Raw genomic sequence first — 56,415 nt, 5'->3', positions numbered from 1 at the left:
GAGCAGGTAGCTGCGATCCTGGCCTTCTGTCACGCCGAGGGCGTGCCGGTGGTGGCGCGCGGTGCCGGCACCTCGCTCTGCGGCGGCTCGATCCCGCAGGAGGACGCGGTGGTGCTCGGCGTCGCCAAGATGAACCGGGTGCTCGACGTGAATTTCGCCGACCGGACCATGCGGGTGGAGGCGGGTATCACCAACCTCGCCATTTCCGGCGAGGTGGCCCATGCCGGATTCTTCTATGCGCCCGACCCATCGAGCCAGCTCGCCTGCACCATCGCCGGCAATGTGGCGATGAATTCCGGCGGCGCGCATTGCCTGAAATATGGCGTCACCGCCAACAACATCCTCGGCCTGAAGCTGGTGACGGTGGAGGGCGAGATCGTCGAGATCGGCGGCGGCGCACTGGACTCGCCGGGCTACGACCTGATCGGGCTGCTGGTGGGCTCCGAGGGGCAGCTCGGCGTCGTCACCGAGGTGACTGTACGCATCCTCAGGCAGGCGGAGGGCGCGCGGCCCGTGCTCTTCGGCTTCCGCGAGATCGCCCAGGCCGGCCAGACCGTGTCGGACATCATCGGCGCCGGCATCATCCCCGTCGCCATCGAGTACATGGACCGCGAGGCGATCCACATCTGCGAGGCCTTCGCCAAGGCCGGCTATCCTCTCGACGTCGAGGCCATGCTGATCATCGAGGTGGAAGGCTCGGACGCCGAAATGGAGGCGATGCTCGTCCGCATCGTCGACATCGCCCGCCGCCACGACGTGGCGGTGGTCAAGGAATCGAAGTCGGCCATGGAGACGGCGGCGATCTGGAAGGGCCGCAAGTCGGCCTTCGGTGCCACCGGCCGGGTCGCCGACTACATCTGCATGGACGGGACGATCCCGACCGGCCGCCTGCCGGACGTGCTGGAGGGCATCGACCGCATCGTGAAGGGCTATGGTCTCAGGGTCGCCAACGTCTTCCACGCGGGCGACGGCAACTTGCACCCCCTCGTCATGTTCAACGTCAACGACCCCGCCGAGCAGGTGAAGGCCGAGCATGCCGGCGAGGACATCCTCCGTCTCTGCGTGCAGCTCGGCGGGTGCCTCACCGGCGAGCACGGCGTCGGCATCGAGAAGCGCGACCTGATGCGCGAGCAGTTCACCGAGGTGGACCTGCTGCAGCAGACCCGGATCAAGACGGCGCTGGACCCGAAATGGATCCTCAATCCGGCCAAGGTGTTTCCGCTGGATGCGCCGCGGGACGAAGCCCCACGCGAGGCGGCATGACCCTCCACATTCCCTCCTCTCCCGCGGAACTGGCGGCCGTCGTTGCTGCGGCGCGCAGCACCGGCACGCCTCTTGCGGTGGCGGGCGGCGGCACGCGCGCCGGCCTCGGCCGGCCGGTGCAGGCGGCTGCGACCATCTCCACGGAAAGGCTCTCCGGCATCACGCTCTACGAGCCGGCCGAACTCGTCATCGCGGCGAAAGCCGGCACGCCGCTGCGGGAAGTGACGGAGGCGCTGGCGGCCAAGGGGCAGCGCCTGCCCTTCGAGCCCATGGACCACCGCCGCCTCTATGGGACGAGCGGCGAGCCGACGGTGGGAGGAGTCGCCTCGGCCAACGTGTCAGGACCGGCGCGGATCAATCTCGGGGCCGCCCGCGACTCGATGATCGGGCTGAAATTCGTCAACGGCCTGGGCCAGGACGTGAAGTCCGGCGGCCGGGTCATGAAGAACGTCACCGGGCTCGACCTCGTCAAGGCGCTGGCCGGCTCCTTCGGCACGCTCGCGGTCTTCCACGAGGTCTGTTTCAAGGTGCTGCCGAAGGCCGAAGGCGAGCGGACGCTGGCCATGACGGGCCTGTCGGTCCCGCAGGCGGTGGCGGCGCTGTCGGCGGCGCTCGGCTCGCCCTTCGAGCCGACGGGCGCGGCGCACTGGCCGGCTTCCGGTGGCGAGACCGCACGCACCCTCATCCGCATCGAGGGCTTTGCCGCGCCCCTCGCCTATCGCACCGACGCGCTGTCGAAGCTGCTGGCACCCTTCGGCGCCGTCGAGACCCTGGAGGCGGACGCGTCCGCCGGCCTCTGGGCGGATATCCGCGACGCCGCCGCCTTCGCTGGAACTGACGCGGCGGTGTGGCGCATCTCCGTGCCGCCCTCGGCCGCACCAGCCCTCGCGGACAGGCTGGCGCCGCTCGAGCCCCGCCTGATGCTGGACTGGGGCGGCGGCCTCGTCTGGGCGGGCGTCGCGGCGACGGGGGATGCAGGGGCAGGGCGCGTCCACGCCGCGGCCAAGGCCGCAGGCGGCTACGCGACGCTCGTCCGAGCGCCGGAGACGGTGCGCGGCGCGGTCGACGTGTTCTCGCCAGCCGCCGGCCCCCTCATGGCGATCCAGCGCAAGATGAAGGCGAGCTTCGATCCGGACGGGGTGCTCAATCCCGGCCGCATGTATCCGGGGGTTTGAGGCCATGCAGACGAACTTCAGCCTCGCCCAGCTCGCCGATCCCGCGATCGCCACGTCGGAGAAGATCCTCCGCACCTGCGTCCATTGCGGCTTCTGCACTGCGACCTGCCCGACCTACCAGCTCCTGGGCGACGAACTCGATTCCCCACGCGGACGCATCTACCTGATGAAGGAGATGTTCGAGACCGGCCAGCCGGCGACGGAAGAAGTGGTGAAACACGTCGACCGTTGCCTCTCCTGCCTCTCCTGCATGACCACCTGCCCCTCCGGCGTGCACTACATGCACCTGGTCGACCACGCGCGCGCCCATATCGAGAAGACCTATGAGCGGCCATGGCAGGATCGGCTGATGCGGGCGGTGCTCGCCAACATCCTGCCCTATCCGCGCCGCTTCCGGCTGGCGCTCGCCGGAGGCTTCCTCGCCAAGAAGGCGCTGTCGGTGGTCTCTGTGCTGCGCTGGAAGGGTCGCGCGGCTGTCGCCGTGTCGCGCAGGACCATCGGGCCGCTCGCCGGGCGGGTCGGCCTCATGAAGCGCACGCGCGCGATGATCGGCCTCTCGCCCGACAGGCTTCCCGCCCGCTCCCATCTCGACCGCGGCGGCGTCCATGCGGCGGAGGGACCACGGCGCGGCCGGGTCGTTCTGCTGCAGGGCTGCGCCCAGCCGGTGCTGCAGCCCTCGATCAACGAGGCGACGGTGCGCCTCCTGACCCGCCTCGGCGTCGAGGTGGCCTTCGCCAAGGGCGAGGGCTGCTGCGGCGCCCTCGTCCATCACATGGGGCGCGAGGACCAGAGCCACGCGCAGGCGAAGCGCACCATCGACGCCTGGATCGCCGAGATGGACGGCGAAGGCCTCGACGCCATCGTCATCACCGCCTCCGGCTGCGGCACGACGATCAAGGATTACGGCTTCATGTTCCGCAACGATCCGGCCTATGCGGAGAAGGCGGCGCGGGTCTCGGCCCTCGCCAAGGACGTGACGGAATATCTGACGACCCTCGGCCTTCCCGAGGCGGCGCCGAACGGCCTCTTCGTCACCTATCACTCCGCCTGTTCCATGCAGCACGGCCAGCAGATCAAGGACCTGCCGAAAAACCTGCTGAAGGCTGCGGGCTTCACGGTGAAGGAGCCCCCCGAGGGGCACCTGTGCTGCGGCTCGGCCGGCGTCTACAACATCATGCAGCCCGAGATCGCCGCGCGGCTGCGCGACCGGAAGGTGGCGAACCTCGACAAGACGCGGCCCGACGTGGTGGCGGCGGGGAACATCGGCTGCATCACCCAAATCGCCAAGGGCTACGAGACCCACGCCCGCCCCGTGCCGATCGTCCACACGGTGGAGCTGATCGACTGGGCGACCGGCGGCCCCTTGCCGGAGGCGCTGGCCGAGGCAGGCGTGTCCAGGCTTCAGCCGAGGCTGCGGGCCGCGGAATAGAAACAGACCGCCGCCGCAACGCCGATCACCGTCAGGGTGCCCACCATGCCGGCCACCCGGAAGAAAAAGGTCTCGGGCTGGCGCGAGACGCCGTAAGCGTGGCTGAACCGCGCCGCCAGAAGCAGAGCGCCCAGCGCGTGCAGGAGCAGCGCCGGCGCCCTCAGGCTTTCGGCGAGCCCGATGAGGACCAGGCAGAAGGGTGCGTATTCGGCGAAGTTGGCGTGGACGCGGACGCGTCGCAGCAGGGCCGTGTCACCGCCGTCGCCGAGCCCGATGCGGACCGCGCGGCGGAAACCGATCACACGGACCGAGAGAACCACGAAGAGCAGGGCGAGCAATGCGGCATAGAGGGCGGTGATGGGCATCGTCGTCTCCGGCTGTCGCTGTGACGTTTACGCCGATACCACCGGCCGGATCACCGCCAGCGCGGCGATCCATCAGGATTCGCCCGCCCCGGCCTCCGCCGCCGCATTGAGCGCGTCGCGCAGGGCCGCGATTTCCTGCCGGAGGCGGGCGATGTCGGGCAGCGGGCGCCCCATGGCGCAACCGAGCGCGGCGGGAATGTCAGCCGCCCTGTCCTGCAGCGCGCGTCCCTCGGCGGTGAGGCCGATGCGGACCGAGCGCTCGTCGGCGGTATTGCGCGTGCGGGTGACGAGGCCGAGCTTCTCCAGGCGCTTGAGGAGCGGCGTCAGGGTGCCGGAATCGAGGCCGAGTCGCTCGCCGATGACCTTGAGCGGCACGTCCTCCTCTTCCCACAGCACGAGCATGGCGAGGTACTGCGGGTAGGTCAGGCCGAGCCGGGCGAGCAGTGGCTTGTAAACGCGGTTGAAGGCATGACCCGCCGCGTAGATGGCGAAACACAGGTGATCGTCCAGCTTCGGCCGTCGCTGCTTCGTCGCCATGGCACCCTCCGTGCGACCCATCTGCCCGCGCCCGCATCGCGGACGCAAGGTCCAATCGCGCTTCTGTTATCTATTGTACGCAATCTAATTTTTCGCTATCTAAATGCTGGCGCCGCTGGGGCGCTCGCCCGAGGGAGATAATCCGATGAACATCCTTTACACCGCCCATGGGTCCGCCACCGGTGGCCGCACCGGCTCGGCCGGCAGCGATGACGGCCGCCTGTCGGTGACGCTCGACACGCCGAAGGAACTCGGCGGTGGCGGCGGCCAAGGCACCAATCCCGAGCAGCTCTTCGCCGCCGGCTATTCCGCCTGTTTCCTCGGGGCGCTGAAGTTCGTCGCCGGCAAGGCCAAGGTCGCCCTCCCCGCGGAAACGAAGGTGTCGGCCGCGGTCGGCATCGGCCCGCGCGACGACGGCAAGGGCTTCGGGCTGGACGTGGCGCTGCAGATCGCGGCTCCGGGCGTCGACAAACCCGTGCTCGAGGACCTGGTGCAGCAGGCCCATATCGTCTGCCCCTATTCGGAGGCGACGCGCGGCAATCTCGCCGTCAGGCTCTCCGTCGCCTGACCTGCGGGGAGAAGGCCCGAACGCCCGCGGATCATCCCCGCGGGCGTTCGCATGTCAGGCGGCCGCATCGCCGTTCAACAGGGTGCCGAGCCCATAGCGGGCGACGAGGTCTGCGAGGTCGGCCTCGGTGACCGCGCCCTCGGCCATGGCCAGCGCCCGATTGCCGATCAGCGCCCATTTGTCGAAGGGGACGAGCCGCATCAGCGAGGCGCGCAGGCGCGGCATGGTGGCGGCCAGCTCGGGAATGGTGGTGACCTCGCGGCGGCGGTGGAAGTGCCGCTCCTTCTTGGCGAAACGCCTGTTGCCGCCGCTATCGATCTCGTAATTGGCGAAGCCGAGGCCGGTCTTCAGATATTTCATGTGCCAGTAGGCGAAGCCGGTGAAGACGCGGCGGAAGTGATATTTCCGGAAGTCCTCGAAGCGTCGATCATGCACGAAATAGGCGTCCGGGGTCATCGCGAAGAAGCCGATGTCGCCGTTGCCGGAAAAGGGCGTGTCGGCATGGATGCCAACCCCGCCATTTTCCTCGCGCACGAGGTTGAGGCCGGAGAAGCAGTTCATGCGGCCGGGCGCCAGGCCCTCCCGGCGCAGCCGGTCCACCATCGGCCGCAGGCCGCGCTCGAAGGCGATGTGATCGTCGTCGAGCTTCACGACGATCGCGCGGGTGGTCCGCGACAGGGCGAAATTAGAATAGTTGACGACGCTGTGGGGGGAGTGCCCGGGCTCGGCGGCATGATCCCGCGAGCCCGGTGGGTGGACGCGCGGCAGGTAGTGGAAGAGCTTGAGTTTCTCCGGCCCGAGTTCGTCCTGCAGGCCCGCCAGCACCGCTTCGGTCGCGTCGGTGCACTGGTTGTAGACAGCCACGATCTCGTCGACGAAGGGCGCGTGGCTGAGGATGGTCTGGCGCAGGAAGTCCGCCCCGTTCTTGGTGCGCACGAAAGCCGAGATTCCCGGGCTGCGCTCGGCGAGCCTGAGATCGTCGGGGACGAAGGAATAGGTGTCGACGGCGGTGATCTCGGCCATGGATCTCGGTGCTGCGGCAGGCGAGGCAGGGCCATAGACGGCGCGAGGTGGAAAATCCAGCGGTGGGGCCGAATGCCGTGACGGAGTCGGGGAATTCATTCCGCAGAGGAACAAGTGATCGTCACCTTCGTCCATTTCGACAAAGGCGCTGTCGCGTTAACGTTCCGGCACAACACACCAACCAGGGAGGGTGCCATGAGCATGTCCGGCGTCACCATCACGGGGGCCATCGGCCCGCGCTATGAGGAAATCCTCACGCCCGAGGCGGTCGCCTTCGTGGTCGACCTGCAGCGCACCTTCAATGAGACGCGCAAGCGTCTGCTCAAGCTGCGTACCGAACGGCAGAAGCAGTTCGACGCCGGCGCCCTGCCCGACTTCCTGCCCGAGACGAAGCACATCCGCGACGGCGCCTGGACGGTGGCGCCGATCCCCGCCGACCTGCAGGACCGCCGCGTGGAGATCACCGGCCCGGTCGACCGCAAGATGGTCATCAACGCCCTGAACTGCGGCGCCAAGTGCTTCATGGCCGATTTCGAGGACGCCAATTCCCCGACCTGGGCCAACCAGGTCGAAGGTCAGATCAATCTCAAGGATCGCTGGGCCGGCACTCTCGCCTTCACCGACCCCAATTCCGGCAAGTCCTATGCGGTAAAGGACAAGGTCGCCGTCATCATTCCGCGGCCGCGCGGCTGGCATCTGCCGGAGGTGCATGTCCAGGTGGACGGCGAGGAGATGTCCGGCTCGCTGTTCGACTTCGGCCTCTACGTCTTCCACAACGCCAAGGCGGCGCTCGCGCAGGGGTCCGGCCCGTACTTCTACCTGCCGAAGATGGAGAGCCATCTCGAGGCGCGGCTGTGGAACGACGTCTTCGTCCACGCCCAGGAGAAGCTCGGCATCCCCAAAGGCACGATCAAGGCGACGGTGCTGATCGAAACCCTGCCGGCCGCCTTCGAGATGGACGAGATCCTGTTCGAGCTGAAGGATCACATGGCGGGCCTCAACGCCGGCCGCTGGGACTACATCTTCTCCTTCATCAAGAAACTCGCCCGAAACCAGAACTACGTCCTGCCGGATCGCGGTCAGGTGGTGATGAGCAAGGCCTTCCTGAAGGCCTATGCCGAGCTCCTGGTGAAAACCTGCCACAAGCGCGGTGCCTTCGCGATGGGCGGCATGGCGGCGCAGATTCCGATCAAGAACAATCCGGAGGCCAACGCGGCCGCCTTCGCCAAGGTGAAGGCGGACAAGGAGCGCGAAGCGACCATCGGCCACGACGGCACCTGGGTCGCCCATCCGGACCTCGTGCCGGTGGCAATGGAAGCCTTCGACCGGCTGATGCCGGCGCCGAATCAGGTGGCCCGCCAGCGCGACGACGTCACCGTCGGTCAGAAGGACTTGCTCCAGGTGCACGAGGGCACACGAACCGAGGCGGGCTATCGCGAGAACATCCGCGTCGGCGTCCAGTATATCGAGGCCTGGCTGCGCGGCCGCGGCGCGGTGCCGATCTACAACCTCATGGAGGACGCGGCGACCGCGGAGATCTCGCGCGCCCAGATCTGGCAGTGGACCACCTATGGCGTCGCCCTCGAGGGCGGCATCGCCTGCACGCCCGCCTTCTTCGACAAGGCGCTGAAGGAGGAGATGGAGGTGGTGAAGGCCGAGGTGGGAGCCGAGGCCTTCGACAAGGGCCGATTCGCGGAGGCGATCGCCCTCTTCGCCAAGCTGTCGCTTGCCGCAGAGTTCGAGGAGTTCCTCACCTTGCCGGCCTACCGCATGCTCGCCTGACCCTTCGACATAGGACGAAGGTCTGAGGCGTTAACAGAACCCCTGTGGCTATCGCGCCACAGGGGTTTTTCATTGGAATTGTTTGCATCGTCTTTGGGCAAATTACGGGTATTTGCCCGCTTTTTCGTCTTGTCCTGCGTGGCCCCCGCGTGACGTCATTGTGACGAACTTGTGGTGATTTGGGCGCGCCAGACGTGCCCGCAGGCGGGAGACGCAGATGTTTCGCAAGACGATGCTGACGGGCCTTCTGGCCGCGACGTTGGGAAGCCAGGCTTTCGCAGCCGATGTCGCGGCCCCGGCGCCGATCGCGGCCCCCGCCCCCTGGGCCTTCGACTTCGCCTTCGGCGGCAAGGTGATGTCGGACTACAATTTCCGCGGCATCTCCCAGTCGGCCCGTGGCCCGGCCATCAACGTCTACGGCGAGGCGCGCTATGGCTGGCTCTACGCCGGCGCCGCGTACTGGACCACGAAGCTGCCGAATCGCCCGATCGGCGAGGTCGACCTCTATGCCGGCATCCGCCCGGTGGTCGGCGACGCCACCTTCGACCTCGGCGTGATGTACTACCTCTACCCCAACGAGACGCAGTTCATCACCACGTCGCCGCCGGCCCCGGCGGGCTTCGCCGGCATCTGGACCGCCAACCGTTCCAACTTCGTCGAGTTCTACGGCAAGGTCGGCTACGACATCACCCCGCAGCTCAACGTCGGCGCCGCTCTCTACTACGCGCCGAACTGGCTCGGCACGGGCGCCTACGGCACCTACGGCGAGGTCAACGCCAAGTACAAGCTCCCGAACGACTTCGCCATTTCCGGCGCCGTCGGCCATTACTGGCTCGGCACCACCTACGGCTATCTCGGCGGCGTCAACCTCCAGGACTACGTGTACTGGAACGCCGGCGTGTCATGGACCTACAAGGACTTCCTGACCCTCGACCTGCGCTATCACGGCACCAACCTGACCTCGCAGCAGTGCTTCGCCACCACCGGCGACTACCGCGGCGTGTTCACCGGGTCGGGCCGGTCTAACTGGTGCGGACACAGCGTCGTCGCGACCCTCTCGGTCGACCTGCAGTGGTCGAAGCTGCCCTACAAATAAGTCCGCACCGCCGGACGATCTGCACGAAGGCCGGGGTTCGCCCCGGCCTTTTTCTCGTCCGGGCGCCGTGGGGGGCTGCGACTTGCCGCCACGCCCCCCGGCCGCCTCTGGCGCGCCGCAAAGGCATGTACCATCTTCCCGGAGCCCAACGGCACGGCTCGGCAGCGCGACATCAGATCGCAACGAGACGATGCCAGACAGGCGCGACGCGGGGGCGACCCGCCACGAACGTTCTTCCGGAGGATCTTTCCCCATGAACCAACAGGAACGCGATATCATCGCCGGACTGTTCGACCGCCTGAAGTCGGCGGAGAGCCAGCAGCGCGACCCTGCGGTCGATACCTTCATCAAGGAGCGTCTCGTCCAGCAGCCGGGCGCGGTCTATGCCCTGCTGCAGACGATGTATGTCTCCGACCAGGCCCTGAACGACCTGTCGAAGCAGAACGAGCAGCTCCAGGGCCAGGTGCAGTCCCTACAGAGCCAGGTCGACCAGATGCAGCAGCACCTCCAGCAGGTGCAGCGCCAGGCCGAGCAGCAGCAGAGCGGCGGCTTCCTGTCGAGCATCTTCGGCTCCAAGCCCGCGGCCCCGCCGCCGATGCCGCCCCGTCCCCTCAACACCGGCATGGCGCCGCCCCCGCCCGGCTTCGGTCAGCCGCAGGGCGGCCCGCCGCAGGGCTACGGCGCCCCGCCGCAGGGCCAGTTCGGTGGCCCGCCGCAGGGCGGCTATGGTCAGCCGGGCGGTCCCTGGGGCCGGCCGATGGGCGCTCCCATGGGCGGTCCGGCGGGTGGTCCCGCGGGTGGTCCGTGGGGTCAGCAGGCGGCGCCGGCCCAGCAGGGCGGCGGCGGTGGCGGTTTCCTCGCCACGGCGGCCTCCGCGGCTGTCGGCGTCGCCGGCGGCATGCTGGCGGCCAGCGCGATTTCCAGCATGATGGGTGGCGGCGCGCGCACCGCCTCGGCCACGCCGGCCTCGACGCCGTCGGCCTCCACGCCGGCGTCGGACGCCCAGCAGTCGGCGGAGAAGTCGGCGCCGCAGGACAGCTTCACCGGCGGTGACGGGAGCGGCGGCGAGCAGAGCGCGGAGAAGGGTGGCTACGGCGACTACAACGCCGATAACCATGCCGGTTACGACTCCGGCTATGACGATGGCGGCGGCTACGACGATTTCGGAGGCGACGACATCTGACGACGCCGCGACGACAGGGGATGAAACGGCCGCCCAAGGGGGCGGCCGTTTTGCATGGCGGCCGGTCCCTGCTGGACATTCGGGGAGGCGGGTGGCATGAACCGGTCTGATCGACATGCGCGCGCGGGCAGGCGATGAAGTCCTTCTTCCTCAAGTTCTTCACCTGGTGGAACAGCCAGACCTTTGGGACCCAGTTCACCATCTGGCGGGTGGGCGTGTTCGTCGGCGAGGACGAATTCGGCAACAAATATTACCGCTCGCGCTTCGACAAGGATCCGGCGCTCGGCCACGAGCGGCGCTGGGTCGTCTACAACGGCTATGCGGACGCCTCGGCCATTCCGCCCGGCTGGTACGGCTGGATGCACCATCGCGTCGCTGAGCCGCCGACGGCGGGCTCCTATCAGCCCCGCCCCTGGCAGCAGCCGCACAAGCCGAACGGCACCGGCACCGCCGAAGCCTATCGGCCGCCGGGCTCCACGCTCGCCGCCGGCCGCCGGCCGAAGGCGACGGGCGACTACCAGGCCTGGACGCCCGGTCCGTAAGGCCCCAGCCCGACCGCCGGGGCGGCACGGTTCCGCCATTTTCGCGGCGATAGTGAGCGCCGGACGCCGGACCGGCCCCGCCCAGGCGGCACGGGCCCGGCAACAGGGACGTTAGAACAGGCCTTGGCGAACAAGATTTGGATCCTTTCGGCGCTGACGGGGCTCGCCGTCCTCGCTCCCTCCGCGGTTCCGCCCGCCGGCGCTCCCGCCTTCGCCCAGCTCCAGCTCGGCCCGCCGCCGACGACACAGCAGCGCCCCCCGCCCCCCGGCCAGGCGGCCCCGGCGCCGCGCCCGCCTCGCCCTGCGCGACCCGCAGCCCCCTCGGACACGCCGCCGTCCCAGCCCGATGCGCCTCGCGAGCGGCGCCAGGCCCTGCCCGGCGAGACCGTGGCACCCGCGCCCGACGAGACCGTGATCGCGCCGCCGCGCCAGCGCATCTCCAATCCGACGGCCGTCTTCTCCGGCCTCGACAAGATCACCGGCCGCATCATCAGCTTCGACGTCGCCATCGACGAGACGGTCCAGTTCGGTGCGCTCCAGGTGACGCCGCGGGTCTGCTACACCCGGCCGCCGACGGAGACGCCGCAGACCACCTCCTTCGTCGAGGTGGACGAGGTGACGCTCACCGGCGAGGTCCGCCGCATCTACGGCGGCTGGATGTTCGCCGCGAGCCCGGGCCTCTCCGGTGTCGAGCACGCCGTCTATGACGTCTGGCTGACGGACTGCAAACAGTCCGCACCGGTCGTCCAGGGACAGACGCCGGCCGCGCCGCAGACTGCGCCGGCGACTCCGCCCCAGCGACGCTGACGGCCGCCGCTCTGCCGCATTGATCCGGACGGCGGCGGCCCGTAAAAGGCCCCATGCGCCACCTGCGCCTCGCCCTCGTCCTGCTGCTCGCCTTCGCCCCGCCGGCGGAGGGCCTGCTGTCCCATGCGGCGCGAGCCCACCGCCTCGTCGGCGCCGCGGTGCCGACGGACTTCTGCATCCCGGCGACCGACAAGGGCGTTCCCGAACATCCCGCGTCCTGCGACGACCATTGCCGGGTGGTGCCATCCGGCGATGCCGCCACTCCCCCGCCGGCCGGGGCGCGGCCGGTCCGCGTCGCGATCGCGTCGGGCGCGACGAGCGTGCGGCAGGCCCAGCGGGTCCCGCCCCGGCCTACCTTCGATCATGCCCCGAGAGCGCCGCCGGCCGTCGCCTGACGCCGCCACGCCCTATCCTTCCAACGGGACACTGATCCATGAACAGACGTCTTTTCCTCGCGGCTGCGGCCGCCATCCTTCCCCTTGCCCCCGCCTGGGCCCAGACCCACGGCGCCACGACCTTCCGCGCCGGGCCGATCGTCGTCGAGGCGCCCTGGACGCGGGCGACGCCCGGCGGAGCCCGGGTCGCCGGCGGGTTCATGGTGATCCGCAACACCGGCGCGACGGCGGACCGCCTCGTCGGCGGCACCTTCCCCGGCGCCCCCCGCGTCGAGGTGCACGAGATGGCGACGGTGGACGGCGTCATGCGCATGCGCGAGGTGCGCGGCGGCATCGAGATTCCCGCAGGCGGGACGGTCGAGCTGCGGCCCGGCGGCTACCACATGATGTTCATGGACCTGGCGCAGCAGATCCGCACCGGCGCGCCGCTGCGCGGCACTCTGGTGTTCGAGAAGGCGGGGGCGGTGACCATCGACTACAGCGTCGCCCCGGTGGGGGCTCCCGGCCCTACGGGTGGCCACGGCCACGGGACACCGAGGCACTGATGTCCGGGTTCAACCGCCGTACGGTCCTGGCCCTTCCCGCGGCGCTCGCCGCGGGCGAGGCCTTCGCCCACTCCTATCGCCATGGCGACCTGATGATCGGCCACGCCTGGTGTCTGCCCTCCGAGGCGCCGACCACCCGCGCCTTCATGCCGCTGGCCGTCGTGCAAGACAGGCCGGACGTTCTCATCTCGGCCCGCTCGCCGGCGGCGGAGGCGGTCCACTTCGTCCCGGTTGCCGGCCAGCCCCCGGCGGCGCGATGGGACATCGTCCCGCGCCGGCCCATCGGCATGCGCGTCGACGGCCCGCATATCCTGCTGACAGCCTTGACGCGGCCGCTGAAGGTGCGGGACCGCTTTCCGCTGACCTTGGTGTTCGAGCGCAACGGTCCCAAGGAGGTCGAGGTCTGGGTCGAGCGATCGCCCTATTCCAGCTGAGACCCTGCCGCCCTATCGGATAGAACCCATGCGATCCATTGCCCTCGACAGCCTGGCCGATGACCGGGTCTACAAGATCCTCTGCTCCCTGGTCGTGCCGCGGCCGATCGCGCTGGTCTCCACCATGAGCGCGGAGGGCGTGGTCAATGCGGCGCCCTTCTCCTTCTTCAACGTCTTCTCGGAGGCGCCGCCGCTCGTGGTGCTGGGCCTGCAGCACAAGGCGGACCATTCCCCGAAGGACACCACACGCAACATCGCGGCGACCGGCGATTTCGTGGTCAACCTCGTCGACGAACCCCTGGCGGATGCGATGAACGCCTGCGCCACCGATTTCCCCGCCGGGGTGTCGGAGGTGAGTGCCGTCGGCCTGACGACGGCGGCGTCGGACAAGGTGCGCCCGCCCCGGATAGCCGAGGCGCCGGCCGCTCTCGAATGCGTGCGCGAACTGTCTCTGAACTTCGGGCCGCAGCGCGAGCTCCTCATCGGCCGGGTGTTGCACGTCCACGTGCGCGAGGACGTCATGGATGAGCGCTTCAACGTCGACATGGCGCGCTACCGGCCGGTGGGCCGCCTGTTCGGCAATCTCTACGCGCGCCAGCAGGAAGTCTTCGGCCTCGAACGTGTCGATCACGCGGCCTGGGCGGCCGGCAAGCGTCCCGCCGGCCTGTGATCGTCCTCAGCCGGCCCTGCGGCCGGCGGCGAGGGAGGCGATGAGCGCCGGCAGCTCGGCGGCCGGGCGGGGCGGGCTGACGAGATAGCCCTGGACGTGGGTGCAACCGCAGCCGCGCACGATGGCGAGCTGATCTTCGGTCTCCACCCCCTCGGCCGTCGTCTCGATGCCGAGGCTGGCGCCGAGATCGGCCATGGCTCTGACGATGGCGACGTTGTCGCGGCTCTGGCCGAGATCGCCGACGAACGAGCGGTCGATCTTGATCTTGTCGAAGGGGAAGCTGCGCAGGTAGCTCAGCGAGGAATAGCCGACGCCGAAATCGTCCATGGCGATGCGCACACCGAGGGCGCGCAGCTCGTGCAGCATGGCGATGGTGACGTCGTCGCGCTGGAGGAGAACGGCCTCGGTGATCTCCAGTTCGAGGCGCCCGGGCCTGAGCCCGCTTTCGGCCAAGGCGCGTCGGACGGTCGCCACCAGCGAGCGGTCCTTGAACTGGATCGGCGACAGGTTGACGGCGACCTGGATCGAATCCGACCAGCGGGCCGCCTCGGCACAGGCCTCCACCAGCACCCATTCACCGAGGGTGCGGATCAGGCCGGTCTCCTCGGCCAGGGGGATGAAATCGGCCGGCGGCACGGCCCCGCGGAAGGCGTGATTCCAGCGGATCAACGCCTCGAAACCAGCGAGGCCGAGGTCGGCGCTGGCCACTTGCGGCTGGAAGACGAGGTGGAACTCGTTGGTCTGTAGGGCCTGCCTCAGGTCGAGCTCGAGATGACGGCGCGCCTCCAGCCGCTCGCTCATCTGCGGCTCGAAGAAGCGGAACATGGCCCGCCCTTCCGACTTCGCGCGGTAGAGGGCGAGATCGGCCGCCTTCATCAGGTGGTCGCCGGTGGCGGCGTCCTCCGGCGCGAGAGCGATGCCGACACTGATCCCCGTATTGATCAAGTGTCCTTCGACGACGAAGGGCTCCGACATGTCGCGCACGAGCCGGCGCGCCAGACTCTCCGCCTCGTCGCGGCCGGCGCGGTGCAACAGGATGGCGAACTCGTCGCCGCCCAGCCGGGCGATCGTGCCGGCGGCGCCGACCGCCTGCCCGAGCCGCTCCGCCACCATGGTCAGAAGACCGTCGCCGACTGGATGGCCCAGCGTGTCGTTGATCGACTTGAAATGGTCGAGGTCGAGGCAGAGCAGCGCCAGCGGGGCACCCGAGCGGCCGACATCCTCGAGCCCCTCGGTCATGCGCTGGCGGAACAGCACGCGGTTCGGCAGGCCGGTGAGCGAATCGTGGTGGGCGAGGTGGACGATGTGCTCCTCGGCCTTGCGCCGCTCGGTCACGTCCTCGTGGATGGCCACCCAGCCGCCGTGGGGCATGGGATGGTAGAGCACCTTGAAGATGCGGCCGTCCGCGAGCCGGCGGTGCGACAGGAAATCGCCGTTCCTGAGCCGCTCGAAATAGCTCTGCAGCAGCTCGTCGGGCGTCGCCTCGGTGTAGTTGCCCAGCGCGATGCTGTGCTCGACGATGGTGCGCATGGTGACGCCGGGCCGCACCACCTCCGGCGACATGCCGTACATGTCGAGATATCGGCTGTTGCAAACGATGAGGTCGAGGTCCTCGTCGAGCATGCAGAGACCATGCGCCATGTTGTTGAGCGCCGCGTCGAAGCGGCGGTGCTGCTCGCGCAGCGCGAGGGCGGCACGCTCCTGAGCGGTGATGTCCTCGAAGGTGGCGACCCAGCCTCCATTCGCCATGGGCTGGGCCCTGACCGCGATGATGCGGCCGTCGGCGAGGTGACGCTGGAGCACGGGCTCCTGGTTTTCGATGAGGGTGCGGACGAAATCGTCGCAGATTTCGTCGGCCGACTTGCCGACGACGTGGGCGCCCTTGGCGACGCTGCGGCCGATGACCTCCCGCATGGTCATGCCGGGCCTCACCTCGTCCGGGCCGAGTCCGTAGATGTCGCGGTAGCGGCGGTTGAGCACGACGATGCGGAAGTCGCGGTCGTAAACGCAGAGGCCCTGCGCCATGCTCTCCAGCGTCGCGTCCATCAGGATGTTCTGCTCGAGCATGGCGGCCACCGCCAGGGCCCGCTCGCGCTCTGCGCGGCGGCGGTCTGTGACGTCCTCGAACATGCCGAGCCAGCCGCCACCCTCCATGGCCTCGATGGACACGGCGATGATGCGGCCGTCCGTCATCGGCTGGTCGTAGGCCTTGCCGTCGGCGCGGGCCACCGCTTCGAGACGCCGGGCAACGAGGTCGTCAGCGGTCATGCCGGGATAGCTCCCCAGCTGGACGCCGTGCTCGAAGATTTCGCGCAGGCTGACGCCCGCCTTCACCACCTGCGGGTCGGCGCGGAAGAGCGTGACGTAATTGGTGTTGCAGACGATGAGACGGTGGTCCGCGTCGAACATGCACAGCGCCTGCGGCATGGCGTTGAGTGCCGCGTCGAAGCGCTGGTGCTGCTCGTTGAGAGCCTGGATGGCGAGTTCCCGCTCGGTGAAGTCCTCGGCGGTGAAGACCCAGCCTCCGTTAGGCGTCGCCCGCGACCGCGTGTGAATCCAGCGCCCATCGGGCAGCCGCCGGCGGCGGGCGACCTCCTTCCCGGCGGCAATGTTCCGGTCGGCCTCGTCTATGAGCTCTTCCAGCGTGGCGCCGCCGTAGATGCCCCTTTCCAGCCCTAGCGCGAAGATCTGCTTCAGGGTGATGCCGGGCGTGACCTCTCCCGGCTGGAAGCCGTACATGGCGGGATAGCGGCTGTTGCAGACCACGAGCCGCTTCGACGCATCGAAGACGGCCAGAGCGTGCGACATGTTTTCGAGCGCCTCCCGGAAGATGGTGGCCTGGGCCCTGAGTTCGTCCTCCAACCGTTGCTGGGCGGTGATGTCGTGGTGGATCGCCACCCAGCAGCCTTCCGGAGCCGGCTGGTAGCTGATCTGGACGGTGCGGCCGTCGGCGAAGCGCTCCCGGCGCGAGAAGGGCTCGCCCTTCGCCAGCAGGGCGAGGCGCTCGGCCCAGGCCCGCTCCAGCGGAACACCGTCGAGGCGATCCTGCTCGGCGCTGTAGCGCAGCAGGCCGTACATGGAGGCGCCGACGCTGGCGACCTCCTCGGGCATGCCGAACAGATCCAGCATGCGGCGGTTGGAAAGGCGAATGGTCAGGCTGGAATCGAAGACGCAGAAGCCGTGATCGACTGATTCCAGCGCGATGTCCCGGTAATCGACGCCGGGCCGCGACATGGTCCTGCGGCCGCGATCCACCCGAACGGCCAATTCACTCCGCGCCACGCCCACACGCCGCTCCCAAGGCCAACAGCCTTAGGTAAAGGCGCTGCCCAGAACATCCGGTTAACGTCGGCAGCGCAAAATGCGTCGGAAGGCGTGGTCCGGAGCCGCGCCGGCCCCGGACGCGTGGCAGGTGGGATCAGGCGGCGACGACGGCGGCGAGCGACTGCTCGATGATGTCGAGACCCTTCTTCACCTGCTCCTCGGGGATGGTCAGCGGCGCCAGCAGGCGGATGACGTTGGCGTCGGGCCCGCAGGACAGCAGGATGAGGCCGCTGGCTTCCGCCTTGGCGATGAGGGCGCTGGTGAGAGCTGCGTCGGGCTCCCGGGTCTCGCGGTCCTTGACCAGTTCGAAGGCGACCATCATGCCGAGGCCGCGCACGTCGCCGATGCAGTTGAACGTGTTGCGCTTGGCCATGTCCTTGAGGCGCGACTGCATCATGTCGCCGATCTTCGCGGCGCGGGCGCAGAGGTCCTCCTTCTCGACGACGTCGAGAACGGCATGGGCGGCTGCCACAGCCACCGGCGAGCCGGCATAGGTGCCGCCGAGGCCGCCGACCTGGGCGGAATCCATCACGTCGGCCCGGCCGGTGACGGCCGAGAGCGGGAAGCCGCCGCCGAGGCCCTTGGCCATGGTGACGATGTCGGGAACGACACCGGCGTGCTCCATCGCGAACATGCGGCCGGTGCGGGCGATGCCGGTCTGGATCTCGTCGACGATCAGGAGGATGCCGTGCTGGTCGCAGACCGCCCGCAACTCGCGCAGGAAATCGAAGGGAGCCACGTAGAAGCCGCCCTCGCCCTGGACCGGCTCGACGATGATGGCGGCGACCCGCTCCGGCTCGACATCGGACGCGAAGAGCTGCCTCAGGTTCGCCATGGCGGCTGCCGTGTCGAGGCCGTGATAGGTCTTGGGGAAGGTGACGTGATAGACGTCGTTCGGCATCGGGCCGAAGCCCTTCTTGTACGGGTTCACCTTGCCGGTGAGGGCCATGCCCATCATCGTGCGGCCGTGGAAGGCGCCTGAGAAGGCGACGATGACCGAGCGGCCGGTGAAGTGGCGCGCCGCCTTCACGGCGTTCTCGACCGCCTCGACGCCGGTGGTGACGAGGAGCGTCTTCTTGGCGTGGTCGCCCGGGGTCAGCTTGTTCAGGCGCTCGGCAAGGGCGATGTAGCTCTCGTAAGGGGCCACGTTGAAGCTCGTGTGGGTGAAGGACTCAAGCTGCTCCTTCACTGCGGCCATCACGACGGGGTGGCGGTGACCGGTGTTGACCACGGCGATGCCGGCGGCAAAGTCGATGTACTCCTTGCCGTCCGCATCCCACAGCGTCGCGTTCTCTGCGCGGGTGGCAAAGATCCCCTTGGTGCCGACGCCGCGCGGCACGGCCGCATGCTGACGGGTCGCAAGGGCGGTGTTCTTCGACATGGCGGGTCTCCGGTTCGGTCCACGACGGATGGCGGATCAGTAGCGCTCGCTCAAAATTTTGAGCAGACGGGAAAATGCAGGGCAACTATGTTGGCCCGGCAGCAAAGGGGAGGCATGCGCGGTGGATTTCGACGTCGGAGCACGCCTGCGGGAACTGAGGACCGGAGCGGGGCTGTCGCAGCGCGACCTCGCGGCGCGGGCCGGCGTGCCGCACGGGCTGATCGCCACCATCGAGCAGAACAAGTCGAGCCCTTCCGTCGCCTCGCTGCGCAAGGTGCTGGACGGGCTGGCCATCAGTTTCGTCGATTTCTTCACGCCGCCGCGGCCGAGCGCCGACAAGGTGTTCTTCGCAGCCGGAGAACTGGTCGATCTCACCTCCATCCTGCCGGGCTCGATGCAGCAGGGCGCGGGGCGCATGGTGTTCCGGCAGATCGGCGACGCCCATGCCCACAAGCTGCAGATCCTGCACGAGCGCTACGAGCCGGGAGCCGACACCGGCGCCGACATGCTCTCCCACCATTCGCGCGAGGGTGGGATCGTCATGTCCGGCACGCTGGAGGTGACCGTCGGCGACGAGGTGCGGGTGCTCAAGGCGGGGGAGGCCTATCTCTTCGACAGCACGCGGCCGCACCGCTTCCGCAATCCCGGCGACGTCCCGTGCGAGGTCGTCAGCGCCTGCACCCCGCCCTATCTGTGAGCGCGGCGGCGCCGCGGCCGGCAACATTTCGAGGACCATGCCGGCGCCTGTTGGAAACAAACCGGCCCTAAGGCAAGCTGCCGATCTGCCTCGAGGGATCCCATGTCCAGCACCCGCACGCCCAAGAGCCGCGTCCTCGCCGGCCTCGTCGCCGCCCTGTTCGGGACGGCGACGCTGGTCGCATACGACGTCCGCAGCGCCGCGGCGCAGTTCGATCTCGGCGCCGGTCTGCGGGCCCTCGGCGGGGCGCAGAACGCCGGCCGGGGCAGCGATCGCGGCCGGCCGGGCGCAGCGGCGCAGCGGCGTGGCCTGCCGACGTCACAGGCGCCGCGCGCCACCCGTCGCGGCCAGCAGGCTGCCCCCGCCGCCCAGCCGGGCGGGCTTCCAGGGGCCCTCGGCGGGCTCGGCGCGATCATGGGCGTGGCCCCCAGCCATGCCGAGCCGCAGCAACAGCCCGGCCGGGCCAATGCGCGGCGCAACGCCCGCGACCGGCAGCAGGGTCAGCAACAGGATCAAGGTGCCGGAGCGGCCGCCGCCCTCGGCGTCATCGCCCCGATGATCGGCGCGGCTGTGGGAGGCGGCGGCATTCCCGGCGGCCCCGGCGGCATCCTGCCCCCCGGGCTTCCCGGCGGCGGAGGTTTCGGCGGCGGCGGCGGACGCAATGCCATCATCGGCGCCGCAGCGGCGGCCATCGCGGTGCCGGCCATCCTGTCGATCATCGAGCAGGCGCGGGCCAACGAGCGCGCGGGTAGCGCCGCGGGCGAACCTCCTGGCCTGCCGCCGGCCGAGGAGCGCCGCTTCGTCGCCGGCGAGGTGCTGTTCATCATGGCGCCCGACGCGCCGCGTGACGCCATCCGCCAGGTGGAACGCCGCTTCAACCTGAGGCTCCTGCAGCGGGAGACCGCGGAAGTCGTCGGCGCCGTCATGCACCGTTACCGGGTGCCGAACCGGCAGACCGTGCCGGCGGCCATTCGCGCCATGCAGCAGGCGGTCGGTTTCGCCTATATCCAGCCGAACTACGTGTTCGAGCGGCCGGAATTCCGCGTCCGCCTGCAATCGGCCAATGCCATGCGGGCGGGCCGCGACCAGCGGCTGCAATATGTGGTGGAGGCGCTGCGCCTGTCGGAGGCACACCAGATCGCCCGCGGCCAGCGCGTCGCCATCGCCGTCATCGATTCCGGCGTCGACGCCGCCCATCCGGAACTCGCCGGCCGCATCACCCAAAGCTTCGACGCGGTGGGCGGCCAGTTCCGCGCCCATGAGCACGGCACCGGCATGGCCGGCGCCATCGTCGCCCAGCGCCAGCTCCTCGGCGTGTCGCCGGGCGCCGACATCTTCGCCGTGCGCGCCTTCGCGCCGGGCCAGACCCAGGGCTCCACCGGCACGAGCTTCCACATCGTCAAGGCGATGGACTGGGCCATCCGCAACGGCGCCAAGGTCATCAACATGAGCTTCGCCGGGCCGCGCGATCCGATGATCGCCCGCGCCATCCAGGTGGCGGCAGACCGGCGCATCGCCATGATCGCCGCGATGGGCAACGGCGGGCCGGAGGCGCCGATCGCCTTCCCCGCCGCCGACCCCAACGTCATCGCCGTGACGGCGACGGATCGCGAGGGCCGGCTGTTCAACGCTGCGACCCAGGGCGACCACGTGGCCGTGGCCGCTCCCGGCGTCGAGATCATCCTTCCGGCCCCGCGCGGCGGCTATCAGATTTCGTCGGGCACCTCTGTGGCGGCGGCCCATGTCAGCGGCATCGCCGCACTCATCCTCGAGCGCCACCCGGACGCCGACCCGGCGACGCTGCGCCGGCTGCTCCAGGCCACCGCCCGCCAGGCCGACATTCCCGATCCGAAGCTCGGCGCCGGTGTCGCCGATCCGGTCCGGGCGCTGACGGCGGAACTGCCGCGGCAGGAAGCCCCGCCGGCCATGGCGACCGCCCCGGCCGATCAGGCGCCTCGCGCCGACGCCCAGCCGACCTCCCCGGCACCGGCCGCGCCGGCCCCGGCGAGCGTCACGCCGCGCTGAACGGTGCCTGCGACGGGGGGCCTCGCCTCCGTCCGACCTGCCATGCGCCGCCGCGGCTGTTCCCTCCGCCGCCGCGGCGCGTTAGGAGCGGTGCCGGAAGGAACGGCCCGCCATGCAGGACTATATCCGCGCCATTCTCTCGGCCCGAGTCTACGACGTCGCCATCGAGAGCCCGCTCGACCCGATGCCGCGGCTGGCGCAGCGGCTGGGGGCGGCGGTCCGGCTGAAGCGCGAGGACCTGCAGCCGGTCTTCTCCTTCAAGCTGCGCGGCGCCTACAACAAGATGTCCGGGCTGTCGCGGGAGGCGCTGGACCGCGGCGTCATCTGCGCCTCGGCCGGCAACCATGCTCAGGGCGTGGCGCTCGCCGCGCAGAAGCTCGGCGTCAAGGCCACGATCGTGATGCCCAGAACCACCCCGGACATCAAGGTCCAGGCGGTGAGGAGCCGCGGCGGCCGCGTGGTCCTGCACGGCGAGAGCTTCGACGAGGCCTACGGGCATGCGCGGCAGATCGAGGCAGAGAAGGGACAGACCTTCATCCATCCCTATGACGATCCGGACGTGATCGCGGGCCAGGGAACGGTGGGCATGGAGATCCTGCGCCAGCATCCCGATCCGATCGACGCCGTCTTCGTGCCGATCGGCGGCGGGGGGCTTGCGGCCGGCATCGCCGTCTTCGTCAAGTTCCTGAGACCCGAGGTGAAGGTCTTCGGCGTCGAGCCCGACGACGCGGCCTCCATGGCCGAGGCTATGGCTGCCGGCTCTCGCGTGATCCTCAATCAGGTGGGGCTCTTCGCCGACGGCGTCGCCGTCCGGCAGGCGGGCGAGGAGACCTTCCGCCTCTGCAAGGGCCTGCTCGACGGCGTCATCCGCGTCAGCACCGACGAGATCTGCGCCGCGGTGAAGGACATTTTCGAGGACACCCGCGCCATTGCCGAGCCCTCGGGAGCAGTCAGCCTCGCGGGCCTCAAGGCCTATGTGGAGCAGGGACGAGGAACCGGCGGCGCACTCGTCGCCATCAATTCCGGCGCCAACATGAACTTTGACCGGCTGCGCCACATCGCCGAACGGGCGGAGATCGGCGAGAAGCGCGAGGCGCTGCTGGCGGTGACGATTCCGGAGAAGCCGGGCAGCTACCGGCGTTTCATCCAGCTTCTCGGCAAACGCGCCATCACCGAGTTCAACTACCGCTACGCCGATCCCGAGCGCGCCGAGATCTTCGTCGGCGTGCAGCTCGACGCCGGCGGCGAGGAGAAGCGGGCCATCCTCGCCATGCTTGGCGAGCACGGCTATCCCGTCCTCGACATGAGCGACAACGAACTCGCCAAGCTCCACGTCCGCTACATGGTGGGCGGCAAGACGCGTGGCATGGACGGCGAGCGCATCTTCCGGTTCCAGTTTCCCGAGCGGCCGGGGGCCCTGCTGAAATTTCTCACCTCCCTGTCGGAAGGCTGGAACATCTCGCTGTTCCACTACCGCAACCACGGCGCCGACTACGGCCGAGTGCTCGCGGGGATTCAGGTGCCGGAGGGCGAGCACGGGCAGTTGCAGAGGCGCCTCGACGATCTCGGCTATCCCTACTGGGAAGAGACCGACAACCCCGCCTACACGGCCTTCCTCGGCGGCGGCGACGCCTGAGAGAACGCCTCCACGCGGCGACCAATTGTTTACCACCCATGTGGAAAGCGCGCCCGAGCAGCGACGCGCTGGGGTCGGCGTTTACGACCTCGGCATAATTCCCTCGTAATATCTGTCAAATGTGCGGCTTGCTCCGGCGCCGCGTCAGGCAGGACGGACCCATGTCGGCAGACCCGCGCGAGCCCATCGCGGAAATCGGATTCTTCGGGCCCATCATCGAGCAGGCCATCGACGGCGTCGTGGTGATCGACGGCTGCAACAACGTCGTGCTGTTCAATGCGGCGGCTGAACGGCTGTGGGGAATGGACCGCAGCGATATCCTCGGCCGGAACGTCCGCCTTCTCGTACCGGAACACGCCCGCAAGGACCACGACCGGCAGATCGACCACAACAGGCTCGGCGGGAACGACAGGCTCGTGGGCAGCACGGTGGAGGTGCCGATCGACCGGCCCAACGGCACGCGAGCCTGGGGGGCACTGTCGCTGTCGAGGACCCGCATCGGCGAGACCATCTATTACGCCGCCTTCGTCAAGGACGTGACCGAAGAGGTGCGCCGTCGCGAGGAACTCTACCTCCTGTCGTTGGTGGCGAACGAGACCGACCAGGCGGTCCAGATCACCGGCCGCGACAAGCGGATCGTCTATGCGAACCGCGCCTTCGTGGACCTCTTCGGCTACTCGCGCGATGAGCTGATCGGCCAGCTTCCCGCCCAGCTGCTCAACGGCCGTCATACCAACCTGCAGTCGCTGACCTCCCTCGACAACCTGTCGCGGGGCCTGCGGACCGACATGATGGAGTTCATCGCCTATCACAAGGACGGCCGGGAGATCTGGGTCTCCGCGACGGTCAACCCCGTGCTTGATGCGGCAGGCGAGGTGTGCAACGCCGTCTGCGTCATGTCCAACATCACCGAGACACGGCAAATCCAGGCTCTGCAGCAGCGCGTCCTCGAGGCGGTTGCCCGCGAGGAGGAACTCGAAACCGTCGCCAGCCTGGTCTGCAGGGAGGTGGAAGCCATCGCGCCTGGCACCATCTGCTCGATCCTCATGGTCGACCGTGAGAAGCGGCTGCGGCCTCTCGCCAGCCCGAGCCTGCCTGCCCACTACTCCGAAGCCCTGGACGGCATGCCGGTCGGGCCCTCTGTCGGCTCGTGCGGCACCGCCGCCTGGCGCGGCGAGCCCGTGGTGGTCGAGGACATCGAGACCGATCCGCTCTGGGCTCCCTACAAGGAGCTGCCGCTGCCGATCGGACTGAAAGCCTGCTGGTCCAGCCCGATCAAGCTGAAGGACGGCCGGGTCGCCGGAACCTTCGCCTTCTACTACAGGGAGAAATGCGGTCCAACCGCCTGGCACGAGCGCCTGGTCGAGGCCTGCATCCATCTTTGCGCTCTCGCCATTGAGCGCCACGAGGCCAAGGCGCATATCGCCCGGCTCGCCTATTTCGACACGTTGACGGGCCTGCCCAACCGCAGCCAGCTGGGACAGGCCATCGACCAGCGGATCGCCGAAGCCCAGCGAGAACCCTCCTCCGAGATCGCCCTGCTCTTCCTGGATCTCGACGGCTTCAAGGACGTCAACGACACGCTCGGCCATTCCGCCGGCGACGCCCTGCTGGTGGAGATCGGCCGGCGCCTGACGGCGCAGGTGCGGCCCGGCGACATCGTCAGCCGCCTCGGCGGCGACGAGTTCGTCATCGTTCTGGGGAATTGCGACAGTGACCAGGCGGCACAGGTGGCCGAACGGGTGCTGAAGGCCCTGGCGGTTCCCGTCGACGTGGACGGCATGGGACTGTCGGCCTCGGGCAGCATCGGCATCAGCCTCTACCCGAGCGACAGCCGCGACCGGGAGGAGCTCCTCAAACATGCCGACACCGCCATGTACGAGGCGAAGAATGCCGGCCGCGGCGCCTTCCGCTTCTACAGCCCCGGCATGAACGAGCAGGTGCATGAACGCCTGGTCATGGTCGGCGCGCTGAAGGAGTCGCTCGATGCCGGCCATCTCCAACTGCACTACCAGCCTCAGATCCTCGGCGAGACCGGCCGCCTTCTCGGGGTCGAGGCCCTCGCCCGCTGGCATCATCCGCAATTCGGCCAGGTGCCGCCATCGCGCTTCATCGCGCTGGCCGAGGAATGCGGGCTGATCGAAGCCATCGGCGAATGGGCTCTCTGCGAGGCCTGCCGCCAGATGGCCGAATGGCGCGCGCAGGGCATCGCCGTCCGCACGGTCTCGGTCAACCTGTCACCGCTCCATTTCCGCAACAGCCGCCTGCCGGCCATCGTCGCGGCGGCCCTGGAGGCTTCGGGCCTGCCGCCCGAAGCGCTGACGCTGGAGATCACCGAGGGCGTCATGATGGACAGGTGCGAGGCCACCCTCGCCACGGTGGAGGCGGTGGCAGGGCTCGGCGTGCGCCTGTCCCTCGACGATTTCGGCACCGGATATTCCAGCCTGTCCTCCATCTCCACCCTGCCGATCGCCGAAATCAAGCTGGACCAGAGCTTCGTGCGCGACCTGCAGAGCGACAAGAACGCGCGGGCGGTGGCTTCGGCCGTCATCCGCATCGGGCAAAGCCTGGGCCTGACCGTCGTCGCCGAAGGCGTGGAGACAGAACCTCAACGGCGCTTCCTGCAGGGCCTGAGGTGCCACGCCATGCAGGGCTACCTGTTCTCCCCGGCTCTGGCTCCGAAAGATCTGGTGTCCTGGTTGCAGCGGCAGGATCCCGGCCAGGCTGCGACCGAGGTCGCGGCAGTCGCCTGACCTTCGCTCTCAGAGCTCGATGATGTCCTTTTCCACAGGCCGGATATAGGCCTGGCACAGGCAGTTCACGCCGAGCGGACAGAGCATCTCGTCGGCCCGGGAATGGTGAACCCCGCAGATCATGGTGGCCGAGGCGTCTCCCGCCCCGGTGCCGAGCACCTCGCGCCGCACCGTCTTGGCGCGCGGCACGGGGCCGAAATAGACGCGCGTCCTCACGAAGGGGCGCGGCATGGCGAGCACCGCCTCGGCCCGCGTCCTCAGCGTCTTCGTGCTGAAGGGGCGGGCGACATACTCATGGACGCCCGCGGTGACGGCCCCCAGCACCGAGGCGCGCGTCGGCGTGCCGGAGATCATGATGATCGGCGTGTATTGCAGCCCCCCGTCGGCGCGGCGGAGGAGCTGTGTGACCTCCAGCCCGTCCAGGCCGGACAGGTTCATGCCGAGGACGACGAGGCTGGGGCGTTGCTGCTCGGCCACCTCGACAGCGTCGAACCCGGTTCGGCATTCCAACACCCGTCCGAGACCCGTCAGCACGGAGCGGATGATCCGGCGCGAAAAGGCCTGCTCGTCAGCTACCAGAATGGTCGTGGCGGCGGGCTGGTGGAGATTGAGGGCGATACTCTTCGGCACGCGACCTGACCTAGCGTCATGCAACCTGTATGTCATGGCACGGACGTGTTTAAGGAAGAGCTAAGCCGCCGACTCAGGCGCGCTCGAGCAGCCCGAGGGCCATGAGCCGCGCGCAGAAGGCGAGGGCCGCCTCGCCCCCGAGCTCACGCGCGGTGGCGCCCTCGCCGAGCCTCTCGAGCCAGACCAGTTCGGCCGCGGTCAGAGGTACGGACGGACCGGCCCAGCGCAGTTCCGCCCCCTCACCCATGGGGACGACGTAGTGGTGAACGGCATCAGCGAGGACGAGCCGGTCGTCGAGTTCCGGCCGGGGAGCGACGAGGCCGCGACCCGGCATGAGTATCCGGTCCGTGCCGAGCTGCTGGAGGAAGCGCATGGCGACGAGGTCGAGTGATTCCTCGGTGGCGACCGCCGCCAGCCGGTCGCGCGCCGCACTCAGGAGCCCGGCGCGCGACGCCTCGTCGGCGAGGCGCCAGGTGCGGAAGGACTGCCGCAACGCCGGCTGTTGCTGCTCCATCTGGTCGATGGCCGCCTTCAGCGCGTCGGCCCAGCTCGGCTCCAGGAGACCGACGGTGACATGGAGGGAGGGCTCGCCGCCTTGCTGGGCCGCCGCGTCGTGCGCCACGCCGCGGGGGACGTAGAGCACGTCGCCCGGTGCCAGCAGAACATCGCGGGCACCGGCGGGATCGGCCCGGTGAACCGTTCCGTCCCACGGCGTGTTGCGGGTCGCGTGGGGCAGAAGCATGTCGCCCCAGACCCGCCAGGCCTTGTGTCCGGAAACCTGCAGGACGAGGACGTCGTGGGTGTCGAAGTGGGTGCGAAACCCCTGCGCGCCCGGCGGAGTCAGGTAGATGTTGGCCTGGACGGCATGGAGAAAGAGCTTCTCCAGCCCGCGGCAGAACCGCGCCAGAGGCGGATGCATCTCGTGGAACTGCGAGATGACGAGGGTGGCGCCGCCGTCGAAGAGCTGGAACAGGCCGATCGGGTCAATGCGGCCGTCCTCGTCGGCGAAGAGATCGTCGGGAACGGCGGCGCTGCCGTCGCGGGAGCTGTCCGCCATCGATACGCGCGGCGAGCGCGCCGCGTCGGTCCGCAGGAAGGCATCGAGGTCGGCGATGGACAGGAGCGGCGCGAACCGGCGGGCGTCTCCGCCCGGAAGGTGGCGCGCCTCGCCTCCCTCGCGCAAGGCGAAGGCCTCGGGAACGGTCATCGTCCCGAAGGCCAGCCCGAATGCATCCGCCGCGAGCGTCACGGGCGGCCGGGCCTACCAGCCGCGGCCGCGGCCACGGGGATCCCGGGGATCGTTGTCGGTGACGCGGACGCGGCGGCGGATGACCCGCACGCGGCCACGTCCGGGATCGTCATAGGGATCGCTGTCGGTGCCGCGGCGACGGACGAAACGGCCGCGGCCGCGGCCCTCGCGATCGTTGGGATCGCTGTCCGTCACGCGCAGGCGCTGCGCCGCGGCCGGCTGCGAGGTGGCGACGGCGCCGGGAACGACCAGCGTAGCCGCCCCCGCCAGCGTCTTGAAGACGAAGAGCCGACGGTCGAGCGGTCTGGACGGCGGGGTATCGTCGCCGGACGAAGCGGGTGTGTCGTGAGTCATCGCGTCGAACCTCCCCGGTGTTGCAGCGGCCTCGGCCAGTAGCTGCGAACGCTTCTAATGTAGAAGCTAGCGGGAAACTTCCGTCACGTCATGCGTGGTTTGACGGAGGCGTGACGCCGGATGGGGATATAGGGAGGGAGCGAGGAAGGCTCGGAGTGGAAGGGAGGAGACCACGCTCAAGGGGTCGCAGATTGCGGTCCCCTCCCGTCCGAGCCATTGAACCGGCGACGCAAATACCTGATGCCGGGTCATCCTGTCTCCTGCAGGGGCGGTGCCAAGCAACACCACCGGGCGGCACCACAAGATATAGCGCTTCTGCGGGTGCCAGGCCGCTAGGCGTTGGAGCCTTCCGCCGTTGACCGCGCCTGCTCTCGCCAATTGGGCCTCGCAATCCGCGAGAGCCTCCCAATTTGCGAGAGCGCGGACAGATGGCCCGCGCGCGCTGCGACGGCCGGTTTCCGTTGCGCCGTGGGACCGTCTCCTATAGATGCACCGCAACAGAGTTCACGCGGGCCGCCATTTCGACGGAGCCCGCTTTTTCGTATTCGCCCGACCGGACGCCCCTGCCATGTCTATGCGCAACATCGCCATCATCGCCCACGTCGATCATGGCAAGACCACCCTCGTCGACAAGCTGCTGCAGCAGTCGGGCTCGTTCCGCGAAAACCAGCGCGTCGCCGAGCGCGTCATGGACTCCAACGACCTCGAGAAGGAGCGTGGCATCACCATTCTCGCCAAGGCGACCTCGGTGGTCTGGAAGGACACGCGCATCAACATCGTCGACACGCCCGGCCATGCCGATTTCGGCGGCGAGGTGGAGCGCATCCTCTCCATGGTGGACGGCGCCATCGTGCTGGTCGATGCCGCGGAAGGGCCGATGCCGCAGACGAAGTTCGTCGTCGGCAAGGCGCTGAAGATCGGCCTCAAGCCGATCGTCGCCATCAACAAGATCGACCGGCCCGACGCCCGCCACGTCGAGGTCATCAACGAGGTCTTCGACCTCTTCGCCGCCCTCGACGCCACCGACGAGCAGCTCGACTTCCCGATCCTCTACGGATCCGGCCGCGAGGGCTGGATGGCGGAGAAGCCGGAAGGCCCGATCGACCAGGGCCTGGCTCCCCTCTTCGACCTCGTGCTGCGCCACGTGCCGGAACCGAATGTCGGTGACGGCCCGTTCCGCATGCTCGGCACGCTGCTCGAGGCCAATCCCTTCCTCGGCCGCATGATCACCGGCCGCATCTCGTCCGGCACGGTGAAGCCGAACCAGTCGATCAAGGTTCTGGCGCGCGACGGTTCGGTGGTGGAGACCGGCCGCGTCTCGAAGATCCTCGCCTTCCGCGGCATCGAGCGTCAGCCGATCGAGGAGGGCATTCCCGGCGACATCGTCGCCATCGCGGGCCTGTCCAAGGGCTCCGTGGCCGACACGTTCTGCGACCCGAGCGTCGACGAAGCGATCCAGGCCCAGCCGATCGATCCGCCGACCGTCACCATGAGCTTCATCGTCAACGACTCGCCGCTGGCGGGCACCGAGGGCGACAAGGTGACGAGCCGCATGATCCGCGACCGCCTGTTCAAGGAGGCCGAAGGCAACGTCACGCTGAAGATCGAGGAGAGCTCCGACAAGGATTCCTTCTTCGTCTCCGGCCGCGGCGAACTGCAGCTCGCCATCCTCATCGAGACCATGCGCCGCGAGGGCTTCGAGCTCGCCGTGTCGCGTCCGCGGGTCGTCTTCCAGAAGGGCGAGAACGGCGAGACGCTGGAGCCGATCGAGGAGGTGCTCATCGACGTCGACGAGGAGCATTCCGGCGTCGTCGTGCAGAAAATGAGCGAGCGCCGCGCCGAGATGGTCGAGATGAAGCCCTCGGGCGGCAACCGCCTGCGCCTCGTATTCCACGCCCCGACCCGCGGCCTCATCGGCTACCAGTCGGAGCTGCTCACCGACACGCGCGGCACGGCCATCATGAACCGCCTGTTCAAGGCCTACGAGCCCTACAAGGGCGAGGTCGCCGGCCGCATCAACGGCGTGCTGATCTCCAACGACATCGGCGAGAGCGTCGCCTATGCCATGTGGAACCTCGAGGACCGCGGGCCGATGATCATCGATCCCGGCGTGAAGGTCTATCGCGGCATGATCATCGGCATCCACAACCGCGACAACGATCTCGAAGTGAACGTGCTGAAGGGCAAGAAGCTCACCAATATCCGCACCACCTCGAAGGACGAGGCCGTGCGCCTCACCCCTCCGATCCGCATGACGCTGGAGAAGGCCCTCGCCTGGATCCAGGACGACGAGCTGGTCGAGGTGACACCGAAGTCGATCCGCGTGCGTAAGGTCCATCTCGACCCCAACGACCGCAAGCGCGCCGAGAAATCGAAGGAAGCGGTGGCGTAAGCCCCCATCGCGACCGGCAGATGGTGCTCATGCCCGGCCTTTGTGCCGGGCATTTCGTTTCGGGCTGAACCGTAGAGCGGGCGTGGACCTACCCCCGCACCTCCATGGTCGCGCCCTTCAGCGCCGCCTCGTCGACAGCGATGCCGAGGCCCGGCCCGGTTGGTAGCCAGGAGGCGCCGGCTTCCAGCCGCACAGGCTCCTTCAGGATTTCCGTGCCGAGCACGAAGGCGGAGGTATAGTACTCCGCCCCCAGGGTCATGGCCGGGGTCGACGCGGCGAAATGGATGCCGGCGGTGAGCGCGATGCCCGCCTCGTACATGGTGCCGCCATAGCAGGGCATCCCGGCGGCCTGCGCGATGGCGGCGATGGCCTTGCCCTTGGCGAAGGAGCCGGCCTTCATGAGCTTGATGGACACGGCGTCGGCGAAGCGCGACCGCACGCACTCGACCGCCTCCTCGGGCGAGAAGACGCTCTCGTCGGCGAGGATCGGCGTGTCGAGGGCGCGGGCGATCTCGGCCATGGCGTCGCGGCGGTCGCGCGCCACCGGCTGCTCGATGAAGGCGGGACGGAAGGCCTCGACGTCACGAAGGGTCCGGATCGCGTCCACCGCGGCGAGGCCCTGGTTGTAGTCGATGCGGAGCGAGGCGTCGGCGGGCAGCATGGCGGCGAGCCGGTCGAGCCGGCTCATGTCCTCGGCATGGGTGGAGAAGCCGGTCTTCACCTTGAACAGGCGGATGCCCTCGGCGAGACGGGCGCGCGCGAAGTCGAGGTCGGCGTCAAAGTCGGGATTGGCGATGGAGACCGAGAGCGGGATGCTCTCGCGGAAGACGCCGCCCAGTAGTTCGGCGACGCTCACACCCGCCGCCTGGCCGAAGAGGTCGTGCAGCGCCATGTCGAGCGCCATCTTGGCTTCCGGGTGGCCGACGATGGTGCGGTCGGCCTCGGCCATGATGCGGGCGAGCCGGCGCGGGTCGCGGCCGATCACCAGCGGACGCAGATAGACGTCGAGGGCGGCGACCGCCGCCTCGGCTGTTCCCGAGAAGACGGACCAGGGCGCCGCCTCCCCCCAGCCGGTGAGCCCGTCCTTCGTGTGGAGCGAGACGACGACACCGGGAAGCGTGTCGGCGACGTCGCCGACGCCGTGCTTGCGGGTCATCTTCAGGGGCCAGCGGGTGAGCCGAACCTGCATGCGGTCGATGATCATGTGGGGGAGGTCTCCCGCGCGAGGCGCGCCTCGGCCCTGACCGCGGCCTCGTTGGCCAGGACGCCCTCCTCACGGCCGGCGGCCGCCTTCTGGCCGAGGTAAAGGGCGACGGCGATGCCGGCGACGATGGCGACCCGCCACCACACGGGTATGGGGTCGAAGAGCGTCGCCATGACGCCGAGCGGGATCAGCGGCAGGCGCAGCGCCACGGGCAGCGGCGCGCGGAAGAAGCCGAAGAAGCCGGCCGCGAGCAGGGTCAGTCCCAAGGCGTTGGCGATGAACTCGCCGATGATCTCAAACCACGAGTCCTGCAGCAGTAGGGCGCTGGAATGGAGATAGGAGAAGCCGACGACGAAGCCGGCGATGGCGAGGCGGAAGGCGACCACACCCGCCGCCATCGGGCTGCAGCGGGCGATGGAGGCCGCCGCGTAGGAGGCGACGGAGACCGGCGGCGTCGCGTCGGCGAGGATGGAGAAGTAGAAGACGAACATGTGGGCGGCGAGCACCGGCACACCGAACTGCTGGAGGATGGGCGCGCCGATCGCCGCGCCGATGATGTAGGCGGCGGTGGTCGGCACACCCATGCCGAGGATGAGCACGGTGATCGCGATGAGGACGCCGGCGATGTAGAGGTTGTTGCCGGCTAGGCCCGTCACGATGGTGGAGAAGGAGATCACCATGCCCGTGACCGTGAGGCAGGCGACGAAGATGCCGGCGCCCGCGCAGGCGAGCGCCACCACCACCATGTTGCGCCCGCCGTTCGCCAGCATGCGCAGGATGTCCGCAGGCCAGAGCCGGGTGTGGACGCGCAACCAGGAGGACGGCCAGACGGCTATGATCCCCCAGAAAGCGGCGAAGGAGGGCGAATAGCCCATAGCCATGGCGCCGATCATGACGAAGACCGGGATGAGCAGGTGGACGTCGCGGAGCACGAAGCTCCAGGTCGGGATCTCGTCGGGGTCGCAGCCGGTGAGGCGCAGCCGCCGCGCCTCGAAATGCACGCTGATGAGGATCATGAAGAAGTAGAGCAGCGAGCCGGCGATCGCCGCCAGCGCGATGGTCTGGTACGGAATGTTGGTGATCTCGGCCATGATGAAGGCTCCCGCCCCCATCACGGGCGGCATGATCTGCCCTCCGACCGAGGAGGCGGCCTCGACCCCGGCCGCGAACTGGCGGCGGTAGCCGAGCTTGATCATGGCGGGGATGGTGAAGGAGCCGGTGGCGAAGACGTTCGCGACGGACGAGCCCGAGATCGTGCCGAACATGGCGGAAGAGACGACCTCGACCTTGGCGGGCCCGCCGGCCTGCCGGCCCGCGACCTTCATGCCGAGATTGTGGAACAGCATGCCGACGCCAGAGCCTTCGATGAAAGCGCCGAAGATGATGAACATGGCGACCATGGTGGCCGAGATGCCGGTGATCGAGCCGTAAATGCCGTTCGAGTTGAACAGGTACATGGTCTCGACGATCTGCGTCGCCGGAATGTCGCGGAAATGCAGGATACCCGGCATGTATTCGGTGACGAAGAGATAGAGAATGCCGGAAGCGACGAGGCCCGCGAGCACCGGCGTCACCGCCCGGCGCAGGGCCTCGACGACCAGGACGATGGCGATGACGCCGAAGACGAGTTCGACCGGATGGACAGGATCGACCGTCTCGAAGCGCAGGTTGATAATGGAGGCGCAGTAGCGCCCGCCATTGGCGCAGCCGTAGGAATAGAGGCTCGGCAGAACCGCGAGGGCCGAGAGCAGCCAATCCACGACGCTGGGGCGATCCTTGGGCGAGGTCTCGCCGGCCGGATAGAGGATGAAGGCGAGCGGCAGCAGCACGAGCAGGTGGACGGAGCGCTGCTCGCGCGGCTCCAGGAAGCCGAAGCCGCCGGTCAGCAGATGGAAGAGCGAGGCGGAGACGGCAACGGCGGCCGCGAGCCAGAAAACCGGCCCCTTGAGTTCGCGCATGGCGAGATATCCGAGTGAAGAGGCGGGCCGGCGGCAGCCCCAAAGGTGAAGGCCCGGGCGGTGGCCCGGGCCTTGTTCAACCGAGGTGGATCAGCCCTGCACCCAGCCGCGCTCGCGATAGTAGCGCAGCGCGCCGGGGTGGACCGGGACGGGCCGGTTGGCGATCGCCGTCTCGCAACGATAGTCCTTCAGCGAGCCATGGATGCGCGGCAGCTCCGCGACGTTCTCGCAGATCGCCTTGGTGATCTTGTAGACGATGTCCTCGGACACGTCGGACGAGGTGACGAGGGTCGTCGCCATCACCAGCGTCTTCACCTCGCGCGTGCCCTGGAAGCGCGGGTAGGTGCCTGCCGGGATGACGCCCGAGCCCATGCCGTGGCGCTGCTTGAAGGCGTCCATCACGTCCTGCGGGATGTCGAGAATCTCGCCGTCACGGCCGGTGGCCATGTCCACCACCGCCGAGCCGGGCAGGCCGAGGGCGAAGAAGGCGTAGTCGAGCTGGCCGTCACGATAGGCGGCGGCGAGGTCGCCGTAGGCGGCGAGCTGGAAGCGCCAGCCGCGGGCGCGCAGGCTGTCATAGGTCTGGCCGTAGACGGCGAGGAGCCAGCGCAGGGCGATCTCGTCGGTCGCGCCGTTGTTGGCGCCGCCGAAGCGGATGTTGCGGCCCTCCTTGAACAGGGTCGCAATGTCCATGGTCTGGCCGGGGGCGCGGATGAAGTGATAGGGCGTGTCGCCGAAGGACTGGCCGATCATCCGCAGCTTGTCGGCGGCAGGGCGGCCCTGATAGGTGCCGGTGCCGGACGCAGCCATGGCGGCGAAGATGTCGATGGACATGGCGAGCTGCGCCTGCCCCTGCTGCACGGCCACCGGATTGGCGGCGCCGCCGCCCGGAACGGCCTTGATGGTCATGCCCGGGATCTTGTCCTCGAGGAGCTTGGCCGCCCCCGAGACGATGGTGTACCAGCCGCCGCCGATGGAGCCGCCGCGCCATTCCACCGTCTGCGCACCGGCCGGCGCCAGGGCACCCGCCATCAAGCCGGCGGCCATGCCGGCCGCGACGATCATCCGCTTCAACATCGTGGTCACACCTCTGGTTTGCGGGTCATGCCGCCCGCCTTGTCCGCAACTCTAGCCGGCCGCCTGTCGCTGGCAATGTCCGATGTCGGCATGTCTGGGATCACACGGACACGGGGGCGGATCAGAACCGCCCCGGCGAGAAGGGGGTGATCGGCACGGCGGAGGTCGCGCCGGTGACGATGTCGGCGACGACACGGCCGGTGATCGGCCCGGTCGACAGGCCGATATGGCCGTGGCCGAAAGCGAAGACGACATGGGGATGGTGCGGCGCCCTGCCGATGACCGGCAGGCCGTCGGGGGTCGAGGGCCGGGCGCCGTGCCAGGGAGCCGGCTCGACGCTGTCGCCCATCGCGACCGTGCGGCGCGCGTCGGCCTCGACGGCGGTGATCTGGGAGAAGTTCGCGGGCGCCTCGCGGCGGGCGAGCTCGACGCCCGAGAGCAGGCGAAGCCCGGCATTCATTGGCGAGACGACATAGCCGCCGCCGGTGTCGTGGATCGGGCGGGAAAGCTTGTGCTCGCTGGCATCGGCGAAATGGCGATGGTAGCCCCGCTCGGCGGCGAGCGGCAGGCGATAGCCCATCATGCGGGTGAGGTCGTGGGCGGCGGCGCCGGCGGCGATCACGACGGTCTTCGCCCGGACCTCCCCGCCACCTTCGAGCAGGACCTTCGCGCCGTCACCGTCCTCCTCGACGGTCCTCGCCCGCGCCGCGACGAGGGTGGCACCGCGCTGGACGGCGGCCGCCTCGTAGGCCTGGACGAGGGCGCCCGGATCGCGCACCGAGCCCGTCTCGGTGTGCCAGACGGCCCTGGCGTAGCGGCGCTTCAGCGCCGGTTCGAATTGCGGCAGTTCGGCGCCGTCGATCACCTCGAAGGCGACCTTGTGCTGGCCGAGGAGCTCGCGCTCCAGCGCGCCGGCGGCGAAGGCCTCCTCGCTTCGGTAGAGCTTCACCCAGCCTCGCCGCACGATCAGGTCGCGGGCGCCGATCTCGCCGGCGATGCGCCAGTGCTCGTCATAGGCCGCGGCGCAGAGCGGATCGAGCGCCGCGGCGGCCTCGCGCCACGAGGCCTCGTTGCAGCGGCGCATGAAGGCGACCAGCCAGGGCGCAACGGCGAGCAGCGAGCCGTAGTCGACACGGATGGCGACGTCGCGGTTGAGGGCGTACCGAGGCAGCTTCTTCAGCACGCCAGGGCCGGCCACGGGGAAGAGCGAGCCGCGTGAGATGACACCGGCATTGCCGTAACTCGCGGCGTTGCGGATGCCGCCGGGATCGACGAGGGTCACCGAGAGACCGCGGGCGAGGCAGGCGAGCGCCGTAGCTGTCCCCACCATGCCGCCGCCGACGATGGCGACGTCGATCCGGTCGACCGTGTTCATCGGGGCCCCTCCCCTGTCCCGGCGCTCAGCGCGCCAGCTTCGGGTGCGTGCCCTCGCCGAGGTCCCAGTAAAGCCCGGCCATGAGGCCGATGGCCTCGCGGACCAGGGCCGAGGGCACGTGCTCGTTGGGGGCATGCTGCGAGCAGCCGGGATAGGAGTGCGGTACCCAAATGGTCGGCATGCCGATGATCTCGGCGAAGACGTCGTTGGGCAGCGACCCGCCCGCATTGGGAATGACCGCCGGCTTCTTGCCGGTGGTCTCGGCGATGGAGGCGGCGGCCCAGCGGACCCAGGGATGATCGGGATCGGTGCGGGTCGCCTTGAAGGCGATGTCGCGGCCGCTCGTCACCTGGACGTCGGGGAAGCCGTGGCGGGCCAGATGCCGCTGGATGGCGGGGATGAAGCCGTCGGGATCGGAGCCGACGACGGTGCGGATCTGGCAGACGGCCTTGGCCGCCGGCGGCACGGCATTCTGCGGGTTGGAGATGTCGCCGGCGCCCAGCGCCAGGACCTCGAAGGTGTTCCAGCCATAGACCTTCTCGGCGGGCGTGAAGCCCGGCTCGCCCCACCATGTTTCGATCTGAGGGCCGCCGGGAATGCTGGCAGGCTCGATGTCGGAGAGCGCCCGCTTCACCGAGTCCGGCATCTCCTTCGGCAGGAGTTCGTGGACCCGCACCTGCCCCGTCGGGCCAATGATCGTGGAAATGGCATGGGCGAGCCGCACCGCCGGGTTGGACAGGAGCCCACCCCAGTTGCCGGAATGGTGGCCGCCTTCGCGCGCGTCGATGGTGAGATCGATCCGATAGGCGCCGCGCGAGCCGAGGCAGAGCGTCGGCCGCTCGGCGGTCATGCGCGGGCCGTCCGAGCCGATGAGAATGTCTGCGAGGAAGAGATCGCGGTTGTCGCGGGCGAGATCGTGGAGGCCGGCGGAGCCCACCTCCTCGCCCATCTCGATGAGGTAGCGGACGTTGAAGCCGAGCTTGCCGCGGGTCTTCAGCACGCAGCGCAGCGCCTCGATGTTGATGGCATGCTGGCCCTTGTTGTCGACGACGCCGCGGCCGTACCAGGTGTCGCCGGTGTCATCGAGCGTCCAGGGATCACGGCCCTCCTTCCACTTGCCCTCGAGGCCGGCGATGACATCGCCATGGCCGTAGCCCAGGACGGTGACGAGGGCGGGGTCCTCGATCCGCTCCGCGAGGAGGAACGGGCCCTTGGCATTGGGGTGGGTGAGGATGCGGCAGGAGAAGCCCATGGCTTCCAGCGAGGGCTGCATTTCCTCGGTCAGGTAGCGGGCGAGATCCGGTGCGCGAGCCGGGTTCTGGCTCTCGGTCGGGATGGCGATGCGACGGGCGAAGATCTCCTTCAGGCTGCCGTCGTCGAACATCTGGTGGGCGGCGGCAATGGCGGAGGCGCGGGTCATGGATGTCTCTTCACAGGACGTGTCGGCGGCAGATTAGCGCGACCGCCGGCTTTCGCCACGGCGCGCGCGGACAGGGTGGCATGCGCGGGCGGGCGCTCGGCTCCGTTCAGGACCGGCTGTCGGGAGCCGTCACGTCGCGCAGGCCGTCCCCCATCATGTTGATGGCGAGCACCAGCAGGGCGAGGGCCGCGCCCGGGATGGCGATGAGCCAGAAGGAGAAGAACATGAAGTTCTTCGCCTCCGAGATCATCAGCCCCCAGGAGGGCAGCGGCGGCTGCACGCCGAGACCGAGGAAGGACAGGGCCGCCTCAAGCAGAATGGCGCTCGCCGCTTCCACCGTGCCGACGACGATGAGATGCGGCATGACGTTGGGCAGCACCTCCTTCAGGATGATGCGCAACTGGCTGGCGCCGCTGGCACGCGCCGCCTCGACGAAGTCGAGCGAGCGGACCTGCTGTGTCGCCGAGCGCATCACCACCGCGAAGCGGTCCCATTTGAGCAGGCCGAGCACGGCGATGACGATGCCGAGCGTCCCACCGACCATGGCGACCACGGCGAGGGCCACCAGCACCACCGGCAAGGCGAGGCGGGTGGTGATGATGAAGGTGACGAGGAGGTCGATCCGGCCGCCGAAGTAGCCGGCGACGAGGCCGAGGGCCGTGCCGATCGCCCCCGAGATGAGCATGACCGACATGCCGATCAGTAGCGAAATCTGCGCCCCGTAGAGCGTGCGGGAGAGATAGTCGCGGCCCAGATTGTCGGTGCCGAGCGGATGCAGCCAGGATCCGCGCTCGTACCAGACCGGGGGCACGAGCCGGTTGTTGAGATCCTGGGCATAGGGGTCGTGCGGCGAGACGAACGGCGCCAGCAGGGCGATCAGCACGATGACCGTGAAGATCAGCGTGCCGATCATCAGGCCCTTGTGCTTGAGGGCGCGCCGCTTGAAGCGAGAGGGCGGCACCACGGCGACCGCGGGGGTTTCGGCGATGTCGCTCATGTCAGCCCACCCTGATCCTGGGATCGAGCCAGGCATTGACGAGATCGGCCACCAGCGTCAGCACGACATAACCGACCGAGAGCAGCATGAGCACCGCCTGGATCACCGGGAAGTCCTTCTGGGAGATGGCCTGGTAGGCGAGGTAGCCGAGGCCGTCGAGAGCGAAGACCGTCTCGATGACGATGGAGCCGCCGAGGAGGAAGCCGAGTTGCACGGCGGTGAGCGCCACCACCGGCACCAGCGCATTGCGCAGGCCGTGGCGGAGGATCACTGTGGAGGCTGGCAGGCCCTTGGCGCGAGCGGTGCGGATGTAGTCGGCGCCGAGAACCTCGATCATGCCGGCACGGACGAGCCGCATGAAAGGCGGCGTGACGTAGTAGCCGAGGGCCACCGTCGGCATGATGAAATGCTCCCAACCGTCGGCACCGGAGACGGGCAGCCAGCCGAGGCCGATGGAGAAGACCATCACGAGGCAGAGGGCGAAGAAGAAGTTGGGAAGCGCCTGGCCGGCGACCGCGATCCACAGGCAGAGCCGGTCGATCCAGGAGTTCTGCCAGACCGCCGCCATGACGCCCAAGGGAACGGAGAGCGCCAGGGCGAAGGCGATGGCGAGGACCGCGAGGACGAGGGTCGTCTGGATCTTGGTAACGATCAGATCGAAGACCGAGGTCCGGAAATAGAGGGACTGACCGAAGTCGCCCTGCAGCGTGCGGCCGAGCCAGTCGAGATATTGGATCACCAGGGGCCGGTCGAGCCCGTATTGCTGGCGGACTGCGGCGATGTCCTCGGCGCGCGCGCCTTCACCCGCGATGGCGATGGCGACGTCGCCCGACAGGCGGAGCAGCACGAAGGCCAGCGCCGACACCGCCAATGCGACGAGAGCGGCCAATGCGAGCCGCTTGAGCGTGTAATTAAACATTCGATAAGGCGCCTTGGAGCTGCCGTGTCCGGCCGCGGCGCATGACGCCCCGCGGCCGGATCATAGCATCACTTCCAGCGCATCTCCCAGAAGCGCGGCAGCTCGTCCGGATAGGCGGCGAATTCCAGATCCTTCGACGCCGCATAGAAGGTGACGAGATTGTAGAGCGGGACCGAATAGGCCTGTTCGATGATGATCTTGTGGGCCTCGCGATATGCGGCGATGCGCTGCTGCGGATCGGTGACGGAATCGCCGCGCTCCAGCAGCTCGATCACCTTGGGATCGCGCGAGATGTCGTCGTCGAGGCCCTTGTAGTAGACGGGCGTCGAGGCCGAGACGTCGTTGATCGAGAAGGAGCCCCAGGTCTGGTGGGCCATGCCGGCACGGTTGGAGCGAATCTGCTCGCGCATCGCGGCGTACTGACCGAAGCGCAGCGTGGCGCGGATGCCGACGGCACGCAGGTAGTTGATCATGGCCTCGGCCTGGTTGCGCTCGCGGTAGGAGTGCAGGTCGATGTCGAAGCCGTTGGGGAACCCCGCCTCCGCCAGCAGTTCCTTCGCCTTGGCCGGATTGTACTCGTAGACCGGGGCCTGCGAGGCGTCGCAGCCGAACTGGGCCGGGAAGCAGATGGCGTTGATGAGCTGCGAGCCTTCGCCGACAAGCTGACGCGCCATGGTCTGGCGGTCGATGGCATGGGCGATGGCGCGGCGGACGCGCACGTCACGCAGTTGCGGGGCGGGCGAGCGCTCGGTGGTGGCGAAGTTCAGGAAGACGATGCGCATGGTGCCGCCGGAGACGATCTGCAGAGTCGGCACGGCGCGCATCTGCTGCGCCTGGTCGGGGGCGATGTTCATGACGAAGTCGAGGCCGCCGGAGAGCATCTCGGCCACCTGCGTCTGGCGGTCGGGGATGAAGCGGATGACGATGCGCTCGATCTGCGGCTGCGGCTTCGGCCCGTCGCGAAAATAGTCGGGATTGCGCTGCAGGGTGATGGAGCGGCCAATCTGGTGCTCGACGACGCGATAGGGGCCGGATCCGACCGGCTTCTCGTTCATCCCCTTGGGGCCGACCTGCTCGTAATAGGCGGCGGGATGGATGACGATGGGGCCGGCGAGATATTCGATCGCGGCGGGGAAGGGGCGCTTGGTGATGATGCGCACCTTGTGGCTGTCGACCTTCTCGGCACGCTCGATCCAGTTGACGTTCGACTGGGTGGTGGAGCGGTTGGCCGGGTTGGAGACAAAGTTCAGGGTATAGACCACGTCGTCGGCGGAGAACTCGACTCCGTTGTGGAACTTGACGCCGCGGCGCAGGTCGAGCTCGAGTGTCTTGTCGTCGACCCAACGCCAGGCGGTGGCGAGCTGGCCCTTGTACTCGTTGGTCTTCGGGTCGCGGTAGATCAGGGTGTCCCAGACCTGATGGGCGATGATGACGCCGATGCGGACGTTGTTGAAGAAGGGATCGACGTTCTCCGGCACCTGGTCATAGGCGAAGCGGACGGTGTTCTGCCGCTTCTGCGCCTCGGCCGGCGCGGCCAGGCTGGCGGCGAGCACCACACCCAAAATCATCCCGAAGACTCGCCGTGCGGACGAAAAAACCATCGTCCCCTCCCCTGAAAACCGAAAAAGATATTCCAATGCTGGCGCGCCCGCGGCGGTCGAGTCAAGGCTCGAGGGCCGGGGAGACGCGACAGGTCAGGCCTGCCGCCGGGCGATGAAGCCCGCCGCCTCGGCCAGGATTGCAGCCCTCCCGCCGAACGGCACCAGCTGCGCCGCCGCATCGTCGACGAGGCGCGTCAGTTCGTCGCGCGCCCAGTGCGGCCCGTGCAGCGACACGAGCGTTCCCTTGCCGCGAGCGGCGTCCTTGCCGATGGCCTTGCCGGCGAGAGCGGCATCGCCATCATGGTCGATGAGGTCGTCCGCCACCTGGAACGCGAGGCCTATAATCTCGCCATAGGCGACGAGGGCCTCGCGCTCGACCTGCGACGCGCCGCCGAGCACCGCGCCGGCGAGGCAGGCGAAGCGGATCAGCGCCCCCGTCTTCATGGCCTGGAGGCGGCGGATATCGGCCTCCGCGAGATCGAGGGGGGCGCCGCCGTCGAACCTGCCCTCGGCCGCGAGATCGAGCAGCTGGCCGCCGACCATGCCGCCGAGGCCGGCGGCGCGTGCGAGAAGCACCGTGAGCTCGGCCCGGATGGCGGGATCGGGGTGGGCACTCTCCGCCGCGACGGTCTCGAAGGCGAGGGTCAGCAGGCCGTCGCCGACCAGGATGGCAGTCGCCTCGTCGTAGGCCTTGTGAACGGTCGGCCGGCCCCGCCTCAGATCGTCGTCGTCCATGGCCGGCAGGTCGTCGTGGACGAGGGAATAGCAGTGGACGAGCTCGAGCGCCGCCGCCGTGGGCAGCGCGTCGCCCACCGGGACACCGAACAACGCCGCGCACTCGATCACCAGGAAGGGCCGCAAGCGCTTGCCGCCGGCGAGGACGCCATGGCGCATCGCCCCGATCAGTCGCGCCGGCCGGGCCATCTCCCCGGGGCGGGGGGCATCGTGGAGGAGGGTGGCGAGTTCAGCCTCGACGAGCCGGGCCGCGGCGGCGAGACGGTCTTCCAGGCGAGTTGCAGGGGGCATGGCTGAGGGCCGGAGACGAGAAGCGATGGCGAGGGGTGGCCGAGGCAGGCTGTGACGTCAAGGGCCGGCGCTTGCGAGCCGCAGCGGCGCGGCTAGACTTGGCGCCGTCAGAAGTCCTTCCCGCCGGTCCATGCGCTCTTTCCATCTCCTCGCCGCCGGCGCGCTCGTCGCCCTTGTCGCCGCTTCCCCCGCAGCGGCCCAATCGGCCCCCGGTGGCGGCGCCTACAGTCTCGATCTGCTCACACCCGCGCAGCGCGCGGACCTGTCGAAACGGGTGGACTCCTATGCGGTGGTCGAGGTTTTCCTGCGCGCCTGCGGGCGTCCACCGGCCCTTGAGACGCGGTTCCGTCGCATGGCGTCGGGTTGCATCCGTGCGGACACGGTCCGCACTCTCACGGCGGAGTATCGCCGGGCGATTGCGGCGCGCGCCGGCCTGCGCTGGGACTGTCGGAGCGCCGCCGGCCGGCGCATGATCGCGCGCTCGGAACAGGCGATCCGCCTGACCTTCGCCGATCTCGGCCGGCTGTGCCGGCGCGGCTGACGGATCAGTCGTCGCGCTCGCGCTTGATGATGGAGAAGTCGACGCTGGAAAGCTCCAGGTCGTACTTGCCGCCGTCGGCGGCGATGGCGTCGTCCACGTCGAAGTGTCCGTCGTCAAACTCGATGTCTCCCCAGCGGGTGAAACCGGCTTGGCGCAGACTGTTCTCGATCTGCACGCGCTCCTGGGGGGTGACCGGCCGGTCGTCGGCGCGGGCAGCGGCCAGGGGCACGGCGGCGATCGTCAGGGCGAGGGTCGCGGCCAACATGACGCGGCGGTGGAAGGCGGGCACGGAGGCACTCCTGTGTTGGTGGGGCATGGCAGTGCAACGCGGCCGAGGGGTCCTGCGTTGCACTGCGGCGACAGAAGGTCGCGATCCCTCAGGGCTCCGCAGGCAGGTGGTCGGCCCATGCGGCAAGGGCGGCATGGCCGGCCTCCGACAGTCCGTAGATCCCGCGCTCCTGCCGTACGAACCAGCCATAGACGTTGCGCTGGAGGATGGCCGCTGCGTCGGGGGCGAAGGGCGTGAGATCACGGGGGCGGAGCGGGCCGGCGGCGAGGGCCTGGGCCATGGCGAGGGTGCGCTGGCGGTAGGCGGTCATGATGGGGCGGCGCGTCGAGCCGCCGGTCGCGGGATCACCGCGGCGGCGGCGGTGTTCGGCGACGAGGCGCGAGCGGCGCTTGCCGTCGTGCCGCGGCTTCCACGGGACGGGGTCGACGACGACCTCGACGCCGCCCATCGGCAGCACCGACAGGAGCCCGAAGCCGCAGAGCCGGCACAGCTTCTTCACGCGGCTGTCGTGCTCGCGGCCGCGCCCCTTGGCGGAGGCCTTCACCGCCAGCCAGACCTCGTCGGCGGCGGCCGAGCGGTCGACCGCCTGCAGGACGAGTTCGAGGGTGAAGGACTGTTTCAGCTCGCCGATGACGACGGCGGCGGGTTCGCCGTCCCTCAACGCGACCAGGTCGCAGCCCATGATCTCGCCCTTCACGTCGAAGCCGAGGCCTTCGAGGAAGGTTTTGACGGGGAGGTAGAGGGCGGTTTCCAAGGGTGGATGTCCGGGCACTGGATGTTCAGCGGGTAGAGCGGATTCGCAGGTCTGTCGAGGCGCATGCTGCGATCGGCGCGATGCCGACCGGCCTGTTTCTGACAGCAGCCGCAGTCTGGCCGCGCGACACAAGAGAGCATTGTCGGTGCGGGAAACAGGCCGCATGAACCGCCGTCATGCCGTCACGGTCGCCCTGTGCTGGGGCCTTCTCTGCCTCGCCCTCGCCTTCGTGGAATGGGCGAGCCTGTCCATGGTCGGCTTCCCCGACGGGCATCTCACCGTCTTCGACCGGGAGACCGTGAGCCCGCGGCGCGTGCTGCTTGTTCTCTGCGTGGCGCAGGCCCTCATCATACCGACGCTGGCCCTGGCGGGTCGCCTTCGAAGAGGAGCCGCGCTGGCCCTGGCGATCGTGGCGGCCGGGCTGCTGGTCGTGGCGCCGATGGTCGCACTGCCCGGCTGTCCGGGATCGCCTGCCTGCCGCGCCGCCTACGAGGCGCTGACCGGGCGCGTGCTCGACCACGGCATCGGCGGCTGAGCAGGCTCAGGGGCTTTGCCCATTCGCGCCATCACCGATGCACCCGCCTTCACCGAGCGCAAGCAAGCGTCCGTTAGCCAATCCTCCGGGTTGTCTTCCATTTCGATAGTCGCCTTAAGGTGGCATCAACGCGCGACGACCAGCCTGCCCACGTACGGAGGCTCACCATGTCGTGGTTCGGTCGCACCATCACGAGGCAGCGCTATGGCATCGGGCTTATCACCCGTATCGCAATTCTCATGGCGCTGACCGCTGGTTTTCCCTACCTCGTCTACTTCGTGGCTTCGAGCGCGGGGCGCGGTACCAGCGGTGCCGGTGGGGCCATTGCGCTGGTCATGGGCATGTATCTGAAGCCCCTCATCTATGTCGCCTTCGCCCTGTCGCTGATCCGACCAGCGGCGCGGCGCGCCCGTACGTTGGAAATGACGATCCTGGTCGGCCCGCTTATCGGCTTTGTGGTTCTGGCCGATCTCGCCTTCGGCACCCTGTTCTTCAACCACTGGAGCGTTGCCTTCTCGCTTGGCTTCGTCGGCCCCATGCGCATGCCAATTCCCTGGTTGCTTCTTGCGGCGCTGATCTCGCTGATCACCCTCGCGGTCCTTGCGCAGCGAGACGACGGCCTGTCGGCACGCGAGCGTTTCGGCATCGCCTATCCGATCTGGCTCAGCCTCGTGGCCTTGGCGGCGTTGCACGGCTTCGTGCTGATCACGACGTTCCTCAGCTTGGGCATGGGGATCGCACCGCGTCGGCTGGTGGCGCTGGTCTGGCTGACGAACTCGCTGCCGCGCATGCCGCTGGCGATTGCCCTCATGGCAGCCTCGCTGTGGCTGATAGTCGCCGACAGGCTGTCCGGCGGCCGGGGTTCCCGGGCGGCTGACACACCAACTCCGACCCGTCCCCCTGGCGCGCCCGGTCCCCGCGGAGCCCCGAGGGCGGCATTCGGCCTGCGCGGGGCATAGTTCGCGCGTCTTTCCTTGACTTTCCGCGGCTCCCGCTCTATCCGCACCCCACTCTCGCTCATCCGAGACCTGCCTTCGCCGACCGGGGCCTGACCCCGGAGGTTCCCGCCCGACAGCGCAGCATGCGCCCTCGGGCGCGAAACGCGTTGCGGTCCGGGATGTCCGGGACCATTTTCGGGGCACCCCGGAAATGAATGGTGGAGCGATCATGTTCGAAGGCCTGTCGACACGACTGTCCGGCATCCTCGATCGCCTCAAGGGCCGCGGCGCGCTGAGCGAAGCCGATGTCCAGGAGGCGATGCGCGAGGTGCGCCGCGCCCTGCTCGAGGCCGACGTGGCGCTCGAGGTCGTGCGTTCCTTCACCGACAAGGTGCGCGACCGCGCTGTCGGCGCCGAGGTCATCAAGTCGGTGACGCCCGGCCAGATGGTCGTCAAGATCGTCCACGACACGCTGGTCGAAACCCTCGGCACCGAGGGCGTCGCCATCGACCTCCAGGCCGTGCCGCCGGTGCCGATCATGATGGTCGGCCTGCAGGGCTCGGGCAAGACGACCACCACCGCCAAGCTCGCCAAGCGCCTCTTCGAGAAACAGAAGAAAAAGGTGCTGATGGCCTCGCTCGACACGCGGCGCCCGGCCGCGATGGAGCAGCTCGCCATCCTCGGCAAGCAGATCGGCGTCGACACCCTGCCCATCGTCGCGGGCCAGTCGCCGGTGCAGATCGCCCGCCGCGCCATCGAGGCCGGCCGCCTCGGCGGCTACGACGTGGTGATGCTGGACACCGCCGGCCGCACCCATGTTGACGAAGCGCTCATGGTTGAGGTGGCCGAGGTCGAGAAGGCCGCCGGCCCCCATGAGACCCTGCTCGTCGTCGACAGCCTCACCGGCCAGGACGCTGTCAACGTCGCGCGCTCCTTCACCGGCCGCGTCAAGGTCACCGGCGTGGTGCTGACCCGCGTCGACGGTGACGGCCGCGGCGGCGCCGCCCTCTCCATGCGCGCCGTCACCGGCAAGCCGATCAAGCTGCTCGGCACATCGGAGAAGATGGACGGGCTGGAGGACTTCCACCCCTCGCGCATCGCCAACCGCATCCTCGGCATGGGCGACATCGTCTCGCTGGTCGAGAAGGCGGCGGAATCGATCGATGCCGAGAAGGGCATGGCGATCGCCAAGCGCATGCAGTCGGGTCAGTTCAACCTGAACGACCTCGGCGACCAGCTCGACCAGATGATGAAACTCGGCGGCATGCAGGGCCTGATGGGCATGCTGCCCGGCGTGAAGAACATGCAGAAGCAGCTCGCCGGCGCCGTCGACGACAAGGCGATCAAGCGCCAGCGCGCCATCATCCACGCCATGACCCCCTGGGAGCGCCGCAACCCCAAGGAAATCGACGGCAAGCGTCGCCGTCGCATCGCCCGCGGTTCCGGCACCAACCCGGAAGAGGTCAACAAGCTCCTCAAGATGCATCGCGGCATGGCCGACATGATGAAGGCCATGGGCGGCCCCGGCGCCAAGCGCGGCCCCATGGCAGGCCTCGCCAACATGTTCGGCCTCGGCGGCGGCATGCCCCAGCCGACCCCGGAAATGCTTGCCGAACTGCAGCAGAAGATGCCCGGCGGGCTTCCCGGTGGCTTGCCGGATAAGATGCCCTCGCTGCCCCCCGGCGGCCTGCCGCCGGGTTTCCCCGGCCTCGGCGGCCTCGGTGGCGCCAAGCTCCCCGGCCTTCCCGGCTTTCCCTTCGGCAAGAAGAAATAGCCGGCCCCGTTTCACCCCATCCTGCCCCTCACGAACGACCCAACGGAGTATCCCATGTCGCTCAAGATCCGCCTCGCCCGCCGCGGCACCAAGAAGCGCCCCTTCTACCAGATCGTCGTCGCCGACTCGCGCTCGCCGCGCGACGGCCGCTTCATCGAGAAGATCGGCACCTACAACCCGATGCTCTCCAAGGACCAGAAGCGCTACGACCTCGACGTCGAGGCCGCCAAGGCCTGGATCGCCAAGGGCGCCCTGCCGACGGACCGCGTGGCCCGCTTCTTCGACGCCGAGGGGCTGATGAAGCGCACCGCGTCGAACAACCCGGAGAAGGCCGTGCCCGGCAAGAAGGCCGAGGAACGCGCCGCCTCGAAGGCCGCCAAGGCCGCCAAGGCCGCCGAAGCCGCCGCCGAGTGACGTGCCGACCGCCTCCGTGCCGGGTGACCTGCACGGAGGCCTTGCGTCCTGCGAGGGCCTCCCATGTCCACCGACCTCGTCCTCGTCGCCAAGTTCGGTGCGCCTCACGGGGTGCGGGGAGAGGTGCGCGTCAAGTCCTACACCCAGGACCCCGCCGCGATCCTCGACTACTCCCCCCTGCAGTCCCGCGACGGCCGCCTCTACACGGTCACCAGCGTGCGCCCGGCCGGCGAGGTGCTGGTGGCCCGCATCGCCGAGCTGACGGACCGCACCGCCGCGGAGGCGGTGACCAACATGCAGCTCTTCGTGCCGCGCGAGCGCATTCCCCCCGCCGAGGACGAGGACGAGTTCCTCCATGCCGACCTGATCGGCCTGAAGGTCGAGACCCTCGCCGGCGAGCCCGTCGGCACGGTCACCGCCGTCTATGACTTCGGCGCGGGCGACGTCATCGACGTGGCGCGCAAGGGCCAGCGGGCGGTGATGATCCCCTTCACCAAGGCCGTGGTCCCCACCGTCGACGTCGACGGCGGACGCATCGTCATCGACCCGCCCGCGGGCCTGCTCGAGGACACGCCCCGCGACCCGCAAGACCGCGACTGAGGTTTGATGTTCCACGCCTCCGTCCTCACCCTCTATCCCGAGATGTTCCCAGGGCCCCTCGGCCTGTCGCTGGCCGGCCGGGCGCTGGGGGCGGCCTGGAGCCTCGACACCCATTTCATCCGTGACTTCGCCACCGACCGGCACCGCACCGTGGACGACACGCCGGCGGGGGGCGGGCCGGGCATGGTGATGAAGGCGGACGTCGTCGCCCGCGCCATCGACCACGCCTCCCCGCAAGGCGACCCCCGCCCCCGCCTCTACATGTCGCCGCGGGGGAAGCCGCTGACGCAAGGCTTCGTCCGCGAGCTCGCCGCCGGCCCCGGCGCGGTGATCCTCTGCGGCCGCTTCGAGGGCGTCGACGAGCGGCTGATCGCGGCGCGCGGCCTCACCGAGGTCTCCATCGGCGACTACGTGCTCTCCGGCGGGGAACTCGCCGCCCTGGTCCTGCTCGACGCGGTGGTGCGGCTCCTGCCCGGCGTCATGGGCCATGCCGAGAGCGGCACCGAGGAGAGCTTCGAGACCGGCCTCCTCGAATATCCGCACTACACCCGGCCGCAGGTCTTCGAGGGCCTGACGATTCCCGAGATCCTCGTCTCCGGCGACCATCAGAAGATCGCCCGGTGGCGCCGCGCCGAGGCCGAGCGGCTGACGCGGGAGCGGCGGCCGGATCTCTGGGCGAAGAGGGGCAGTGGGGAGTAGGCAGTGGGGAGTAGGCAGTCGGAAGTCGGAAGAAGGGGCTTCGCTGCCCCGACCCGCCTCTTCCGACGGCCGATTGCAGCCCGGCTATTGCCGACTGCCGACCGCCGACTGCCTATTGCCGACTGCCCACTGCCTCACTTTCCGCGTGACAATCCCTCCCGTTTCGACTATCGAGCCGCCTTCCGGCGGGCTATCTGCCCATCCTCGGAACCAAGACCAACAAGATGCCGGCCAAGCCCGGCCACAAGGATTGAACCGATGAACCTGATCCAGACCCTCGAGGCCGAAGAGGCCGCCCGCGTCCTCGGCGACAAGAAGCTGCCCGACTTCGCCCCCGGCGACACCGTCATCGTCAACGTGAAGGTCCGTGAAGGCGACCGCTCCCGCGTCCAGGCCTATGAGGGCGTCTGCATCGCCCGCTCCGGCGGCGGCCTGATGGAGAGCTTCACCGTCCGCAAGATCTCCTATGGCGAGGGCGTCGAGCGCGTCTTCCCGGTGCACTCCCCGATCATCGATTCCATCAAGCTGGTGCGCCGCGGCAAGGTCCGTCGCGCGAAGCTCTATTACCTGCGCGATCGCCGCGGCAAGTCGGCCCGCATCGCCGAGCGCATCGACCGCTCCGACAAGGCCTGAGCCTTTTCGCCGGAACCGGACTTTCGGAACGGGGCCTTCGGGCCCCGTTTTGCATTTGGGGGGCGGGGAGCGACGTCTTCTTGTTGAGCGGCGATGTAAGCAGTTTGGGCGCGTTCCCGGAATCGTTGTGACAGCAAGAAACTGGTGCTTTTTTTCCTATTTAGGATTTTGAACTTGATTTGCCCGGCTGGTTCTGGCATCGTCTCCTCGTTCAGGTGGAGACTTGCCGATGAGCGCCAGCATCGCCCTTTTCCAGATTCACCGTGAGGCACGTGCGCTGGCGATCGACCGAGATGTGGATCTGGCAGTGCAATTCGCGCGCCGCAGTCTGCTTGCGCGGAAGCGATATGTGAGGTCGCTAGGTCGGCTCGCCGATCGCCACCGCCCTCTCGCACCGACATCGATCCTTGCTTTCGATCCGAACCAGCCACGCGTTCCGGCAGGGAACCCGGACGGAGGCCAGTGGACTGTCGGTGGCGGGGTGTCGTTGTCAGTGGATCCGGACCTCGGTGGCCACGAGCGCGTCGAGGTCGCCGCTGACGGACATCATTATGTGCCGCGGGAACTCTACAACAAAGAGCCCCTCCAACCTGAGACACGCCGCGTATTCGCACGTGCCAAGACCGGCCCCCTCCTGTCTGAGCGGCACCAAAACTCTGGTCCCCATATGGAGTACAACAAGGCGGTGATTGCGGAGTTCAGGTCATTTTTGAGCGCACGAGGCATCGAACCCGCGCAGATGACCCCCGATCAGGCCCGCACCTTCGTCCAGCACATTCTCTCGTCGCGTGACCCCCGCATCTTCGACTTCAACTACCAGATCTGGCGGCGCGAACTTCGCCTCCGATTGCGTCTGTTTCGCGGTCCCCGTAGTGACTAGGAGGCAAAGATGGCCGCCCACTCTGATCAGGATGCAATCTGGCTTCGCATTTACAACGGCGTGCGCCGCATTCTCTCTCCGCTCGGCCGAGAGGACGGCTGCGGCGACGGCGATTTCTGGGTGCTTGATGACAACTGGGGAAATCGCGAGCATCTGATCTACATCAGCAACCTGTCGCTGATGCACCCCTCCGTCATCTTGGCCCTCCAGGCCTTGCTGAAAGACGCACCGGGATGGAGCATATACGTGAGGCTCTACATGGCACCCAAGGGGCATGACTGGCCGCCGATGGGGCTCACGCTGATGCCCGACGAGATCATCGACGAATTGAAAAGGGAGTACCTGCCGCCCGAAGTCCGATCGCTGAGCTATCCGGGCATGCGGCCGTGGGATGCCGCGCGGGACTTCGACCGCGACGCTCCCGAGGACTGAGAAGCCCCGGCGGAGAGAGTTGTCCCGCGGGCACCCACCCATCGGATATCCCTCTCCCCTTGTGGGAGAGGGTGCCCGCGTCAGCGGGCGGGTGGGGTGAAGCGCTCCTCTTATCCCCTCCCCCCGCGCGCATGGCGCGTGGCGGGAAGGGTCAGGGTGGGGGGCCGGGCCACTCGCGGAGCGCCCTCCGGAAGGCCAGGCCATGCATCGGGCGCCATCGGGCATGGATGCCCCCCACCCCTGACCCCTCCCCGCCGCAAGCGGGGGGAGGGGAATCGAGCGCGTTTCCGGGCTCCGCAGGCACCTCCCCACCTCTCCCCGGCGGGGAGAGGTCGGCCGCGGGCCGGGAGAGGGGGCTTGGCCAGTCCCACGAAGGCTCCCCCTCTCCGCCGCGCTGCGCGCGTTGACCTCCCCCCCGCCGGGGGGGGGGAAGGGGCGGCCCACCCGGCGCCGCGAGGGTCGGTGACGGCCGAGGGCCGCAGAGGGGACATGGCCCTCCGCCCGCCTCAGCGCGAGGCGCGGCGGAAGGTGCGCGGATTGAAGTCGGGGCAGGTCAGGACGAGGCGGTCGCCGGCGGTGACGCGCAGGGCGCAGGCCGGGCCCGTGCCGTTGGCGCCGTTCTCGCAGGTGCTGCGCTGGTCGAGCGCGGCGCTGCGGCGGGCCGGATCGAAGGTGCCGGTGAGGACCTGGGTGCAGACCGTGCCGTCGGTGCGCCAGCGCCTGACGGCGGCGATCCCGACGCCCTCGGTGCGGATTTCCATGCCGCGCTCGTCGCGGGTGTCGGAGGTCCAGCGCCCGGCGAGATCGGCGGCGGCGCCGGGCGTCTGGGCGGAGGCGGCGGGAGCGATGGCGGCGAGGGCCAGGGCGGCGAGGAGAGAGGCGAGAAGCGGGCGGGACATGATGGGTTCCGTGGGATCAGGGACCCGTGTGTCGCGGGGAGGAGGGAAAAGGTTCAGGGGTTGGGCGTGTCCCCTGAGGCGGCTGGCGCGTTGCATCGCCCAAGTGCGTCCTTCGAGGCTCGCCATCGCATCGCGCGAACGCGAGACGCGTTCGCCTCTCGCTATGGCCTCGCACCTCAGGATGAGGGGGTGGGTGTCCGGCATGACGGGCGGCCGGCCGGAGAGCGCGGTGCAAGACACAACCGTCCTCATCCTGAGGTGCGAGCCCCCGGCGATGCGCCAGCATCGTCCGGCGGCGATGCGCCAGCATCGCCCAAGGGCGAGCCTCGAAGGACGCACGTGGCTGATGCAGGCTTGGCCTCGTGGTCCGGCCGCCCGAACCACCGGCCGTCATGCTCGGGCCCGTCCCGGGCATCCACGAATTCCCTTGAGGCTGCGGTGGTCAAGTCGTGGATGCCCGCCACAACGGCGGGCATGACGGTCGAGGAAACTCAGTCGGCACCACCCCATCGGATGACCCCTCTCCCCTCGTGGGAGAGGGTGCCCGCGTCAGCGGGCGGGTGAGGGGGGTGACGCCCTGCCCCCTCATCCGGCGCCTGACGGCGCCACCTTCTCCCACAAGGGGAGAAGGAGGGCTGCACCGCCCACGGCCGCCCGCCTCAGCGCGCGGCGCGGCGGAAGGTGCGGGGATTGAAGTCGGGGCAGGTCAGGACGAGGCGGTCGCTGGCGGCGACGCGCAGGTCGCAGGCCGGGCCGGTGCCGTTGGCGCCGTTGTCGCAGAGGCTGCGCTGGTCGAGCGAGACGCTGCGGCGGGCCGGATCGAAGGTGCCGGACAGGGTCTGGGTGCAGACCGTGCCGTCGGTGCGCCAGCGCCTGACGGCGGCGATGCGGGCGCCCTCGGTGCGGATTTCCATGCCGCGTTCGTCGCGGGTGTCGGAGGTCCAGCGCCCCGCGAGATCGGCGGCGGCGGGCGTCTGGGCGGAGGCGGCGGGGACGATGGCGGCGATGGCCAGGGCGGCGACAAGGGCGGCAAGGACGGGGCGGGACATGGTCGGGTTCCGGTGGATCAGGGACCCGTGTGTCGCGGGGAGTGGCGAAAAGGTTCAGGGGAGGTGAAGGAGCCTGCTGCGGCAGTGCTGCGCACCAGTGACCGACCACCGATTTGAGGCTCTACGCCAACTCATCAGTTTCTGTCATTACCGCGCGCTATAGCTTCGACAAATGCCCGTGCGACTTTAACTCGATCATCGTCCTCATTTTCGGCTGCCGCCCAGATTTTTGCTTTTTCATGGACGGCATCAATATCGACAATGCGCGACCAAATTTCTCTACGAACTGATCGATAGTTACCAGCAGTTGAATAAACCATACCTGGCGCGATCACCATGAATCTTTCAAGTATCTTATCGCTTTTCAATTGGCTCTCAAGCCAAGAGCGAACCTCTTCGTCTTCAACGGCCTGTTGCCAGAACCAAAGCAACGCCATTGGATCTGGCTGCCCCCAAAACCGGCCTTCGCTCGCTGCGCGCCGAACTCGATCCAGCACTATTTGGCGGAGGTTCTGCGCTTCGGCCCCTCCGAACGCACTCCTGCCAGACGCGCCGCCACTTCTCAAATCCCCTATCAATGAACGACACAGATCTACCACTGCTGTAAGGCTGTGTCCCTCCGACATGATCTCGGCCGCAATGCCGTACCTCGTATCCGCGCCCAAAGATTCAATGTACTTTATGAGTATCGTTCGGATTCTATCGCCATTAAAAATTGGCCCAAAGAATCCTGGCTCAGGATCTCCGCATAGCACCAACTGATCTGCAATTTCTAGCAGGTTCAAAATTCGACCGATAGATAACGCTTCCCTATTATTAGCATCCGCAGTTAAGCTGTTCAAAAACGCGATGCGCTGCGCTCTGTATGTCTCTATACCAGAGTCCTCGACCAACCCGAGCAGCGCTCTAAGACTTGACGGATCGTCAACGGCGGCGCGCAACTCCCGCACTTCTGCGTGGCCTATCGCCCCGGACTGTGGCGCCAAGCCAAAATAGACATCAGACGACTGTTGGCTGCAAACGCGGAACGCATCGCGTGCAATCACGTCATCATCGTTCTCACCGGGGGCACCATCCCCGGTTACACGCGCAATCCGGGGGAAAAGGTATCTTAAGGCGGATCGCGCAGCGGAGTCATGGCGTGCACGCGCAAGGACTTGCTCAATTTCATGCTTCCACTCCTCATCAGGCAAGGAGCTGAAACGCCGACCATTGATAACATCTATATTCTGACGCACCCAATTAAACACGTCTCTTTCGAACAACCTTAGTACTTCGATTACTACATAATCGAGCGGATCGACATAGTTTTCAATCGCTGGCCATCCAAACTTGATTGAGTTAGCCAGTCTTACGATATCCCTTGGATTTTCTACGTAACTATTAATGATGTCCTGCTGCACAAAAGTCATTCTATTTGACGGAATCGTTTTATATTTCTGTATTAGACCGTCAATAGTGGGCGCGAACATCTCGTAGACTCGCGCTTTTGTTGGGGGCGGAAGCTCGATCTCGACCTGGACAATCTTATCTATGTAACCATCGCCATAACGCGACGGTCGGCGACGCAACAACTTTTCGGTACGCTTCTTGTCATAAGCCAGTATATGAACTATATTAGGCATGTCCATTTGACTCTTGACGAGCGAAATCATTAGCTGCGCCTCAGAAGGAGCAAGCCTATCAATATCATCTATAACTATTACAACTTTCGTTTCCTGCTTCGACAGATTCCATTTGAGTTTTTGCTTCGCATCTTCCAAAGAAATACCTTTTGAAAAATGCTCTGCCTCAATTTTTGCAGATAGGCCGACGTACTTTCCTATGCTACCTGTGCCCGTGACGCCGCCAATCCACCCTAATGGTCCCGCAATTTTTGAAATTCGTTCGATCGCTGACAAATAATCAGCGATCGCTTTCTGTGCTTCAACACCAAGCTTCGATCCAATTGACTTAGACACTTCCGAGATATAGGCTAAAGTTAGATCTACTCGGTGTCCTAGCAGCCATGGACTAAAGCGAAAGAATACGACGCTTGGATTTTCAGATGCTATTTGTATAGAGCGCCAGATGCCTTCTGCTTTTCGCGCGTCAGCATCTGAAAGACCTCGGTTTTTTAAGATGTTAATCCTGTAAATTGAACTGTACAGATAAGTCCCATATATCTTTAAATCGCTATCATCGGACAGTATCTCTTCATATTTTTGGTATGAGGCGTCAAGTTTTTCTACGGAATCGATAAAATTTTCGCCAAGAATACTTCGCACCATCGCATCTGAGCTATTCATAGTCGTGAGAAGCGCTAGACGCCGCTCGACTAAGTTCAGAACACTTGTCTTTCCGGTGCCCCATCCTCCAACCAAGCCAATCGCACACCCGCCATTGCCTTCCGCAGAGAAAATCGATGCTGCTATCCGATTTGCAAAGGCCGCCGCGTCTAGGAGGTCCTGCGATGGGCGTACGATGGGGAGATCAGCTTCGAACATTTTTCGTATCAGTTGGCTGCGCGTACTCCTCGCAATAAACGTGCATCGATTGATTCTAGCAATCTCAAGCTGCTCACCCCCTCCACCCCTTCCCCGGCTTTCCCCCGCCCTTCTTCCGGACCTCCGCGCCAGCCGGGACCTCGCGGTCCGTGCCCGGCCCCATGCTGTCCAGCCCGGGCTTCGCCGCGCGTGACGGCGGCAGGTTGCCGCGCGAGCCATATTTCTTCGCCCCCCTGAAGCCGCCGGTGCGGTCCTCCACCGCCTCCTGCCGCGCGAGGGGATCGTCGGAGATGGCGAGTTCGGTCTCGCGCAGGCGCTTGAGCTCGTCGCGCAGGCGCGCGGCCTCCTCGAAGCGGAGGTCGGCGGCGGCCTCGCGCATCCGCTTCTCCAGATCCGCCGTGACGGCCGCGAGATTGTGGCCGACGGCGGCGCCGGATTTCGTCAGGCCCGCATCGACGGTGACGTGGTCCTTCTCGTAGACCGAGTCCAGAATGTGGGCGATCTGCCGCTTGATGGTCTGCGGCGTGATGCCGTGGGCCTCGTTCCAGGCCTGCTGCTTCTCGCGGCGGCGGTTGGTCTCGGCGATGGCGCGCTCCATGGAGCCGGTCATCTGGTCGGCGTAGAGCAGCACGCGGCCGTCGACGTTGCGGGCGGCGCGGCCGATGGTCTGGATGAGCGAGGTTTCCGAGCGCAGGAAGCCTTCCTTGTCGGCGTCGAGGATGGCGACGAGGGCGCATTCGGGAATGTCGAGGCCCTCGCGCAGCAGGTTGATGCCGACCAGGCAGTCGAAGGCGCCGAGGCGCAGGTCGCGCAGGATCTCGATGCGCTCGATGGTGTCGATGTCGGAGTGCATGTAGCGGACGCGGACGCCCTGCTCGTGCAGGTACTCCGTGAGGTCCTCGGCCATGCGCTTGGTCAGCACGGTGACGAGGGAGCGGTAGCCGGCCGCCGTGGTGGCCTTCACCTCGCCGATGAGGTCGTCGACCTGGGTGCGGGCGGGGCGGATGATGCAGGGCGGGTCGATGAGGCCGGTGGGGCGGATGACCTGTTCGGAGAAGGTGCCGCCGGTCTGGTTCAGCTCCCAGCCGCCGGGGGTGGCCGAGACGTGGACCGTCTGCGGCCGCATGGCCTCCCATTCCTCGAAGCGCAGCGGGCGGTTGTCCATGCAGGAGGGCAGGCGGAATCCATATTCCGCGAGGGTGGCCTTGCGCCGGAAGTCGCCGCGATACATGGCGCCGATCTGCGGGATGGTGACGTGGCTCTCGTCGACGAAGACGAGGGCGTCGTCGGGGACATATTCGAAGAGGGTCGGCGGCGGCTCGCCGGGGCGGCGGCCGGTGAGCCAGCGCGAATAGTTCTCGATGCCGGCGCAGGAGCCGGTGGCCTCCATCATCTCGAGGTCGAAGCGGGTGCGCTGCTCCAGCCGCTGCGCCTCCAGCAGGCGGCCGGCCTTGTTGAGCTCCTCGAGGCGCCAGTTCAGCTCCTCCTTGATGCCGGAGATGGCCTGGACGAGGGTCGGGCGCGGGGTGACGTAGTGGGAGTTGGCATAGACCTTGACGAAGGCGAGGTCGGCATTCTTCTGGCCGGTGAGCGGGTCGAACTCGGCGATGCTCTCGACCTCGTCGCCGAAGAGGTTGATGCGCCAGGCGCGGTCCTCCAG

General features: G+C 68.0%; 51 protein-coding genes (2 of these 51 only partly in view). 28 read left to right on the top strand and 23 right to left on the bottom strand.

All coding sequences use genetic code 11. The features are described 5' to 3' along the window. The 3 genes in view from C6569_RS21450 to C6569_RS21440 are tightly spaced (at most 4 nt apart) and all read left to right on the top strand, a layout consistent with a single transcriptional unit that may run on beyond the window. Positions 1–1,263 carry the 3' portion of an FAD-linked oxidase C-terminal domain-containing protein gene (locus C6569_RS21450; protein WP_106750774.1) on the top strand. 189 nt of this gene lie to the left of the window's left edge, so only the last 1,263 of its 1,452 coding nucleotides appear in the window; its start codon lies beyond the left edge, outside the window; the stop codon is at positions 1,261–1,263. Next, positions 1,260–2,438: an FAD-binding protein gene (locus C6569_RS21445; RefSeq protein ID WP_106750773.1), complete on the top strand. Its 1,179-nt coding sequence runs from the start codon at positions 1,260–1,262 to the stop codon at positions 2,436–2,438. Before C6569_RS21450 ends, C6569_RS21445 begins: the two co-directional genes overlap by 4 nt. 4 nt (positions 2,439–2,442) lie before the next feature. After that, entirely contained in the window at positions 2,443–3,867 is a 1,425-nt protein-coding gene (locus tag C6569_RS21440) for a heterodisulfide reductase-related iron-sulfur binding cluster (RefSeq protein WP_106750772.1), read from the top strand. Here the strand turns inward: C6569_RS21440 and C6569_RS21435 are convergent. Both C6569_RS21435 and C6569_RS21430 read right to left on the bottom strand, forming a co-directional pair. After that, positions 3,840–4,232: an MAPEG family protein gene (locus C6569_RS21435; protein WP_106750771.1), complete on the bottom strand. Its 393-nt coding sequence runs from the start codon at positions 4,230–4,232 to the stop codon at positions 3,840–3,842. The genes C6569_RS21440 and C6569_RS21435 overlap by 28 nt on opposite strands. A gap of 72 nt (positions 4,233–4,304) precedes the next feature. Beyond that, positions 4,305–4,769: a MarR family winged helix-turn-helix transcriptional regulator gene (locus tag C6569_RS21430; protein ID WP_106750770.1), complete on the bottom strand. Its 465-nt coding sequence runs from the start codon at positions 4,767–4,769 to the stop codon at positions 4,305–4,307. Positions 4,770–4,914: 145 nt separating this feature from the next. Here C6569_RS21430 and C6569_RS21425 point away from each other — a divergent pair, with 145 nt between their 5' ends. Further along, on the top strand, positions 4,915–5,337 hold the full coding sequence (locus C6569_RS21425) for an organic hydroperoxide resistance protein (RefSeq protein ID WP_106750769.1): 423 nt from the start codon (positions 4,915–4,917) through the stop codon (positions 5,335–5,337). Between the two features lie 54 nt (positions 5,338–5,391). Here C6569_RS21425 and C6569_RS21420 read toward each other — a convergent pair whose 3' ends face one another. Beyond that, entirely contained in the window at positions 5,392–6,360 is a 969-nt protein-coding gene (locus C6569_RS21420) for a glycosyltransferase family 2 protein (protein WP_106750768.1), read from the bottom strand. Between the two features lie 195 nt (positions 6,361–6,555). Here C6569_RS21420 and aceB point away from each other — a divergent pair, with 195 nt between their 5' ends. The 9 genes from aceB to C6569_RS21375 all read left to right on the top strand — a co-directional run bounded on the left by aceB (position 6,556) and on the right by C6569_RS21375 (position 13,814). Next, positions 6,556–8,142, top strand: coding sequence for a malate synthase A (aceB, locus tag C6569_RS21415; protein WP_106750767.1), 1,587 nt, complete (start codon positions 6,556–6,558; stop codon positions 8,140–8,142). Between the two features lie 217 nt (positions 8,143–8,359). Then, positions 8,360–9,238: a TorF family putative porin gene (locus C6569_RS21410; RefSeq protein ID WP_106750766.1), complete on the top strand. Its 879-nt coding sequence runs from the start codon at positions 8,360–8,362 to the stop codon at positions 9,236–9,238. A 253-nt stretch (positions 9,239–9,491) separates the two neighbouring features. Next, positions 9,492–10,421 carry a DUF2076 domain-containing protein gene (locus C6569_RS21405; protein ID WP_106750765.1) on the top strand — a complete coding sequence of 310 codons (930 nt, stop codon included), beginning with the start codon at positions 9,492–9,494 and terminating at the stop codon, positions 10,419–10,421. Positions 10,422–10,555: 134 nt separating this feature from the next. Continuing rightward, positions 10,556–10,963, top strand: a complete 408-nt coding sequence (locus C6569_RS21400; RefSeq protein ID WP_106750764.1) for an NADH:ubiquinone oxidoreductase subunit NDUFA12 — start codon at positions 10,556–10,558, stop codon at positions 10,961–10,963. Between the two features lie 123 nt (positions 10,964–11,086). Next, complete coding sequence (locus C6569_RS22330; protein WP_106750763.1) at positions 11,087–11,770, top strand: DUF2155 domain-containing protein; 684 nt, start codon at positions 11,087–11,089, stop codon at positions 11,768–11,770. 53 nt (positions 11,771–11,823) lie between these two features. Further along, positions 11,824–12,165 (top strand): hypothetical protein, encoded by a 342-nt coding sequence (locus C6569_RS21390; RefSeq protein WP_106750762.1) that lies wholly within the window; start codon positions 11,824–11,826, stop codon positions 12,163–12,165. Positions 12,166–12,203: 38 nt separating this feature from the next. Continuing rightward, positions 12,204–12,710 (top strand): copper chaperone PCu(A)C, encoded by a 507-nt coding sequence (locus C6569_RS21385; protein ID WP_106750761.1) that lies wholly within the window; start codon positions 12,204–12,206, stop codon positions 12,708–12,710. Further along, the gene (locus tag C6569_RS21380) at positions 12,710–13,144 is read left to right on the top strand and encodes a copper chaperone PCu(A)C (RefSeq protein ID WP_106750760.1); all 435 of its coding nucleotides are present in this window, start codon (positions 12,710–12,712) and stop codon (positions 13,142–13,144) included. The genes C6569_RS21385 and C6569_RS21380 overlap by 1 nt, the downstream gene beginning before the upstream one ends. 28 nt (positions 13,145–13,172) lie before the next feature. Continuing rightward, positions 13,173–13,814, top strand: a complete 642-nt coding sequence (locus C6569_RS21375) for a flavin reductase family protein (protein WP_106750759.1) — start codon at positions 13,173–13,175, stop codon at positions 13,812–13,814. Positions 13,815–13,820: 6 nt separating this feature from the next. Here the strand turns inward: C6569_RS21375 and C6569_RS21370 are convergent, their stop codons facing one another. Further along, on the bottom strand, positions 13,821–17,048 hold the full coding sequence (locus C6569_RS21370) for a PAS-domain containing protein (RefSeq protein ID WP_106750758.1): 3,228 nt from the start codon (positions 17,046–17,048) through the stop codon (positions 13,821–13,823). A 184-nt stretch (positions 17,049–17,232) separates the two neighbouring features. Next, a complete protein-coding gene (gene gabT / locus C6569_RS21365) occupies positions 17,233–18,519 on the bottom strand; it encodes a 4-aminobutyrate--2-oxoglutarate transaminase (protein WP_106750757.1) in 1,287 nt (428 codons plus the stop codon). A 121-nt stretch (positions 18,520–18,640) separates the two neighbouring features. On the opposite strand from gabT, the gene C6569_RS21360 reads away from it, so the two are divergent. From C6569_RS21360 to C6569_RS21345, 4 genes are all read left to right on the top strand, one after another. After that, positions 18,641–19,216, top strand: coding sequence for a cupin domain-containing protein (locus C6569_RS21360; protein WP_106750756.1), 576 nt, complete (start codon positions 18,641–18,643; stop codon positions 19,214–19,216). Positions 19,217–19,318: 102 nt separating this feature from the next. Then, complete coding sequence (locus C6569_RS21355; RefSeq protein WP_106750755.1) at positions 19,319–21,241, top strand: S8 family peptidase; 1,923 nt, start codon at positions 19,319–19,321, stop codon at positions 21,239–21,241. Between the two features lie 112 nt (positions 21,242–21,353). After that, positions 21,354–22,877 carry a threonine ammonia-lyase, biosynthetic gene (ilvA, locus tag C6569_RS21350; RefSeq protein WP_106750754.1) on the top strand — a complete coding sequence of 508 codons (1,524 nt, stop codon included), beginning with the start codon at positions 21,354–21,356 and terminating at the stop codon, positions 22,875–22,877. 161 nt (positions 22,878–23,038) lie between these two features. After that, positions 23,039–25,630, top strand: coding sequence for an EAL domain-containing protein (locus C6569_RS21345; RefSeq protein WP_181313851.1), 2,592 nt, complete (start codon positions 23,039–23,041; stop codon positions 25,628–25,630). 9 nt (positions 25,631–25,639) lie between these two features. Here the strand turns inward: C6569_RS21345 and C6569_RS21340 are convergent, their stop codons facing one another. From C6569_RS21340 to C6569_RS21330, 3 genes are all read right to left on the bottom strand, one after another. Next, the gene (locus tag C6569_RS21340; protein ID WP_181313850.1) at positions 25,640–26,260 is read right to left on the bottom strand and encodes a response regulator; all 621 of its coding nucleotides are present in this window, start codon (positions 26,258–26,260) and stop codon (positions 25,640–25,642) included. 73 nt (positions 26,261–26,333) lie between these two features. Then, positions 26,334–27,467 (bottom strand): cupin domain-containing protein, encoded by a 1,134-nt coding sequence (locus C6569_RS21335; RefSeq protein WP_106750751.1) that lies wholly within the window; start codon positions 27,465–27,467, stop codon positions 26,334–26,336. Between the two features lie 54 nt (positions 27,468–27,521). Beyond that, the gene (locus C6569_RS21330) at positions 27,522–27,863 is read right to left on the bottom strand and encodes a hypothetical protein (protein WP_106750750.1); all 342 of its coding nucleotides are present in this window, start codon (positions 27,861–27,863) and stop codon (positions 27,522–27,524) included. A 568-nt stretch (positions 27,864–28,431) separates the two neighbouring features. On the opposite strand from C6569_RS21330, the gene typA reads away from it, so the two are divergent. Next, positions 28,432–30,255: a translational GTPase TypA gene (gene typA / locus C6569_RS21325; RefSeq protein WP_106750749.1), complete on the top strand. Its 1,824-nt coding sequence runs from the start codon at positions 28,432–28,434 to the stop codon at positions 30,253–30,255. Between the two features lie 88 nt (positions 30,256–30,343). Here typA and C6569_RS21320 read toward each other — a convergent pair whose 3' ends face one another. From C6569_RS21320 to C6569_RS21280, 9 genes are all read right to left on the bottom strand, one after another. Continuing rightward, positions 30,344–31,459: an enolase C-terminal domain-like protein gene (locus tag C6569_RS21320; RefSeq protein WP_106750748.1), complete on the bottom strand. Its 1,116-nt coding sequence runs from the start codon at positions 31,457–31,459 to the stop codon at positions 30,344–30,346. Beyond that, the gene (locus C6569_RS21315; RefSeq protein WP_106750747.1) at positions 31,456–33,417 is read right to left on the bottom strand and encodes a TRAP transporter permease; all 1,962 of its coding nucleotides are present in this window, start codon (positions 33,415–33,417) and stop codon (positions 31,456–31,458) included. The genes C6569_RS21320 and C6569_RS21315 overlap by 4 nt, the downstream gene beginning before the upstream one ends. Positions 33,418–33,507: 90 nt before the next feature. Next, complete coding sequence (locus C6569_RS21310) at positions 33,508–34,494, bottom strand: TAXI family TRAP transporter solute-binding subunit (RefSeq protein ID WP_106750746.1); 987 nt, start codon at positions 34,492–34,494, stop codon at positions 33,508–33,510. Positions 34,495–34,615: 121 nt separating this feature from the next. Then, positions 34,616–35,869 carry an NAD(P)/FAD-dependent oxidoreductase gene (locus tag C6569_RS21305; RefSeq protein ID WP_106750745.1) on the bottom strand — a complete coding sequence of 418 codons (1,254 nt, stop codon included), beginning with the start codon at positions 35,867–35,869 and terminating at the stop codon, positions 34,616–34,618. A 25-nt stretch (positions 35,870–35,894) separates the two neighbouring features. Continuing rightward, complete coding sequence (locus tag C6569_RS21300) at positions 35,895–37,289, bottom strand: M20 family metallopeptidase (RefSeq protein WP_106750744.1); 1,395 nt, start codon at positions 37,287–37,289, stop codon at positions 35,895–35,897. Between the two features lie 106 nt (positions 37,290–37,395). Next, a complete protein-coding gene (locus C6569_RS21295) occupies positions 37,396–38,286 on the bottom strand; it encodes an ABC transporter permease (RefSeq protein WP_245898187.1) in 891 nt (296 codons plus the stop codon). Position 38,287: 1 nt separating this feature from the next. Beyond that, positions 38,288–39,205, bottom strand: coding sequence for an ABC transporter permease (locus C6569_RS21290; RefSeq protein WP_106750742.1), 918 nt, complete (start codon positions 39,203–39,205; stop codon positions 38,288–38,290). Positions 39,206–39,273: 68 nt separating this feature from the next. Then, positions 39,274–40,773 carry an ABC transporter substrate-binding protein gene (locus C6569_RS21285; protein ID WP_215905774.1) on the bottom strand — a complete coding sequence of 500 codons (1,500 nt, stop codon included), beginning with the start codon at positions 40,771–40,773 and terminating at the stop codon, positions 39,274–39,276. Between the two features lie 126 nt (positions 40,774–40,899). Next, on the bottom strand, positions 40,900–41,832 hold the full coding sequence (locus C6569_RS21280) for a polyprenyl synthetase family protein (protein ID WP_106750740.1): 933 nt from the start codon (positions 41,830–41,832) through the stop codon (positions 40,900–40,902). A 130-nt stretch (positions 41,833–41,962) separates the two neighbouring features. Between C6569_RS21280 and C6569_RS21275 the strand changes: the two genes are divergently transcribed. Continuing rightward, the gene (locus tag C6569_RS21275) at positions 41,963–42,373 is read left to right on the top strand and encodes a hypothetical protein (RefSeq protein WP_106750739.1); all 411 of its coding nucleotides are present in this window, start codon (positions 41,963–41,965) and stop codon (positions 42,371–42,373) included. Between the two features lie 4 nt (positions 42,374–42,377). On the opposite strand, the gene C6569_RS21270 is transcribed toward C6569_RS21275, so the two are convergent. Together C6569_RS21270 and C6569_RS21265 are read right to left on the bottom strand one after the other, a co-directional pair. Beyond that, entirely contained in the window at positions 42,378–42,662 is a 285-nt protein-coding gene (locus C6569_RS21270) for a PepSY domain-containing protein (RefSeq protein ID WP_245898186.1), read from the bottom strand. 88 nt (positions 42,663–42,750) lie between these two features. Continuing rightward, positions 42,751–43,416: a DUF2161 domain-containing phosphodiesterase gene (locus C6569_RS21265; protein WP_106750737.1), complete on the bottom strand. Its 666-nt coding sequence runs from the start codon at positions 43,414–43,416 to the stop codon at positions 42,751–42,753. Positions 43,417–43,579: 163 nt separating this feature from the next. Here C6569_RS21265 and C6569_RS21260 point away from each other — a divergent pair, with 163 nt between their 5' ends. The 9 genes from C6569_RS21260 to C6569_RS21220 all read left to right on the top strand — a co-directional run bounded on the left by C6569_RS21260 (position 43,580) and on the right by C6569_RS21220 (position 50,321). Further along, positions 43,580–43,951 (top strand): hypothetical protein, encoded by a 372-nt coding sequence (locus C6569_RS21260; protein ID WP_106750736.1) that lies wholly within the window; start codon positions 43,580–43,582, stop codon positions 43,949–43,951. Between the two features lie 167 nt (positions 43,952–44,118). After that, complete coding sequence (locus C6569_RS21255; protein WP_106750735.1) at positions 44,119–44,910, top strand: hypothetical protein; 792 nt, start codon at positions 44,119–44,121, stop codon at positions 44,908–44,910. Between the two features lie 208 nt (positions 44,911–45,118). Further along, the gene (gene ffh, locus C6569_RS21250; RefSeq protein ID WP_106750734.1) at positions 45,119–46,663 is read left to right on the top strand and encodes a signal recognition particle protein; all 1,545 of its coding nucleotides are present in this window, start codon (positions 45,119–45,121) and stop codon (positions 46,661–46,663) included. A 54-nt stretch (positions 46,664–46,717) separates the two neighbouring features. Then, on the top strand, positions 46,718–47,077 hold the full coding sequence (gene rpsP / locus C6569_RS21245; protein WP_106750733.1) for a 30S ribosomal protein S16: 360 nt from the start codon (positions 46,718–46,720) through the stop codon (positions 47,075–47,077). A 63-nt stretch (positions 47,078–47,140) separates the two neighbouring features. Further along, positions 47,141–47,677, top strand: a complete 537-nt coding sequence (gene rimM, locus C6569_RS21240) for a ribosome maturation factor RimM (RefSeq protein ID WP_106750732.1) — start codon at positions 47,141–47,143, stop codon at positions 47,675–47,677. A 3-nt stretch (positions 47,678–47,680) separates the two neighbouring features. Continuing rightward, entirely contained in the window at positions 47,681–48,376 is a 696-nt protein-coding gene (gene trmD, locus C6569_RS21235; RefSeq protein WP_106750731.1) for a tRNA (guanosine(37)-N1)-methyltransferase TrmD, read from the top strand. A gap of 258 nt (positions 48,377–48,634) precedes the next feature. Further along, positions 48,635–49,009 carry a 50S ribosomal protein L19 gene (gene rplS / locus C6569_RS21230; RefSeq protein ID WP_106750730.1) on the top strand — a complete coding sequence of 125 codons (375 nt, stop codon included), beginning with the start codon at positions 48,635–48,637 and terminating at the stop codon, positions 49,007–49,009. Positions 49,010–49,238: 229 nt separating this feature from the next. Beyond that, a complete protein-coding gene (locus tag C6569_RS21225; RefSeq protein WP_106750729.1) occupies positions 49,239–49,889 on the top strand; it encodes a hypothetical protein in 651 nt (216 codons plus the stop codon). 9 nt (positions 49,890–49,898) lie between these two features. Continuing rightward, complete coding sequence (locus tag C6569_RS21220) at positions 49,899–50,321, top strand: hypothetical protein (RefSeq protein ID WP_106750728.1); 423 nt, start codon at positions 49,899–49,901, stop codon at positions 50,319–50,321. Positions 50,322–50,827: 506 nt separating this feature from the next. Here the strand turns inward: C6569_RS21220 and C6569_RS21215 are convergent. The 4 genes from C6569_RS21215 to uvrB form a co-directional block, all read right to left on the bottom strand. Continuing rightward, the gene (locus C6569_RS21215) at positions 50,828–51,220 is read right to left on the bottom strand and encodes a hypothetical protein (protein WP_106750727.1); all 393 of its coding nucleotides are present in this window, start codon (positions 51,218–51,220) and stop codon (positions 50,828–50,830) included. Between the two features lie 659 nt (positions 51,221–51,879). Next, the gene (locus C6569_RS21210; RefSeq protein WP_106750726.1) at positions 51,880–52,269 is read right to left on the bottom strand and encodes a hypothetical protein; all 390 of its coding nucleotides are present in this window, start codon (positions 52,267–52,269) and stop codon (positions 51,880–51,882) included. 134 nt (positions 52,270–52,403) lie between these two features. Then, positions 52,404–54,755 carry a P-loop NTPase fold protein gene (locus C6569_RS21205; RefSeq protein ID WP_181313849.1) on the bottom strand — a complete coding sequence of 784 codons (2,352 nt, stop codon included), beginning with the start codon at positions 54,753–54,755 and terminating at the stop codon, positions 52,404–52,406. A gap of 73 nt (positions 54,756–54,828) precedes the next feature. Continuing rightward, positions 54,829–56,415 carry the 3' portion of an excinuclease ABC subunit UvrB gene (uvrB, locus tag C6569_RS21200; RefSeq protein WP_106750725.1) on the bottom strand. Its footprint extends 1,035 nt past the window's final position, so 1,587 of the gene's 2,622 nt are visible here — the last part of the coding sequence; its start codon lies off the right edge, out of view; its stop codon occupies positions 54,829–54,831.

It is taken from the genome of Phreatobacter cathodiphilus (assembly GCF_003008515.1).
Lineage (GTDB): Bacteria > Pseudomonadota > Alphaproteobacteria > Rhizobiales > Phreatobacteraceae > Phreatobacter > Phreatobacter cathodiphilus.
Note: the sequence above shows the minus strand (reverse complement) of the source record. Positions and strands in the feature narration are given on the sequence as shown.

What these genes read in the sequence shown, in the direction of transcription:
- C6569_RS21445 (WP_106750773.1), top strand. Translation starts at nt 1,260, where the DNA reads ATGACCCTCCACATTCCCTCCTCTCCCGCGGAACTGGCGGCCGTCGTT.
- C6569_RS21440 (WP_106750772.1), top strand. Translation starts at nt 2,443, where the DNA reads ATGCAGACGAACTTCAGCCTCGCCCAGCTCGCCGATCCCGCGATCGCC.
- C6569_RS21435 (WP_106750771.1), bottom strand. Translation starts at nt 4,232, where the DNA reads ATGCCCATCACCGCCCTCTATGCCGCATTGCTCGCCCTGCTCTTCGTG.
- C6569_RS21430 (WP_106750770.1), bottom strand. Translation starts at nt 4,769, where the DNA reads ATGGCGACGAAGCAGCGACGGCCGAAGCTGGACGATCACCTGTGTTTC.
- C6569_RS21425 (WP_106750769.1), top strand. Translation starts at nt 4,915, where the DNA reads ATGAACATCCTTTACACCGCCCATGGGTCCGCCACCGGTGGCCGCACC.
- C6569_RS21420 (WP_106750768.1), bottom strand. Translation starts at nt 6,360, where the DNA reads ATGGCCGAGATCACCGCCGTCGACACCTATTCCTTCGTCCCCGACGAT.
- aceB (WP_106750767.1), top strand. Translation starts at nt 6,556, where the DNA reads ATGAGCATGTCCGGCGTCACCATCACGGGGGCCATCGGCCCGCGCTAT.
- C6569_RS21410 (WP_106750766.1), top strand. Translation starts at nt 8,360, where the DNA reads ATGTTTCGCAAGACGATGCTGACGGGCCTTCTGGCCGCGACGTTGGGA.
- C6569_RS21405 (WP_106750765.1), top strand. Translation starts at nt 9,492, where the DNA reads ATGAACCAACAGGAACGCGATATCATCGCCGGACTGTTCGACCGCCTG.
- C6569_RS21400 (WP_106750764.1), top strand. Translation starts at nt 10,556, where the DNA reads ATGAAGTCCTTCTTCCTCAAGTTCTTCACCTGGTGGAACAGCCAGACC.
- C6569_RS21390 (WP_106750762.1), top strand. Translation starts at nt 11,824, where the DNA reads ATGCGCCACCTGCGCCTCGCCCTCGTCCTGCTGCTCGCCTTCGCCCCG.
- C6569_RS21385 (WP_106750761.1), top strand. Translation starts at nt 12,204, where the DNA reads ATGAACAGACGTCTTTTCCTCGCGGCTGCGGCCGCCATCCTTCCCCTT.
- C6569_RS21380 (WP_106750760.1), top strand. Translation starts at nt 12,710, where the DNA reads ATGTCCGGGTTCAACCGCCGTACGGTCCTGGCCCTTCCCGCGGCGCTC.
- C6569_RS21375 (WP_106750759.1), top strand. Translation starts at nt 13,173, where the DNA reads ATGCGATCCATTGCCCTCGACAGCCTGGCCGATGACCGGGTCTACAAG.
- C6569_RS21370 (WP_106750758.1), bottom strand. Translation starts at nt 17,048, where the DNA reads ATGTCGCGGCCCGGCGTCGATTACCGGGACATCGCGCTGGAATCAGTC.
- gabT (WP_106750757.1), bottom strand. Translation starts at nt 18,519, where the DNA reads ATGTCGAAGAACACCGCCCTTGCGACCCGTCAGCATGCGGCCGTGCCG.
- C6569_RS21355 (WP_106750755.1), top strand. Translation starts at nt 19,319, where the DNA reads ATGTCCAGCACCCGCACGCCCAAGAGCCGCGTCCTCGCCGGCCTCGTC.
- ilvA (WP_106750754.1), top strand. Translation starts at nt 21,354, where the DNA reads ATGCAGGACTATATCCGCGCCATTCTCTCGGCCCGAGTCTACGACGTC.
- C6569_RS21345 (WP_181313851.1), top strand. Translation starts at nt 23,039, where the DNA reads ATGTCGGCAGACCCGCGCGAGCCCATCGCGGAAATCGGATTCTTCGGG.
- C6569_RS21335 (WP_106750751.1), bottom strand. Translation starts at nt 27,467, where the DNA reads ATGACCGTTCCCGAGGCCTTCGCCTTGCGCGAGGGAGGCGAGGCGCGC.
- C6569_RS21330 (WP_106750750.1), bottom strand. Translation starts at nt 27,863, where the DNA reads ATGACTCACGACACACCCGCTTCGTCCGGCGACGATACCCCGCCGTCC.
- typA (WP_106750749.1), top strand. Translation starts at nt 28,432, where the DNA reads ATGTCTATGCGCAACATCGCCATCATCGCCCACGTCGATCATGGCAAG.
- C6569_RS21320 (WP_106750748.1), bottom strand. Translation starts at nt 31,459, where the DNA reads ATGATCATCGACCGCATGCAGGTTCGGCTCACCCGCTGGCCCCTGAAG.
- C6569_RS21315 (WP_106750747.1), bottom strand. Translation starts at nt 33,417, where the DNA reads ATGCGCGAACTCAAGGGGCCGGTTTTCTGGCTCGCGGCCGCCGTTGCC.
- C6569_RS21310 (WP_106750746.1), bottom strand. Translation starts at nt 34,494, where the DNA reads ATGTTGAAGCGGATGATCGTCGCGGCCGGCATGGCCGCCGGCTTGATG.
- C6569_RS21305 (WP_106750745.1), bottom strand. Translation starts at nt 35,869, where the DNA reads ATGAACACGGTCGACCGGATCGACGTCGCCATCGTCGGCGGCGGCATG.
- C6569_RS21300 (WP_106750744.1), bottom strand. Translation starts at nt 37,289, where the DNA reads ATGACCCGCGCCTCCGCCATTGCCGCCGCCCACCAGATGTTCGACGAC.
- C6569_RS21295 (WP_245898187.1), bottom strand. Translation starts at nt 38,286, where the DNA reads ATGAGCGACATCGCCGAAACCCCCGCGGTCGCCGTGGTGCCGCCCTCT.
- C6569_RS21290 (WP_106750742.1), bottom strand. Translation starts at nt 39,205, where the DNA reads ATGTTTAATTACACGCTCAAGCGGCTCGCATTGGCCGCTCTCGTCGCA.
- C6569_RS21285 (WP_215905774.1), bottom strand. Translation starts at nt 40,773, where the DNA reads ATGATTTTGGGTGTGGTGCTCGCCGCCAGCCTGGCCGCGCCGGCCGAG.
- C6569_RS21280 (WP_106750740.1), bottom strand. Translation starts at nt 41,832, where the DNA reads ATGCCCCCTGCAACTCGCCTGGAAGACCGTCTCGCCGCCGCGGCCCGG.
- C6569_RS21275 (WP_106750739.1), top strand. Translation starts at nt 41,963, where the DNA reads ATGCGCTCTTTCCATCTCCTCGCCGCCGGCGCGCTCGTCGCCCTTGTC.
- C6569_RS21260 (WP_106750736.1), top strand. Translation starts at nt 43,580, where the DNA reads ATGAACCGCCGTCATGCCGTCACGGTCGCCCTGTGCTGGGGCCTTCTC.
- C6569_RS21255 (WP_106750735.1), top strand. Translation starts at nt 44,119, where the DNA reads ATGTCGTGGTTCGGTCGCACCATCACGAGGCAGCGCTATGGCATCGGG.
- ffh (WP_106750734.1), top strand. Translation starts at nt 45,119, where the DNA reads ATGTTCGAAGGCCTGTCGACACGACTGTCCGGCATCCTCGATCGCCTC.
- rpsP (WP_106750733.1), top strand. Translation starts at nt 46,718, where the DNA reads ATGTCGCTCAAGATCCGCCTCGCCCGCCGCGGCACCAAGAAGCGCCCC.
- rimM (WP_106750732.1), top strand. Translation starts at nt 47,141, where the DNA reads ATGTCCACCGACCTCGTCCTCGTCGCCAAGTTCGGTGCGCCTCACGGG.
- rplS (WP_106750730.1), top strand. Translation starts at nt 48,635, where the DNA reads ATGAACCTGATCCAGACCCTCGAGGCCGAAGAGGCCGCCCGCGTCCTC.
- C6569_RS21225 (WP_106750729.1), top strand. Translation starts at nt 49,239, where the DNA reads ATGAGCGCCAGCATCGCCCTTTTCCAGATTCACCGTGAGGCACGTGCG.
- C6569_RS21220 (WP_106750728.1), top strand. Translation starts at nt 49,899, where the DNA reads ATGGCCGCCCACTCTGATCAGGATGCAATCTGGCTTCGCATTTACAAC.
- C6569_RS21215 (WP_106750727.1), bottom strand. Translation starts at nt 51,220, where the DNA reads ATGTCCCGCCCGCTTCTCGCCTCTCTCCTCGCCGCCCTGGCCCTCGCC.
- C6569_RS21210 (WP_106750726.1), bottom strand. Translation starts at nt 52,269, where the DNA reads ATGTCCCGCCCCGTCCTTGCCGCCCTTGTCGCCGCCCTGGCCATCGCC.
- C6569_RS21205 (WP_181313849.1), bottom strand. Translation starts at nt 54,755, where the DNA reads ATGTTCGAAGCTGATCTCCCCATCGTACGCCCATCGCAGGACCTCCTA.